The sequence below is a fragment of the Streptomyces pacificus genome (genome assembly GCF_011766325.1).
GTDB classification, from domain to species: Bacteria; Actinomycetota; Actinomycetes; order Streptomycetales; family Streptomycetaceae; genus Streptomyces; species Streptomyces pacificus.
In genome coordinates this window covers 574070-628441 of sequence record NZ_BLLG01000001.1, presented here as the reverse complement: position 1 = coordinate 628441, position 54372 = coordinate 574070, and the positions used below count along the sequence as shown (strand labels likewise).

Here is a 54372-nt window from a genome sequence, read left to right as displayed (position 1 = left end):
CAAGGCGACGGCGGCTGAGTGGGTGGAGATGGCCGACCGGTGGAGCCGGTCCGCACATGCCGACCGGCGCGCACGCCGTCGCCGGCGCCCTGTGGATCGCGGAAGCGATCAGTCGTCCTGCTGGTAGTGGCGCATCAGCAGCAGATCGTCGAACTGCTGGGGAGTCAGGCCGCTCTCCACGGCCAGTGCCAGCTCGATGTCGCCGGCGTTCGAGAACAGGAGGGAAAGCGGTATTCCGGACGTCGAGGGGTAGGGGACGGCCCTGTCGCCACTGGTGGAGGTCCATCCTTCCTGCGGATAGGCGGCGATTCGGCCATCGCCGCCCTCTTTCAGGCGCCAGCCGGACCGGGGATAGGCGACGGCCCGGCCATCGCCACCCTGCGCATACGTCCACCCCTCCTGCGGATAGGCGACGATCCGCTCGTCCCTGCCCTCCCTCAGGCGCCAGCCCGACCGGGGATAGACGACGACCCGGCCATCGCCACCCTCCGCAAACGTCCACCCCTCCTGCGGATAGGCGACGATCCGCCCGTCCCTGCCCTCCCTCAGGCGCCAGCCCGACCGGGGATAGACGACGACCCGGCCATCGCCACCCTCCGCAAACGTCCACCCCTCCTGCGGATAGACGACCATCCGGCCATCCCTGCCCTCCCTGGCCCGCCAGCCGGACCGGGGCATGGGAACGGGCCGGCCGTCGTCTCCTCTGAGCACGGTGAAATAGCCGTGCGTGCCCTGGAGATCGACCAGCAGCCCGTCGCTCGGACGGGCGTACGCGGGCGAGGAGGATACGCAGACCCCGATGAGCAGGGCCAGCAGCATCACCCCCGTCGTTCTGAAACGCCGCAGGACACGGACGAATCGGCCCCTCGACACCATGGACTCCCTTCGCTTCCTCAGGTGCTCACGCGACCCGAGCAGACCGGCGACTCGCAGGCCCCATGGTCCACAGGGGATATGAACACGTGTCAAGACTCGTGCAGTTGGGCGTTTTCCACGGGGTGATCGTGGACTCCGCCCGGGCGTTGTCGTGGGCGTCGCCGCCGATCCGGTGGAGGCGGCGGTACCGGCGGCACCGGGTGTTCGGCCGGGCGGAAGGACCGTCCCTGAGACGGGCCGGACGAGCGTCGCCCTGCCGCCTCCCCGGGGGGCAGCCGATCCCTCCCGTACCGCCCCGGCATCGACGCGAGGCAGCGCGGGACGGTGAAGGGCAGATCGGGAACGGCAGTGGGCGGCGGGGGGATGGCGGAGGGGATGGCGCGACGCAGGGCAGGACGACGCGACGCGGGACGGTGGGGAGCCGGAGGCCGGGACGGGATCCGCGGGCGGCCGGGAGTCCGGAGGTGGGGTACGTTCCCCGTATGTCTGAACAGCAATGGAACGCCGTGGACGCCTACTTCACCGACCTGCTCATTGCCGAGGACGAAGCGCTGAAGGCCGCCGTAGCGGACAGCGACGCGGCCGGCATGCCGCAGATCGCCGTCGCACCCAACCAGGGCAAGCTGCTGCACCTGCTGGCCCTCACCCAGGGCGCGACGAGGATCCTCGAAATCGGCACGCTCGGGGGCTACAGCACCATCTGGCTCGGCCGGGCCTTGCCTGCCGGCGGACGGCTCGTCTCCCTCGAGTACAGCCCCGAGCACGCGGACGTGGCCCGTGCCAACCTCGCCCGCGCCGGGCTCGACGAGAACGTCGAGGTACGGGTCGGCCCCGCACTCGACAGCCTCGCCGCGCTGGAATCCGAGGCCGCCGCCCCGTTCGACTTCTCCTTCATCGACGCCGACAAGGCCAACAACCCGCACTATGTGGAGTGGGCACTGAAGCTGTCCCGCCCGGGCAGCCTCATCGTCGTCGACAACGTCGTACGCGACGGATCGGTCCTCGACGCGACCAGCGAGGACCCCGCCGTCGTCGGAACCCGCCGGATGTTCGAGCTCGTCTCGACCCATCCACGGCTCACGGCCACCGCCGTCCAGACCGTCGGAGCGCGGGGCTACGACGGCCTTCTCCTCGCTCGTGTCACGGGCTGAACCGGCCCGCGTCGCACCCGTGGACTGCCGTCCGTACGGGAGATCCGTACGGGGCGGCGGCCCCGGCCACCCCGGCCCGGGGCCCCGCGCCGGACACCGTCCTCGGCGGTGGCGACCGGCTACCGCCGGGGTCAGGAACAACAGCGCGCGAACGGCCGCCGTCAGCAGCATTGCTCGTCCCCCGAGAACGGTCGACGACGGACCCGCCGAACGCGAGGACGGACCTCGCGGACGAGTGATGCGCACCGGCTGCGATGCGCCACGGGCGGACGTCTGCGAGCAGACCTCACGACGCTTTGACCGGCGGACGTAGGAGACTGCTCGTACGTGGTCAAGGCCGGGTGCTGTGCCCGGCCTCCGTTTCCCGAGAGGTGTCATGTGCCCAGCGTCGTAAAGATCAATGTGCTGACCGTCCCCACCGAGCAGCGGGAGGCCCTGGAGCAGCGGTTCGCCGCGCGCGCGGGGGCAGTGGAGTCCTCGGACGGCTTCGAGTGGTTCGAACTGCTCCGCCCGCTGGAGGGCACCGACAACTACCTCGTCTACACCCGCTGGCGCAGCGAGGAGGACTTCCAGAACTGGATGTCCGGCCCGATGCAGGCCGCCCACCGGGGCGAGGGCGGCGGGAGCGGCGGGAGCGGCGGGAGCGGCGGGAGCGGCGGGAGCGGCGAAGGAGAACGCCCGAAGCCCGCGGCGACGGGTTCCACGCTGTGGTCCTTCGAGGTGGTCCAGCAGGCATCACCGAAGAAGGGCTGACGTCAGAGAGCCTTCCGCGACCCGCCCGGGACGGTCCTGACGGCCGTCCCGGGACGGCCGTCCTCCGCGGGACCCGCTGGCCGCCGGGGCACGGTCCACAACCGCCGGCGGGGACCGGTTGCCCCGTCATCCATGCGTCCGGTTTGCGCTGTCGCACCGTCGCAGCCCGCTCCGGAGGAGACCCCTGTCTCCGGACGGGCCGGGCCCCGGACGGCTCAGACACCGGGACAGGCCGAGCGCCCGGACAGCCGGGGCGGCCGGGACCGTTCGGGACCGTTCGGGACCGTTCGGGATAGGCGCAGGCACCGGACACGGGCCCACTGCGCCACCCCGCTCACCGGCGGGGACCGGAACGCGTCAGATCAGCCCCTGGGCGAGCATGGCGTCCGCCACGCGCTCGAAGCCGGCGATGTTGGCCCCCGCCACATAGTCGCCGGGCCTGCCGAAGCGGGCCGCCGTCTCGTACGCCGTGTCGTGGATGCTCCGCATGACCCGGGCCAGTTCCTCCTCGACGCGGGCCGCGGGCCAGAGGTCGCGGCCCGCGTTCTGCCGCATCTCGAGCGCGCTGGTGGCCACGCCGCCCGCGTTGGCGGCCTTGCCCGGACCGAAGGCGACACCGGCGTCGCGGAGGATGCGCACCGCCGCGGGGGTGGTGGGCATGTTCGCGCCCTCGGAGACGGCCTTGACACCGCTGCGCACGAGGGCCGCTGCGTCGTCGGCGGTCAGTTCGTTCTGGGTCGCCGACGGAAGGGCCACATCGGTGGGCACCTCCCAGACACTGCCGCCTGGCACGTACCGCGCGGATGCGCCGCGGCGGCTCGCGTAGTCGCTCACCCGGCCGCGCTCGGCCTCCTTGACCTGCTTGAGCAGGGGCAGGTCGATGCCCTTGTCGTCGACGACGTACCCGGCAGAGTCGGAGACGGTGCGCACATGCGCCCCCAGCTCCTGTGCCTTCTCGACGGTGTAGAGGGCCACGTTGCCCGACCCGGAGACGCTGACCTGCTGGCCCGCGAGCTGCTCACCGCGCACCTTCAGCATCTCGGCGGTGAAGAGCACGTTGCCGTAGCCGGTCGCTTCGGGGCGCACGTGCGAGCCGCCCCAGGAGGTGCCCTTGCCCGTCAGCACGCCCGCCTCCCAGCGGTTGGTGATGCGCCGGTACTGGCCGAAGAGGAAGCCGATCTCCCGGCCGCCGACACCGATGTCACCGGCGGGAACGTCGGTGTGCTCACCGAGGTGCCGGTGCAGTTCGGTCATGAACGACTGGCAGAAGCGCATCACCTCGGCATCGGAGCGGCCGCGCGGGTCGAAGTCGCTGCCGCCCTTGCCGGCCCCGATGCCCAGGCCGGTGAGGGCGTTCTTGAAGATCTGCTCGAAGGCGAGGAACTTCACGATGCCCAGGTTGACGGACGGGTGGAAGCGCAGACCGCCCTTGTAGGGGCCGAGGGCGCTGTTGAACTCCACCCGGAAACCGCGGTTGACCTGGATCTCGCCGCGGTCGTCCTGCCACGGCACCCGGAAGATGAGCTGCCGCTCCGGCTCCGCCATGCGCTCGACCATCTTGGCCTCGCGGAGTTCCGGTCGGCCGTCCAGTACGGGTCCCAGAGTCTCCAGCACTTCGTGTACGGCCTGGTGGAACTCGGGTTCACCGGGGTTGCGGCGGCGGATCTCCGCTTCGAGGCCATCGAGGGTGGCGTTGGCACTGGAGGAGACGGAGGAGACGGAGGAGACGGAGGGCATCGATCGGGTTCCTTCTCTGCGGGGGGACTGGTGCTGTGCGGTGACAGTGTGCCGCCGGTCGGGGCGCCGGTGTGGAACGCCCGCGGGCCGCACGGCGCAGACGGCCGACGCCGGACGGCCGACGGCACGAGGGCGGCGTGGGACACGTACCCGCCGGTCCCGGACGGGATTCGGCGTGTCCTGCGGCGGTCACCGGGGCCTGTCTTGCACAGCTCACGGGTACTCATACGGACGCGGGGCCCGATATCGTCGATCATGGTGCCGCGGGGCGCACGACCGCGCACCGGAGCGGGCCGTACCGGACGTCGCTCCCGGACCGTCCGCGCCCCGCCGCAGACCGGTGCCGGCCCCCCTGCGGACGCCCGGTGGTGTGTCGACCCGTGCGGCCATCGGCATCGGCATCGGCATCGGCATCGAGCGGACCAGGCGCCGTGGGTTGCCCTCCGCTGAACACGGCGGCCCGGCGACACGGCTACCCGGCTACCCGGCTACCCGGAGACGCAGAGACAGGGCGACACCGCGACACGGCCGGCCGGGTTTCCCTCAGTGCGACGGGAAGCGCCAGGCCTGGTGGTCCCGGTGCGGTTCACCGCCGTCGGGGCGCTCGTCGTCGGAGCCGGACAGCTCGGCGGTCAGCTCCTTCACCAGCTGGACGAGGTCGGTGGGCCGGTCGGGCCCCCACCAGTCGCCCAGCAGCTCTCCCAGCGACTCCTCGCGCGCCGCGGACAGCTTCGCCGTCGCGTCCACGCCCGCGTCGGTGAGCATCAGCGACAGGCCCTCCCGCCGGGCCAGCCCGCGTTCCTCCACCTCGCGTGACGCGTCGGTGACGGCCCTGACCGGCACATGGGTCGACTCGGCGAGCCGGGCCGGTTCCACCAGCCCGTGGCGCTTGATGCGCAGCAGCAGCCAGCTCGCCGCCGGGCTGAGGTCGAGCCCGGCCCTTGTGGTGATCTTGGCGTAGACCGCCTTGCGTCCCTCGCGGGAGCCGAGGAGGGACAGTGCCCGGGCGCACTCGTCGTACGAGGAGCGCTGGACCGGGTTGGGGGCGATGGTCTGGCTGGTCTCGGGCGCGGTGACGGAGCCGCGCAGGGGGTCCTCCCGCAGGAAGAGTGCGAGGACGAAGCCGACGGCGACGACCGGGGCCGCGTAGAGGAAGACGTCCGTGATGGAGGTCGAGAACGCCTGGACCACCGCCTGGCGCAGCCCCGGGGGCAGCAGGGCGATCGCGTGTGAGTCGTCGGCGAGCCGCTCGGGGCTCGCTCCGGGCGGCAGTGTCCGCCCGGCGAGCGCTTCGCCGAGCAGTCCGCGGAGCCGTCCCGTGAAGAGGGTCCCGAAGAGCGCCACGCCGAACGAGGCGCCGATGGAGCGGAAGAAGGTGGCGCCGGACGTGGCGACGCCGAGGTCCTCGTAGCCGACCGCGTTCTGTACCGCGAGCACCAGCACCTGCATGACCAGGCCGAGCCCGGAGCCGAAGACGAAGAAGTAGGCCCCCACCTCCCAGGTCGGGGTGCCCGGCTCCAGTTGGTGGAGCAGCAGGAGCCCGACGGCGGTCACGGCCGTGCCGGCCACGGGGAAGACCTTCCAGTGGCCCGTCCGGCTGGCGATCTGGCCGGACAGGGTGGAGGTGATCAGCAGTCCGATCACCATCGGGAGCATGTGGACACCGGAGATGGTGGGGGTGACGCCCTGGACGACCTGGAGGAACATCGGCAGATAGGTCAGCGCGCCGAACATCGCGAACCCGACGATGAAGCTGATCACGGCGACGAGGGCGAAGGTGCGGTTCCGGAAGAGCTTCAGCGGCAGCACGGGCTCGGCCGCTCGGCGCTCGGTGCGGACGAAGGCGGCCAGGGACAGGGCCCCGAGCACCAGCAGGCCGATGATCTGCGGCGAGCCCCACGCCCAGGTGGTACCGCCGAGTGAGGCGGCGAGGACCAGGCAGGTGGCGACGGCGGCGATCAGAACCGTGCCCGGGTAGTCGATGGTGCGCCGGCCCTGCCGGACCGGGATGTGCAGTACGGCGGCGATCACGAAGAGCGCGACCACACCGATGGGCAGATTGATGTAGAACACCCAGCGCCAGCTGAGATGCTGGGTGAACAGGCCTCCGAGCAGCGGCCCGAGCACACTGCTCGCCCCGAAGACCGCGCCGAACAAGCCCTGGTAGCGGCCTCGTTCACGTGGGGAGACGATGTCGCCGACGATCGCCATCGACAGCACGATCAGGCCGCCGCCGCCGAGCCCCTGGACGGCCCGGTAGGCGATCAGCTGCGGCATGCTCTGCGCGATGCCGCACAGCGCGGAGCCGATCAGGAAGATGACGATCGCGGTCTGGAAGAGCTTCTTGCGGCCGTACTGGTCACCGAGCTTGCCCCAGAGCGGGGTCGCCGCGGTGGAGGCGAGGATGTACGCGGTGACCACCCAGGAGAGGTGCTCCAGGCCGCCGAACTCGCTGACGATCGTCGGCAGTGCGGTGGCCACGATGGTCTGGTCGAGCGCGGCGAGCAGCAGGCCCAGCAGCAGCGCGCCGATCGCCACGAGAACACCCCGGCGGCTCCGGCTCTCCCCGGGCCGCGGTGCCGTTCCGGGGCCGGGTGCCGGCGTGCTCGCTTCCCGCGCCATGCCGTAGCCCTCCCGTCCGCAGCACACACGTCCGCTCCTCCCATCGTGGGCGTTTCGCGCGGTTATGGCCCGCCGAGCGGAGGACTGGCGTCCGGGCGCCGGACAGGGCCGCATAGCCGCGGGCGGTGTGAGGGAGGGAAGCCGCGCTGACGGGGCACGTCCGCCCGGGATCCGGTGAGCTGGACGGCATCGGCGGCGGATCCGGCGGACCCGCTGACTGCCGCTGCGGGCAGGGGCAGGGGGCAGGGGGCCCCGGAGCTCTCGGTGCGGTCCTCCTCCACCGGCCGGCCGGCCGGCCCGTGAGCGGCACGGCCGTGGTCGCACCCGGCGCCCCTGGACGACCTGGAGCGCCTTGCCCGAGTCGCCCCCGGGAATCCGCCCCGGAGAGCGGGACCACCGGCGGCCGACCGGGGCCCTGGAAGCAGAGCGGCTTCCGCCCGCCGGTCAGGGTGTACGGGCGGAAGCCACTTTGTTCCTTCACTATACAAATCAAATCGCTTCCGCGCCAGTCCGGACCCGGACCCGGACCCGGACCCTCCCGACGGAAACGCCGCCGACGCCGGACGTCCGGGCGAACTCCCAGGAGGGAGCTCGGGACAGCGGAGACCGAGAAAGCCGGAGAGGGGGAAGCGGGCAACGGGGCGCCCGCGGGCGCGCCGCCCGCACGCCCCGGACCACGGGTACCGGCGCCGTACCGCCGCACCGCCGCGCCGCGCCGGTCCGGGCCCGGACCGCACCGCCTCGCACCGTCCCTCGGCCGACGGGCCCGTGCGGGCTCAGCCGGTGACCGCCTCGTACAGGCTCAGCCCGGCGAGCACCAGCATCAGCCCCGCCGCGATTCTCGTGATCAGCCTCAGCGGCAGGTACGTGAGCAGCGTCCGCCCGCCGACGATCCCCAGTCCGGCGACCGTCCACAGCGCCAGTACCGCACCGACGCCGACGGAGAGCGGATCGTCGTAGCGGGCCGCGAGGTTCGCGGTCATGATCTGGGTCAGATCGCCGAACTCCGCGATCAGGATCAGCATGAAGCCCGCACCGGAGACCTTCCAGAAGGACTGGTCGGATGGGGCTTTGATGCTCTCGTCGTCGCCGTCGGGCTTCTTCAGCAGCAAGATCGCCGCACCGGCGAGGAACAGCGCGCCGACGACCGCCTGCACCAGCCGCTGCGGCAGCAGGGTCAGCACACTGCCCGCCGCGATCGCCAGCGCGACGTGCACGGCGAAGGCCGCGGCGACTCCGACGAAGACGTACGAGGCGCGGTAGCGGGTGCCGAGCACCAGTCCGGCCATGGCCGTCTTGTCGGGGAGTTCGGCGAGGAAGACGACGCCGAAGGTGATCGTCATGATCGTGATACTGAACACGGAGGAGATTCCCCGATCGGTCGGGCCCTGCCGTGCCGAGAGACCTGAGAGAAAGCGTTCCAAGGGGTCGCTTCGGCTCGGCAGGGGCCATGGAAGGTCATGGTCACTGCTGGCCGAAGGTCTCGCCGGCGAACCGCTGCGCGGCCGCCTCCGGGCGCCGGCCGGGCGAGCCCGGCAGTATGTCGACGTTCCGGCGAAGGGCTACTCCCCTTCCGCTCCCTCCAGCGTACGGGACGCCGACCGCGAGCCGATGTCCCCAGAAGGCCGCCCCCGGCCGACACGCCCCAGCCCTCACGTCCCCGGCCGGGCGCCCCTCGGCGACGGGACCGCGGGATCCCGGTGCAGGCGTCCCCGCGACACCAGCTCCAGCACCACCGCGACGGCGACCGCCTGCACCGCCATCAGCGCGACGAGGACGAACAGCTGCACCGCACCCGCCTGGAGCGGTGACGCCCCGCCGAGCAGCATCCCGACGAACGCGCCCGGGAGTGTGACGAGCCCCACCGTCCTGGTCTGGTCCAGTCCCGGCAGCAGCGCGTCGGCGGCCGCGTCCCTGGCCACCTCGAGCCGGGCGTCGCGATCGGACAACCCGATCGCCATTCCGGCCTCGACCTCCCCGTGCCGGGTGGCGAGTTCGTCGAGTGCGCGCCGTCCGGCGAGCACCGTCGCGGTCAGCCCGCCGCCGATGAGGATGCCGGTCACCGGGATGAGCGCGATGCCCTTCACCGGGACGAGGCCGGTGAGCAGCAGGACGGCGACGACCGGGACGACGCCCGCGCCGATCGGCAGGGCCGTGAGCCACCAGGTGCCGTTCGGGGTGACGCGCCGGCCCGCGGTGCGTACGGCGACGGCGTACATCACCAGAAGGAAGGCGAACAGCAGCGGGACGGAGCGGACCGCCCAGCCGATGACGAGCGAGACCGCGCCCAGCTGGACCGCGGCGCGCAGGCCCGCGACCACCATCTCGCGGGCCCGGCCGGGACCGAGGTGGGCGACGGCCGCGACGCAGGCGGCGGTGGCCAGGAGCACGGCGAGGACGATCCCGAACGTCACATTGACCGGCAGCAGCACGCGCCAACCCTAAGACTTTCGGGACGAATTACCGGCGCAGTAGACCCTTGAAGTGCCGTGCCCATGTCGCCACTGCGTTACCCGGCACCCGTCCCGTGCAATCCGGCGCCGCAACCATGGCGCGGGCCCGGCCCTTCAGGGGGCGATCCCGTCGACGCCCCCACCCCTGAGGCCACCTGAGGCCACCTGAGGCCACCGAGGGCGACCGGCGGGAAAGACCCGGCCACGCGACCGGCCCACAGCGGGGACCCGGCCGGACGGACCGCTCCGGCATGGAACCGAGCCGCCTGCCCCTGTCGTTCCGTACCGTACGGGTGGGCCGACGGAGGAGGGCACATGGCAGCGGGGCTGCGCCTGGGACCGCTACTGCGGTACGTGGACTGGGAGACCGGTGGGCACGCGACCGTCTGGATCGAGGCGGACCGTCCGTGCACGGCCGAGGTACGGTGCCTCGGCGCATCCTCCGGTGACCGCCCCGGTGAAGCCGTCGGGCCGACCGCCGGGGACGCCCGAGCACGTGTCGGCGCCGCCGACGCGGGCGCCGACGGAGCCGACGACACGGGCCGTGCCCATGATGCCGAGGGTGCCCTGTGTGTCGAAGGCCCTCAGGGTGCCGAGGGCCCCCGAGGGGCGAACGGCGCCCGCCACGCCGAGGGTCCCGAGAATGCCGAGGATGCCGAGGGTCCCGAGAATGCCGAGCGCACCGACGCTCCGGACAGCCCGTCGGCCGTCTCGTCGAAGGGCGCGGGCGGCTCCGCCCGCACGTTCCGGATCGAGGGCCACCACTACGCCCTCATCACGGTCTCCGGCCTGTCCCCCGGCTCGTCGACGGAGTACGAGGTCCTGCTCGACGGCCGCCGGGTCTGGCCGCCTGCCGGCTCCCCGTACCCGCCGAGCGTGATCCGCACGCCGGCCGTCCCCGCCGAGTCGGTACGGGTCTCCTTCGGCTCCTGCCGGTGGTCCGCGCCACCGGCCCGCAAGCGCGACCCGATCGGACCGGACGCCCTGAACACCCTGGCCGCGCGGATGGCGGAAGAGCCCGAGGGCGAGCGCCCCGACCTGCTGGTACTGCTGGGCGACCAGGTGTACGCGGACGCCACCTCGCAGGAGACCCAGCGGTGGCTCGCGACCCGGCGCGATCTCGGCGAGCCGCCCGGGACCCAGGTGGCGGACTACGAGGAGTACACCCGGCTCTACGAGGAGTCCTGGCTGGACCCGGAGGTGCGGTGGCTGCTCTCCACAGTCCCCAGCTGCATGATCTTCGACGACCACGACATCGTCGACGACTGGAACACCAGCGCCTCCTGGGTCGCCGAGATGCGGGCGACGCCCTGGTGGCGGGAGCGCATCCTCAGCGGTCTGATGTCGTACTGGGTTCACCAGCACCTGGGCAACCTCTCCCCTGCCGAACTGGACGGCGACCCGATCTACGCGGCCGTACGGGACGCCCCGGACGGCACGGCGGCCCTCCGGGCGTTCGCGGCCCGCGCCGACGCCGACCCCGCCTCGGTCCGCTGGAGCTACCGGCGCGACTTCGGCAGGACCCGGCTGCTGATGGTCGATACCCGCGCCGCCCGCGTCCTCGACGAGCGGCACCGGGCGATGCTCGACGACAAGGAGGCGCGCTGGCTGCACGACCAGGCACTTCAGGCACCGGGCTCGTACGACCATCTGCTCGTCGGGGCCTCGCTGCCCTGGCTGCTGCCCCCGGCCATCCACGACGTGGAGAGCTGGAACGCGGCACTGTGCCGCGGGGAGCGGGGTACGCGCTGGGCACGCGTCGGGGAGAACCTGCGAAGACGGGCTGACCTGGAGCACTGGGCGGCCTTCCCCTCCTCGTTCGAGGAACTCACCTCCCTGATCAGGGACGTGGGCAGCGGGCCGCTGGCGCCTTCGACGGTCTGTGTACTGTCCGGGGACGTGCACCACGCCTATGTGGCGGAACCCCGGTGGTCGGCCCCGGCGCCCTCCGCCCGCGTGTTCCAGCTGACCTGCTCCCCCGTGCACAACGCCATCCACGCCTCGGTGCGGGCCGGTTTCCGCTTCGGGTGGAGCCGCGCGGGGCGGCTTCTCGGCCGGGCCATGGCCCGGCACGGCAGGGCCGGGCGGCCTGCGGTGAGGTGGGACAGGAGCGGCGGCCCCTGGTTCGGGAACCAGCTGATGACCCTGACACTGAAAGGCCGTTCGGCCGAGCTCCGACTTGACCGGACCGGCACGGATCACACGGGTACGCGGCTGCTGGCCGTCGACGAGCGGAACCTCACGGACGGTCCGTGACCGTCCGCCCGGCGTGAGACGATCCTCGCCGTCACCCCCCGAACGGGACCGTGAAGCAGGCCACCCGGACTCCCGCGCCGCCCTGCTCGGCGTGCAGGACGACCGACTGCGCCCCACCACGCCGCAGCCCCCAGGCGTGCCGGGTCTCGGCGCCGCCCTCCCCCGCGCTGTCGGCGGTGAAGTCCAGCCACAGTTCGTTCGCGGGATGGGCGCCCGGCGCTGCCCGGTGCTGGTAGTGCGGCCCCGCCGCCGCGGGATCCGCTTCGCAGGGAGCGGTGTGGACATGGGCGCCGAAAGCGTGCCCCGGCCTCACCCCGCCCACACGGGCCCGCACCACGGTCCCCGAGCGCTCGGTCGACTGCTCCACCACGATCCACGCCCCCGGCGGCACAAGCATCCGGTCGTAGGTGAGCGCGGTCCGCGCTACAGCCGTCGGCACAACGACGGAACCGGGCGGAGTGAACCACCCGTACGCCCGCAGCGCCACCCCTTCGCCCGCGGCGGGCGAGCCGAGCGCGGCGGGCGAGCCGAGGACGTGGGCCTCGCCTGAGCCCGAGGAACGGACCCCGGCCGAGCCGGACGGGCGGTCCAGGACCGAGCGGGAGGAATGAGCGCCGGCCGAACCGAAGGAGCGTGCCCCGACATGGCCCAGCGAATGACTGCCGATCAGGTCGAAAGAGCGGCCCCCGCCCGGCTGAAGGAGCACGTCCGGCTGAAGGAGCACGTCCGGCGCCCCGACTCCGCCGGGGTGGCGGGCCCCGTCGGGCGGGGCAGCAAGCGGTGGGACGCCCACGAGCGGGGCCCCACCGGGTGATGCGCCGCCGGACGTGGCCGCTCTCCGGGCTCCGGCGACCGGGCCGGGCCGATCTCCGTCCCGGGGTTCGCCGCCCGCTCCGCACGCCGCCCCCAGGACCCCCACCGCCAGCGCCACCAGGGCCGCCGCCCCCGCCAGTGCGCCTGCCGCCGCCATGAACCACTCCTCGTTGCCGGTGCTCCCGGTGTTGCCGGTGCGCGCAGTCCGCGTACGCGCCCGACCGGCGTACGCACCACGCCCTCGTACCGCGGGTGGACCCGCGGCGTCCCGAGCCGCGCCCGGCAGGGGGCGGCGACCGGGCGGACTGCACTCGTACGGCCCTGCCCCACTTCACCCCGACCCCGGCGATCTCCCCGTTCCCCGCAGGCGTACGCTCGAGATCGGTCATGCCGCCCCCGCCGCTCCCCTGCGCCGTCGCGGCGTTGTCGTCCCTTGGGGAGTCGTGGTGTTCGAGGCTGTGGGGCTGCTGCTCGGCAGCCCGTGGATCTACGCGATCGTGGCACTCTCCGTGCTCCTGGACGTGTTTCTGCCCGTACTGCCGAGCGGCGCACTGGTGATCACCGCCGCTACGGCCGCGGCAGCCGGGACGACGACGGCAGCGGCGGGGGCGACGGCAGCGGGACAGAGCACGGTGACCGGGCCGGCGGCGATCGCGTCGGCCGCGGTCCAGACGTCCGGTGACGCTCCCTCGGTGCCGGCGCTGCTGCTGTGCGCGGCGACGGCTTCCGTGCTCGGTGATCTGGTCGCCTACCGGCTGGCCCGGCGTGGCGGGGAGCGGCTGAACCGTGCCATCGCCCGCTCCCGTCGCCTGGTCACAGCGCGGGAACGGCTCGGCACGGCGCTGGGCCGGAGCGGCGGACTGCTCGTCGTCATCGCCCGGTTCGCACCGGCCGGCCGGTCCGTGGTCTCCCTCGGCGCGGGCGCGGCACACCACAGGGTGCGGGAGTTCCTCCCCTGGTCGGCCCTGGCCGCCGTGGCCTGGGCGGGCTACAGCGTCGGCCTCGGGTGGTTCGGCGGGCAGTGGCTGGGGGCGACATGGGTGGGCGTGGCGTTGTCCGTCGCCGCCCTCTTCGCCGCCGGTTCCGTCGCGGCCTATGTCATACGGCGCCCGGCGCCGAAGGCCGCGTAGCTCTCCGCGTGGCGCCTGCGCCACCCCGTACCTCCAGCCCGTCGAGAAGCTTCCGCGTCGCTTCCGCCACCTCGTCCACGGCCCGGTCGAACACCTCCCTGTTGTGCGCGGCGGGCGCCCGGAATCCGGACACCTTCCGTATGAACTGGAGGGCGGCGGCCCTGACGTCCTCCTCCGTGGCTTCTTCGGGCAGGACGGGCGGTCGAAGAGTCCTGATGCTGCGGCACATGAGTCCAGTGTGGGGCACACCACTGACAACCGGACTCCACGGAGACCGACGGCCACGGCGGGTGAGGCGGTCCGTCACGGCGCCGAGAGCCGCGCAGCCCCGGCGGGACGTCTGCGCCCCGGTGGTCCCCCGAGCGGAGACGGCGGCGAACGGCCGGAAGACGGACGGCCAGACGGACGGACGGACAAGCAGATGCTGCACGCCGGACGCGGGCCGCACGGCGTGCGTCAGGCGCGGGTGACCGGGCCGGCGGGGCACGGCAAGCGGCGGCGCAGGGAGAGGCATGCGCGCATCAGGCGGCGCGGCGAACAGCATCACAGGGCCGCCGGCCCGGCCCGGCAGCCACGCGTCAGGCCGGTGCCAGAGGGCCGTCAGGCGGCGCGGGGCAGTTGAAGGACGGCACTCACGAGCGGGGCCCCGCCCGCGGTGGTGCCGGCCGCGCCGGGCTCCTCGTCGGCCTCGTCGGCCCGGGTGCGCTCGGCGGCCACAGCCGCGGCCCACTCCACGAGCAGCTGCTGGTACCTCGCCTCGTCCGCGCTGGACAGCCGGCTCCCGGACTTCTCCCACAACGCACGAATCGCCGCATTCACCACGGCTGCGGACCGCACGGAACCAAGCTCGCGAAGGGATGGGGACATGGGCACAAGGTTACGCGGCGGGACCGACACCCGTGACCCGGCGAACCTCCGCGGTGACCCGCACCACCGGCCCGCTCACCACGATCGTGGCTGGTGGGAAGCCCCGGCACCACCACGCGACGTGTCCTCTCTCACACCCTCTCAACACCCCCGCCCCCGGCCGGACTTTACGAAAACATTGACCCGGCGTTCACCAGCGACTTCCGAAAGGTTCCCCATGACCGAACCCTGGCCGCCGGCCGCTCCCGGTGTCGTCCGCCTCCCCTCCGGGCGGCTGGTGCGCGGACGCGGCCTGCGGTATCCGCTCCCGGAAGGGCTCGTGCCCACGTACGCGCTGTATCTGCTGGACCGGCGGCCTCCCGACGTCCCCTGGGATGCCGAGTGGCTGCGCTGGCCGGACTTCCGGCTCCCCCGCGACCGGGAGCGCGCCCACGCCGCCCTGGGCACGGTCTGGGCGCGGGCGGCCGCGGAGCGGGTCGAAGTCGCCTGCGGAGGCGGGCGCGGCCGTACCGGAACGGCCCTGGCGTGCCTCGCCGTCCTCGACGGCGTACCGGCCGACGAGGCGGTGGCCTTCGTCCGGCGCCACTACGACCGCCGTGCCGTCGAAACCCCCTGGCAGCGCCGGTACGTCCACCGCTTCCCGCTTCCATGAGCCCGGCCCGGAGCACGGGATGCGGGCGGGGCGGGGCCGGGATGCGGGCAGACGCAGGACACCGGCGCGGGCGGGACACGGCCGGGCCACGCCCGGGCCGGGCCACGCCCGGGCCGGGCCACGGCACGCGGCGGCTTGCGGGGCTCCAGAGGCGGGGGCCGGAAGAGCCCGCGGCGCCCAGTGCGGACGCACCCGGTCCGGTCCCCCGTCCGGGTGGCGTCGCCGGTTCCGCGCCACCGGCCGGAGCCCGAAGCCCCACGCTGGAGCGGACCTGAAGGAGAGTCCGCATGGTGCCGAAGCCTCCGTCGTGCCCGCAGTGCCCTTCCCGGCCGCCGCTGTGGAAGGACACCACGCGCACCGCGCCCGGCTCCGAGGACCGATGGCGCTGGTACTGCACGTACTGTACGAGGCGCTGGGCCCCCACGCCGGAGCACCAGCTCAGGTTCTCGGTCTTCCCGCAAGGACCGCGGCGCCCCTCGCGATAGCCGCTCACCGGCCGTCCACGGCCGGGAGGACTCACCGCCGGGCCCGGCACCCCGGGCCCGGCGAGCGGACCACCGCTCGGAACGCCCTCGAGCGCCGCGACCAGCCAGACCGGGCGGGCCGGCGAGGACACACATCCGCCCCCGGCCGAGCCCGACCGCCCCGCACCCCGCGCCGGGCTTGTACGCCTGCGCCGAGTGCGGGAGCCGACCGCGCGGCCACACCCGCCGGTGTGCGCACGATCCCCTCGGGGCGGCCGACGGGCGGCGCGTAGCGCACCGGGGACATGAAATCCACCCAGCCGCAACCCTGTGCAAGTGCAAGTGAATTGCGGCGACTTTCCAATCCCCGAGAGACATACATCTCGTTCGACCGCAATGGACTTTGCAGAAAACACAAGCTTGACAGCTTTTCATGGCTAGCCTATATTCCACTCGACCAAGGCCCCGCCCGTTAGTATTTGAAGGCGTCTATGACTGCACCACCAACGCCGCCGATATCCAGACAGCAGCCGATTTCCACCATTTTCATTTCTCACCAAACCCGACATCGGCGCATTCAGTCCGGCGTGGGTGCGAGCCCCGTCGCGCAGGCCCACCACACCGCCGCTCAACCCGGCCCGGATCGCGGCTATCGAACTCCCGCAGACCCTCGGGGCTTCCGAATTCCCGCTCACCCGGCCTGCCGTCGAGAGAGACAAGAGCCGACACCCGAGACGGGCCGGCAAGATCCCTGCATCAGGCCGCCTTGCCTGGCATTCCTCGCTTCCCCGAGCACCGCGAAACATCACAGCCGAGGCATCCAAGGGCGAACTCGTCCGTACAACTAGCCCGCCAAGGAGGAGATCCCCGTTGCCGGAAACCCATACCTCCGCCACACACGCCGTATCAGTGGAGCAGGAATACGTTTCGTCCTTGTACGAGCTGCTCACCGAGAGAATTTCTGAGGCGCGAGCGAACCGGGCGGGTGTGCTGGCAACCCCCGCTGACAGCGCCGCTGATGCCTACGAGCGGGAAAACGCAGCCGAGCGTCTGGCCGGGGAAATCGGTCGACTTGAGGGCGCCGAGAAGGGGCTGGTCTTCGGGCGCATCGACCAGGCGGACGGCACGGCCCTGCGCATTGGGCGGATCGGACTGCACACGGAGGAGGATGACTTGCCTTTGCTTGTGGACTGGCGCGCGAACGCGGCGCGGCCCTTCTACGAGGCGACCCCGGTCCACCCTATGGGCCTGCGGCGTCGTCGGCACCTGCGTCTCGAGGAGCGCACGGTCGTCTCGGTGAGCGACGAACTGCTGGACGGGACCGCCCCGACCGACGAGGACGTCGTGGGGGACGGCCCGTTGACCGAGGCCCTGTCGGCACGGCGCACGGGCAGGATGCACGCGGCCGTCGCGACGCTGCAGGCCGAGCAGGACGAGATCATCCGCTCCGCCCACCGCGGAGTGACCGTGGTGCAGGGCGGACCGGGCACCGGCAAGACGGTCGTCGCGCTGCACCGGGCGGCCTACGTCCTTTACGCGTTCCCACGCGCCGCGAAAGAGGGCGTCCTGGTGGTGGGCCCGAATGCCCGCTTCCTCGACTACATCTCCCAGGTCCTTCCCTCCCTCGGAGAGAACGACGTCGCCATGGCGACCTGCCGGGAACTGGCCGGAGTGTCCGTGTCCGGGGACACGGTGGGCCCGTTCGACGCGGCGCGGCTCAAGGGCAGGTCCGACCTCGCCGACGCCCTGGCCGGCCTGGTGCACGTCCGCCAAGCCCGCTCCGGTGACTTCACCGTGCGGGTCGGACAGGAACTCGTTCACCTTTCCGGCGAGGAAGTCGCCACGGCACGCGATGCCGCCCTGGCAGCCGTGGCGGGGCACAACCCCGCGCGCCAGGTGTTCAAGGAGCTCTTGGTCAACGCCGTCACCGCCGCGATGCAACGGGACATGGGCGGCCTTCTGGAGCAGATCGACGCCGATGCCGAAAGGATGACGGGCCTGAACCTCGACCGGTTCACGGGAGTCGCCCAGCGCCGTGCCGAAGGTGCGGCCGGCCCGGAGCCGGTCCATGAGCTGGACCTGGACGCCATCCGAACCGATCTCCTCGACGACGCCGGCGTCGACCGAGCCGTCGAGGTGTTGTGGCCGCGGCTGGTACCCGGTGACCTCGTGAAGGCGCTCCTGACGGACGCCGGCGCTCTCGCCGAGCATCTGCCCCGCCTGACCGAGCAGGAGCGGTCCCTGCTGCTGTGCGGTCCGGACGACCCGTGGACCGATGCCGATATGCCGTTGCTGGACGAGGCGGCGAACCTGGTCGACGGCCCCCCTCAGCGGACGTACGGGCACGTCGTCGTCGACGAGGCGCAGGAACTGACCGCCATGCAGTGGCGGATGATCGTCCGCCGCTGCCCGGCAAGGGCGATGACACTGGTGGGTGACTTCGCCCAGGCAGGCCCGGTCGCGACGGCACGTGACTGGAAGGAAGCACTGAGCCCCCACCTCGGAACGCGGTTCACACTGCACAACCTGACCGTCAGTTACCGCACCACGCAGGAGATCCTGGAGGGCGTCCGGGACCTGCTCACGCGGATCGCTCCGGACCAGCAGCCCGCACGGTCCCTGCGAAGCGGCGAGAGCCCCCGCACCGTGACCACGCCTCCGGACGGGTTGGCCACCGTCATCGTCCGGGAACTCCGCGCCCAGAGCGCCGCGTACCCGGGCGAGCTGCTGGGAGTGATCTGCGCGGACACCAGGGTGAGCGAGCTGACGGCCCGGGACACCACCCACCACGCACGCATCGTTCCGGCGTCCGAAGCACGCGGCCTGGAGTTCGACGGAGTCGTCGTCGTGGACCCCGAGGAAATCATCACGGCCCGCTCTGGCGGGGAACGGGACTTGTACGTAGCCCTGACCCGGGCCACCAAGCGCCTCTGCACCATCACCGTCCAGCCCGCCTGACGACTGGGCGTCCGGGCCGACGTGATGGTGTACTTCGCCCGTGCGCAATGGCTGTGGTCCGGTGACGACTACGAACAGGTCATGGCCATGGCCCAGCTCACGGACCGGCTCGGAGGCCTGGGCGGCTGGGAGGCCGACCGGGAGGCCCGGCCTCCCGGTCGGGATCACCAAGGCCCGGCAGCGGCTGGGGGCCAGGATCCGCCGCCGTGTCCGCGGCACCGCGGCTTTTCCTCCCTGAACAGCGAGAACAGATCGCAGCCGAGCACGTCCGCCTCGAAACCCAACTCTGGCCCCGATGTGGCCCCGAGCACGAGAACGGCCCCCCGTCCGATCTTGAACGAAGGGCCGAAACAGGCATTCACCTGCGACTTAACCGCGTGGGCGCGGACGGTTTCGAACCGCCGACATCTGCTTTGTAAGAACCGGATTGACAGTGGCTCTACGCTGCCAACTCTCCGTTCCGGGTGATCGTTTGGGAGATATTTGGGAGACGCTCCCCGGAAGGGGCCTTCCGGAGGTCAACCCTCCCCCACAACGTCCTCCACCCCAGGTTACCCATCGCCCTCTCGTAAATCCCCTGCAACCCGTCGAGGCGCTCCTGACGCATCGCCGGAGTCGGATGCTGATACACCGCCTTGATTCCCGGCCGCGCATGACCCGCCTGCTCGTACATGAGCGCCGGCCGCACACCGATCTGATCCTGGTACGTGTCGTGCGTGTGCCGCAGGTCCCGCATCGTCAGCCCCGGCATGAGCGGCGCCCACGCCCCCCGCGGCGCGTGCCCCTTCACCGCCGGCAAGGCGGGCCGCCCGTCCGCCGCAGGGCGGATGTGGGCCCGGGTGAAGTTCGACCGGCGCCAGAACACACCCGACGGCGTGCAGAACACGTACTCGTGCGGCCAGTCCGCCAAGTGGCAGCGGAGCAGCTCGGCTAGGAACGGTGGGATGTCGATCCCCCGGACCCGGGTGGCGTTCTTCGGCGGCTCCAGCTGCAGCACCATGCCGGTCTTGTTTCCGTCGGCGTCGCGGCCCTCGTACTCGGCCAGCTCCCCCACGTCCGGGTCGACCTGGATGACGGGGCACTCGAACCAGCCGCCGTCGTGGGGCTGCCTCCTGGTCCGCAGCACGTTGTCCCGGTGCAGCGCCGCGCCCTCGCCCCAGCCGAGTCCGGTGAACGCCGTCGTGAGGACGTGCAGCCCGATCGCCGGGCCGAGCCGCTCGGCCACCTGCAGCACGACCTCGGGCCGCACCCACTTCTCCTCGTCGCTCTTCTTCTTCCTCGCCGCGGGCGCGGCTGCCGTGCTGCGGGTGCGGCGCCGGCCGAACAGCGGGTTCACCGCCAGGTGCTGCGCGTCGACGGCGCCGGTGAGGATCGACGACATGAGGCTGACGCAGTGCCCTGCCGTCACGTCGTCGCAGGCGAGGCTCTGCTGCCAGGAGTCGACGTCGAACCAGTTGATCTGGATCAGCGGCACGTGCTCCCACTTGGGGAGGACGTGGTGCTCCAGCAGGTTCCAGCGCTTGGCGATCGTGTTGCCGCGCTTCGGCTTTGCCTTCATCCACTTGCGGGCGAACGCGCCGAACTTGGCGCGCTGCAACGCAGGGTCGATCCAGCGGCCGGCGCGGATCGCAGCTTCCTGCTCCTCACCCCAGTCGGTGGCGGTGCCCTTCGTGGGGAACCCGGACTCGCTACCCCACGAGCCGTCGGGCTTCTTGTAGCGGACCTTCCACGTGAACTGCTTGAGCGGCTTCCCTCTGCGGGTCTTGTAGACCTTCTCGGCGTAGGCCATGCGACATCCCCTTCTGTCGTGCTGTACCCATCGTGATCCGGCCGCGCACTACAGCGGGTGTCCCTGGCAGGGTTTGGCCGATTCGAGGGAAGGGGCTCCGGGGATGGCGGAGAGGGCATTGTTGACAGCCTCGACTCCGCGGGCGGTGAGGACTCCTGACGGTGTGGCCAGGGAGCCGTCAGCGTAGACGCAGTAGCGATCGGGCTGGGGGGTCACCCACACCAGAGTGTTGTTCGGCATACGTTCCGCGCAGAAGACATGGACACACATCGGCACCCCGCTTGTCCGAATGGTGGGCCCACAGTCAGCGTTCAGCCATGCAACCACACTTTCGGGACACTGTGGGAGTGCTTTGTGTGACTGAAATTGCACAATGCTACGAGTTCTTGCGGTCGGCCTGTGCGTGTCCGGTCTCGGAGTAGTCAAGGGCCTGCAGCCTCGCCTGTGCCTGGAGCCATGCGTCGAGGTTCTGCTGCTGCTGCTCGGGGGTGGCGCCGGGCTGGTCCTTGACGATGACGACGGCGCTCCCGCCGCCGGGCAGCCGGATGACAACGGTGTCGACGAGTTCGCCGTCCTGCCGAAGTTCGTACTGGACGCGGCCGGGGAGTCCGGAGATCTCGGGCGCTGAGGGGGCCGGTTCGTCGGCGAGGCTGGGGGCGCCTCCGGCGAGGACCCGGTCGACGGAGTCCTCAGTCCAGCCGACGCGACGCGCGAAGGCGCGAATCGTGGGGGTGGGCTTCGTGTACTGGTGCCCGCCCTCGATGAGCTGGATGACGGAGCGACCTACGCCCAGCTCAACGGCCAACTCGTCCTGCTTGAGCTTCGGCTTGAGAGCTAGCCGAGCGGCCTGCAGTGCCTTTCCGAGGCGGTCCCATTGGAGGTCCATGGAGCCATCATGCACCACCATCATGCAACCGCGAAGCCCACATCTCACGCTTTGACCTGCGCGTTAGTAGGCATTTCAAGCACTCCGGGTTGCATCGCGCGCCCCCAGTTGCGCCCCACCCACGCCTTGTCACTGCGTGTCACGCATGGAATTTGGGCCCATAACGTAGGCAGAGTGGTTGCGCCCGTAGGCAGACTGGGCTTAAGTTTTGGGCGTGAAGCCAGACGGACCCGCAATCCGCAGGATCCGCAGAGCCCAGAATCTGGGCCTGCGCACGCTCCAGAAGCTGACCGGACTCGACAGGGGCTATCTCTCCCGCATCGAGAGGGGGCTCATCCACGACGCAGCGGACCAAAGGGTCCAGACCATCGCCGACGCGCTGCAGGTGAAGCGCGTCGCCATCACCCAAGAGGAGAAGACGTGACCGCCGAGGCCACGAAGGCGCCCCCCACCAAGGCGAGGAAGAAGACCACCCCGCGCCCAACCCCCACGCTCGCCGAGCGCAAGGCGCTCCAGGAGGCGCTCGAAGAGGAGCTGATCCGCTGGACCCCCGAGCAGGTGGTCGAGAAGCACCTCATGCCGTTCACCAGCGCCCGCAACATCCGAGAGAAGTGCTACAAGCGCAAGCTCTATTACCACAACGACGGCGGGCGGATCACGTTCACGCCCGGGGACCTTCGCAAGAACGCCGAGCTCGGCGCCGTCGCGCCATTCACCGTCGCCGCCTGATCGGCGCGGCCCCGCCGCCGGGGGCTAGCCGGCAGACGGGGCCTACGAGATCCACCTCCACCACTGAAACGAAAGGGGACCCCGTGTCTCCATCATCCACTGAGTCGCGTGAGGTCGTGAAAGTCGACCTGTCCGCCGGCTCCATCCACACGACTCTGATCGACGGCCAGCCGCACATCGTGCTGAAGCCGGCCATCGACAACCTGGGGCTCGCTTACCCGGCGCAGCTGCACCTCGGGGGTGAGTCCCGGTGATCGCCATGACTCTCCCCGCTGTCCCGGTGCCGGACATCGTGTCGGCGCTGATCGGCGACTGTATGCCGAAGCACGTGTTGGACGCGGAGCTGGACTCCGTGATGGCGGCTCGTGAGGTCGGCCGCTTCCGTCCCCTCGACTTCGACGACGACCGTGCGGACCGGGAGCGTGAGCTGTCCCGGCTGGCTCGCGCGAACAAGGTCCTCGCCGCCTACGACCCGGGCCTGATCGTCCGGTCGGGGGGTGCCCGATGAGGCCCACCGACCAGACCGAGTACATCGTGCAGGCGATCCGTGAAGGCGCCTCGATGTACGAGGAGGACGCCCGCAGGTTCCTCGCCGAGCACGACGCGCACGTCCGCGCCGAGGCCCTGCGTGAGGCGGCCCAGAGTCTGGAGGACAGCGTTCCTCCCGCCATTGCAGGACCCTTCACCGAGCGAGAGCGCGCGCTGCTCGGCACCGCCCGGACCCTCCGCCGCCTCGCCGCCTCCCCGTCCCCTGCCGCCGGGGACAAGCAGCCGGAGACCGCCACCGAGTACGGCATCCGGGTGCCCGGCCGTGACCGGCCCATCGCCGTCACCCACTCCCGCCCGGAAGCCGAGGACACGCACCTGCACCTGGCCGCGCAGGAAACCGACGTTGCCCTCGTTCAGCGCACCGTCACCTACGGCCAGTGGACGGAGGCCGTGTGATGGCGACGATCGGTTCCCCGCCGCGTTCCTCCGGCGACTGGGACGTGCCTGCCGCGCGGGTCGCCGCCGACGCGAAAGCCCTCGCCGACAAGCGCACCACCGAGGGACTCCTCGCCGAGCAGCGGCACCAGTACCTCGACCTCGACGCCGACTCGGCGTTCACCGTCCCCGGCAGCTGCTGCCCCGCCTGCCCGCCCCGCACCAACACCGGAGGCAACCGATGAGCGACTACCAGGCCCAGCTTGCAGCCGATAAGGCGGAGGGCCAGCGCCAGGCCGACGAGTTCAACCGCCGCTTCCCGGTCGGCACACCGGTCGTGGCGTACCCCGGCATCCGGCCCGAGCACCCGGTCGCGGTCGCCTACCAGAAGCGCGCCGCCGGGGGCCGCACCTACAGCGACACGGACCCGTGCAAGCGGCTGGAGACGGTGACCCGCACCCCGGCGTGGATCCTCGGCCACGGCGACCCGGTCGTGTCCGTCGAGGGCTACGCGGGCGGCATCTGCCTCACCCACGTCGACATCGCCCCGCGCACGAACACCCCGGACAAGGTCACGGCCAACGACGACGGCCGCAAGTCCACCACGATCAAGCTGAAGCGGGCCTGCAACGGCTGCGGCCAGACCCTCGGTGACGCCGACAACCGCGACGTCGACCAGCACGGCAACCTGACCGATGTCCGCCACGAGTGCCCCACCTGCCAGCCCCTGCTGGAGCTGGAGGCCGCGGGCTGCAAGACGTGGCAGCTCACCCAGCGGAATATCGGCGACATCGACGACGCGGTCGACCGTGACGGGATCTACGCCAAGGGCTACTGGGAGACCGTCGACGGCAAGCTGACCGTGACCGGCCTCCGTATCGGCAGCGGGCCCGACCGGATCGTCGCCCGCTTCGGGGACTTCATCATCCGCCACCCCGACGGCAACTGGTCCACCCGCACCCCGGCGGCCGCGTCATGACCCGCACTGAGGTCGTCGTGTCCGAGCTGCTCACGGCGCACCCGGTCGTGCCCCCGCAGGTCGCCGGCCCGCTCCTCCGCGCGCTCGACCTCACCCGCCGCGACCCGGTCCCCGCCTGGATCACCGACCCCGACGTGCGCGCGTCAATCGAAGCCGGATTCCTCGACATCCCCGACGAACTCCACGGAGACAGCCGCCACCAGCGCATCACACCCGCCCACAGCAACCCGCCCAAGGAGCAGCAGTGACCAACCGCGCCCTCCCGCACACCCCCTACATCACCGCCGTCGAGACCGCGCTCACCCAAGCGGCCCTCACGCCCCAGCAGGCCGACGCGTTCGTCGAGGACTCCTACGACGTGCCCCACCTGCGCGGCGTCATCACCATCACCCCCGAAACCTGCGACATCCCCGCCGACCGGTGGCCCCACGGACTCCTCCTCGCCTGGGACTGGCACACCGGGCGCGACGACGACTACTACGACCGCGGCCCCGTCTGGCAGTGGGCCCGCCTCAACGGCGACGGCTCCAGCCGCAGCCTCGAGCCGCTGCCCGTCCCCGGCTGGGTCGCACCCGCCATGCTCGCGGCCGTGGCCGCCACCCTCGCCTACACCGGAAAGCTGGCGCCCATGGGCAGCCTGTGGCACGACGACCTCCGCACACCCGTCGAGACCGCCATCGAGCAGTGGGCCGCCGACGAGGAGAAGGCGTCGTGACCCTGTCTCAGGACATCGCCACGAAGGCCCGGCACCGAGGGCTCACCCCGTGGCAGCTGGTGCAGAAGATCGGCCGGCTCGAGCGGGCCCTCGACCGCGCCAAGTGCGACGGCATGGACCTCGCCACACGGGTCTCGGAACTGGCCGCCGAACGCGCCGACCTCGAGGGCCGGCTCGACCAGACCGTCATCGAACTGGCCGACGCCCACGCCGACCTCGCGGCGGACCGGGCCGAGTTGCTGGAGCTGCGGGCGTTCAAGGCGAACATCCTCGCCGTCAACGCCCCCGCCGGCAGCCGCGACATCGACCCCGACGACGCCCCGACGCACCCGCAAGGCATCCCGGTCGCCCCGCTGTGGGTCGCCCTCCGGAAGCAGGGGGCGGCGTGATGCGCGAGTACCTGACCTGCCCGGCACCCCGCTGCCGCCACACCGTCACCGCGGGCGAGCAGGCCGTCGACCAGATGACCGACCACATCGAGGCCGCGCACGAACTGCCCGAGATCTCCGCCAGCTTCCACGCCAACACCCTCCGCACGGAGCGCGAGGCCGCTTGAGCGGGCGCCGGCTGGCGCCTGACCACACGACCGCCAGCCGGCGCCACCAACCCTGCCACGACAGGAGAAGACAGTGCCCTACCCGCAGCTCCTCACCCCGCACGAGAAGCTCGAAGACGCCAAAGCCCGCCTCGAAATCCCGCGGATCGTCTGCATCTGCGGCTCCACCCGGTTTATGCAGGAGATGGCCGAGGCCGACCTCCGGCTCACCGCCAGCGGATTCATCGTCGTCAAGCCCGGCTGCAACATGAAGCAGCCCCACCCCCTGTGGGCCGACCCGGCCGACGCCGAGGAACTCAAGGTCAAGCTCGACGACCTCCACCGCGCCAAGATCCGCCTCGCCGACCACGTGTACATCGTCGGCGACTACATCGGCGACAGCACCCGCGCGGAGATCGAGTACGCCCGCAACCTCGGCACCCCAGTCAGCTTCACCCACCCCGAAGTCGACCCGCGCAAGACCGCAGCCTGACCGCCGCCCGCCTGGCCTGCCGCCCCGCGCGGCAGGCCCCACCCCATGGAGCAACCCGTGAACATCCGCTTCCGCCGCTGGACCCTCGAGGTCTACCGGCGCGCACTCCACATCACCCGCGGCCCGCACCCCGACTGCCCGACCTGCGCCGGACACGGCGGCATCGAGGTCCACGCGAACGGCTGGCCCGAACACGACCTCTGCCACTGCTGGGACCCGGCGCCCGTCGTCCGCATCCCCCTCTGGTTCCGCCGCACAGAAGGCGTCCCGTTCTAGTGACCGTGACGACGCCGACCGGGGTACTCCTCGGTACCTACACCCCCGGCACCCCAGAGTGGCAGGCCGCCCGCGCCGGACTGTGCATCACCGCCACCGAGATCGCCGCCGTCCTCGGCTTGTCCCCGTGGCAGTCCCGGTTCAGCCTCTGGCACAAGAAGGCCGGCCTCCCCACTGCGCCCTTCCAGCCGAGCGTCGCCATGGAGTGGGGGATCCGGCACGAGCCGACCGTCGCCGCGAAGTACGCGGAGATGCACCCCGAGCTCACGCTCACCGAGACCGGCACCTGGCGGCACGCCGAGCGGGAATGGCAGCGCGCCACCCCCGACCGTGTCGGCGACGACCGGCTCGTCGAGATCAAGACCGCCACCGTCGACGACGACTGGGGCGAACCCGGCACAGACGAGGTGCCCATCTACTACCGCTGCCAGGTCATGCAGCAGATGGACGTCCTCGGCTACCGCCGAACCGACATCGCACTCCTCGTCGGCAACTGCGACTACCGCGAGTACACCGTCTGGTTCGACGAGGACGACGCGAAGGTCATGCGTGACGCCGCCGTGCGATTCCTCGACGACGTCCGCACCGGCAACCGCCCCCCGATCGACGGAGCCGACGCCACATACCAGACCATCCGCGTCCAGCCCGACGGCCTCGAAGACCGCGACGTCCAGATCCCCGCCCAGTTGGCGGCCCGGTACGAGACCGCGCAGCAGCACGCGAAAGACGCCGGCACGGAACTCACCCAGGTTCGCGGCGAACTCCTCGACCTCCTCGGCAACGCCAAACGCGCCGTCGTCGGCGACCGCCGCATCGCCTACCGCACCGTCCGCGAGGACGGCACCACCCACTCCCTCCAGCCCTACAGGAGCACCACGTGAACGACGCAGAGACCATCCTGCGCGCCGCCCGTGACATGCGAAAGCAGGCCCGCACCCGAGGCCGAGCAGGCGAGAACGTCCCGATGAACCCTGAGGTCGTCGCGGAGATCGCCCGCTTCATGGAGGTGTGCGGCCGCGACCTCCGGGCCGCGGGCCGCTACGGCGGGACCGACGAGCCCGGAGCCGTCGAAGAGGCCCACAACATCGCCCGCATCTACCTCGGAGAAGACCAGTGAGCCAGATCAGCAACGCCATCGCCCGGCAGGAACAGTCACCCGCCAACCTCATCGAGCAGTACAAGCCCGAACTCGCCATCGTCGCCGCCAGCCACATCAAGGTCGACACTTTCGCCCGCCTCGCCGTCGGCGCCCTCCGACAGAACGAGAAGCTCGCCGCCGCCGCCCAGAACAACCCGGCCAGCCTCATGAGCGCCCTCATGACCGCCGCCCGCCTCGGCCTCGAACCCGGCACCGAACAGTTCTACCTCCGCCCCATCAAGCGCCGCGGCCAGCCCGAAGTGCAGGGCATCGTCGGCTACCAGGGCATCGTCGAACTCATCTACAACGCGGGCGCCGCATCGTCCGTCGTCGTCGAGGTCGTCCGCGCCAACGACGAGTTCAACTACGTGCCCGGCCTGCACGAGCGCCCCGTCCACAAGGTCGACTGGTTCAGCGACCGCGGAGACCTCGTCGGCGTGTACGCCTACGCGGTCATGCAGGGCGGCGCCACGTCCAAGGTCGTCGTCCTCAACCGCAGCCACATCGCCCGCGCCAAGGCCAAGTCCGACGGAGCCGACACCGAGTACAGCCCGTGGCGCACCGACGAGGAAGCCATGTGGCTGAAGACCGCGGCCCGCCGGCTCGGCAAGTGGGTGCCCACCTCCGCGGAGAGGCGCACCGCTGCGATCGAACGCCTCGACACCCCGGCCCTGCCCGCCAGCAGCCCGCTCGGAGAAGTCGACCCCGACGAAGACGACGGCCCCATCGAGGGCGAGCTCGTCGACTAGCCCGCACGCCGGGAGCCGGCCGCACCCGTAATGCGGCCGGCTCCACCCCCAGCATCCCAGCCCGAACGGAGTCCGTCATGACCCGCCGTCTCACCGTCGCCGAACGCCTCGCCTCCGCCGAGAAGGACATCCGCCTCGAGACCATCGCCGACCAGTCCTCATGGGACAGGTTCCTCGTCGAGCAGGCCGTGTTCCACTTCGGCACCCGCCACACCGAGTGGTCCGCCAACGACATCCGCGACGTCCTCCCCGAACTCGGCCACGGCTACCTCGGCGCCGCGATCAACTCGTTGCGCACCGCCGGGCTGATCGAACACACCGGCCGCGTCGTCCCCTCCACCCTGCCCAGCACCAACGGGCACCGGCTGAGTGTCTGGACCCTCAGCGACCGCGGCCGCGCCATAGCCCAGCAGCGACGCGCACGGAGGGCAGCCGCGTGACCCGCACTGTCGAGGCCCTCGCCGTGGTCGGCGCCCTGCTCGCCCTGATCGGCTGCTACGCCGCCGCCGTATGGGTCCGCCACCTGCTCCGCCGCCGGCCGCAACTGCCCCGCCGCACCCCCGCCGACGTCCACCGCGACGCCGCCACCCACCGGGCCTGCCACCACTTCCGCCAGGCCATCGACGACCACGACACGGTGTGGACCATCTGGCCCGACCCCCCGTCCTGGCGCATCGCCCACACCCAATGGCGCCTCGACCAGAGGAAGGACAACGGCACGTGAGCACCGCCCGCCGCGAACCGCCCCACCACGACACCCTCACCTGCTACACCGACTACAAGTGCCGCTTCCCCGAGTGCGTCGAACGCTTCAACAACTGGCAGGGCAACCGGAACCGTGCCATTGCCGAGGGAACCTGGCAGCCGTTCATCGACGCCACCCCCATCCGCCAGCACCTCCTCAAGCTGTACGCCGTCGGCTACACCCCTCACCGCGTCTCCACCCTCACCGGCATCGACTGGAACACCATTCGCCTCTACACGCAGGCGGCACCCCGGCTCGGACGCGGAATGATCCGCCGCACCACTCCCGAGTTCCAAGCCAAGATCCTCGCCATCAAGCCGGAGCCGACCCAGTCCGGCCGCGTCGACCCCATCGGCACCGTCCGCCGCGTCCAAGCCCTCGTCGCCACCGGCTGGCCGCTGAAGGAACTCGGCCCGCACATCGGCATCAAGCCCGACAACGTGCGGCGCATCATCAGCCGCGGCGGCCAGGTCTACGGCACCACCGCCCAGGCGACCATCGCCGCCTACGACACCCTGCGGCGGACCACCCCCGGCAAGCACGGCATCAGCAAGCTCGGCATCAACCGGGCCCTGCGCTACGCCAAGGAGCACCGCTGGGTGCCGCCTAAGTATTGGGACCAGTACCCGGGCGCCATCGACGACCCGCACTTCGAGCCCATGTACCGCGTCACCCGCCGCGAGATCATCGCCCACGACGCCAACTGGATCATGCGGACCACCGGAGTCAACCGCGAAGACGCAGCGAACCGTCTCGGCGTCACCAAGTCCTACATCGACCACGCCTTCCGCGACCACCCCGAGTACGCGGTGGGGGTGGCCGCATGACCCGGGCCGCGATCGTCGAACTCCTCCACGCCGGACTGTCCGACAAGGCCATCGCCCGACAACTCCACATCGGCCGGCCCCGCGTCCGCGACCTGCGCGCCGAACTCGACATCCCGAAGTGCCCGCCCGGCTACAGGTCGGCCGCCTCCATCGACGACGTGTTCTGGCGCCGCGCCGTCCCGACCGACGACGGGCACCTGACGTGGCCCGGCCTCGACCTGGCCCGCGGCAGCTACATCAACCACGCCGGCCGCAAGCAGTCCGTCCACCGCATCGCGTTCCGCATCGGCAACGGCCGGGAGCCGGTCGGCAAGGTCCGCACCGGCTGCGGCACGGCCGGCTGCATCCACCCCCGGCACGTCGACGACCAGCGGATGCGCAACCAGTACCGGGCGATCTTCGCCTGAGCGCACGACAAAGCCCCGCCGAAAGGCGGGCAGGGAGGAGGGGACGTGCTAGTCGGACTTCTGCTTCGGACGCCGGACGGCGCGACGCTTCGGGGCTTCGATGCCCTGGGCCTTGCGCCAGGCGGCGACGCGGGCGTGCACGTGCCGGCGCATGTCGTCGGCGCGGGAGGTTCCCTCCTCGTCGCACAGCTGCCCGTATGCGGCCCACGTCTCCTCGTCGATGCGGACCATGCGGCCGGGCGTGCCCTTCGTCGTCATGTCGACAGAGTAGCTGACTCTCCACTGACTAGGCACCCCACTCCCGGAACGGTGCGCCGCTACCGTGTTGCTGTTGTATTGCGGGTGACTACACACCCTGAGGTATCATCGAAGAGCCAGCGAGGGACCAACACCACCCCGCTGAAGCCTCCATGAGGGCTGTCCGCCGCAGCCGCAAGCCACCACGCGACACCCCTCCCGAGAGAAGGAACCCATGGGCTACGAACTCCGCCGCTGGTTTGAGGACCGGCTTCCGCAGGAGATCTCGTCCGGCGAACGTGTCGTCGCCCTGGCCATCGCCGACCTCGTCTGGGACGACAGCCGCATCGGCTACGGCCGGCTGTTCACGCAGAAGCTCCTCCACAAGACCGGCTTCGAGAACGAGACCCAGATCGGCAAGGTGCTCGGCAAGCTCGCCGCCCGCGGCATCGAGCTCCGCGTGCCGATCGCCGGCCAGGACGGCAAGCCGCTGCGGAACAAGCGCGGGCAGCTGGTGTACGCGCACCGCGGGCACCAGCGGACGTTCCGTGTGCCGTTCGAGTCAGAGTTCCCGGGCCGCCCCGCACCTTACTGGAACGACGAAGGAGAAAGGTCACCCGATAGGGAGACCAATGGGTGGCGCAACGCCGAAAGGTCACCCGCTAGGGAGACCTTTAACGGCGAAAGGTCCCCCAGCAGGGAGGGCAATAAGGCAGAAAGGTCACCCGCTAGGGAGTCAATGGTCACCCAGGCGGGAGACCCTATCCCCCTAACCACAACTACCTACCTCCCTCCCTCCGTAGCCCCGCGCGCCGCCGCGACTCCCGGGAGGACGGACGGCAGCAAGACGGACGACGACGCGATCACCGCCGCCGTCGACTTCCTCATGAACCTCCCCCAGCCGTGGGCCGTCGGCCGCGTCTCCGCCAAAGCCACCGCCCCGCAACTGCTCGAAGTCGCCGCCGAGCAGGGCTGGAACCTTGACGACCAGCTCGTCACGAAGCTCACCGAGAACCCGGGCGGAATCCGCAACTACAGGCAGGTACTGCGCATCCGCATCGGAGACCTCCCCAAGGCGCCCCCCGCGCCGGCCCCTCGGGCTACCTCCCCGCTGCCGCCTTGGTGTGGCGAGTGCGCGGACGGGGCCCGAGCCGCCGAACGCGAAGCCCGACTCCGCCTCGTCTACGACGACCGCGGCCACGGCCACCCCTGCCCGAAGTGCCACCCGCAAATGACCAGCCACGCGGCCTGAACCCGGAGAACCCATGGAAGACGAGATCATCACCCGCACCCCGCCGCAGGACCTCGACGCCGAGCAGTGCGTCCTCGGCGGAATGCTCCTCTCGAAGCGGGCCATCGCCGAAGTCGTCGAGATCCTCGACGCCGACGACTTCTACCGGCCCGCGCACGAGACGGTGTTCCGCGCCGTGCTCGACCTGTACGGCAAGAACGAGCCCGCCGACTCGATCACCACGTCGAACTACCTGCGCGAGCTCGGAGTCCTCGGCAAGGTCGGAGGCCCCGCCTACATCAACGAGCTGGTGCGCTCCGTGCCCACCGCCGCGAACGCCGGCTACTACGCGGAGATCGTCCGCGACTGCGCTGTCCGTCGCCGCATCGTCGAGGCAGGCATTCGCATCACGGAGATCGGCTACAACGGCGAGGGCGAGGCGCAGGAAGCGCAGGACGCCGCCCAGGCCGAGCTGAACGCCGTGACCACGGTGCGGGAGGAAGCCGACTCCGCGTTGATCGGCGAAGACCTCGAGGACGTCATCGAAGAGTTGGAGAGGCTGCAGGCCGAAGGCCGGGCCACGGGCCTGCCCACCGGGTTCGCCGACCTCGACACGCTGACACACGGCCTCCACGGCGGACAGATGGTCATCATCGCCGGCCGCCCGGGGCTCGGGAAGTCGACCCTCGGCGTCGACATGCTGCGCGCCTGCTCGATCCGCTACGGGCTGCCGTCGGCGTTCTTCAGCCTCGAGATGTCCCGCCGCGAAGTGCAGCACCGCATCATCTCCGCAGAGGCGCGGATCGGCCTGCACAAGATCCGCGGCGGTCACATGACCGACTACGACTGGGCCGCGTTCGCGAACCACATGAAGAAGCTGGCTGCCGCGCCGCTCACCATCGACGCCACCCCGAACCGCACGGTCACTCAGATCAAGGCGCGCAGTCGGCAGATCAAGCAGGTGACCGGACTGTCCCTGGTCGTCATCGACTATCTGCAGCTCCTCGAAACGCCCGGGAGGCGGCGGCCGGAGAACCGTCAGGTCGAGGTCTCGGAGATGAGCCGCGGCATCAAGCTGATGGCGAAGGAGCTGGACGTTCCGGTCGTCGTCCTGTGCCAGCTGAACCGTGGTCCGGAGCAGCGACAGGACAAGCGGCCGATGCTCGCCGACCTTCGCGAGTCCGGGTCCCTCGAGCAGGACGCCGACATCGTCATCCTGGTCCACCGCGAAGACGCCTACGACAAGGAGTCGCCGCGGGCTGGTGAGGCGGATCTGATTGTGGCCAAGCACCGGGCCGGGCCGACGACTGAGATCACCGTCGCCGCCCAGCTCCACTACAGCCGCTTCTGCGACATGGCGCACACGTGAGCGGCCTGACCCCAGAGGACATCGCTGCGGCCCGGGCGCAGGGAGATCTCAAGTTCCTGATGCTGCAGGCCGGCGGGCTGACCGCCAAGGTCCCCGCGCAGCGTGACGCGGACCCGGTCGACGAGGAGCCCTGCTACCACATCCGCCGCCCCGGCGCCTGGCCCTGTGGCACGGCCGCCAGCGGATCGACCCCACCGCCCTGCCCCGACTGCCTGAAGGAGACGACATGACCCGCTGGTACCCGAGCCAGGGCACGAAGTACGGCGGCACCCACCCGCCCCGCACCACCATCAACCGCATCGGCGAACACTCCTCCGCGATGCGACGCCAGGAACAGCGCATCCACGACAAGCAGATCCTCGCGAACTACGTCCAGCTCCAGCCCGGGGTCCTCGTCATCTGGGACCGGCAGCCGTACCGCGTCGTCGAGGTCGCCGAGCGCCCTGTCGACCTGTGGGGCGAGAAGCACGAGGAGCGGTTCGCGACCGCCCTCGAACACTGGGAGATCGGCGGGAAGCGCGGCGACCGCCCCGAGAAGGAGACCTGGGGCGGACGGCCGATGGTCTTCGTCCTCGCCGCCGACGGCAAGCCGCACGAGAAGCCGCTGCACTTGATCGGCCCGGCGAACCACGCGTGGGACGTCCTGCCCGAGCACTACTGGATCTGCTCGGCGTGCGGCGACCTCCCGCCCTGCCGCCACCAGGAAGCCGAGCGGATCGCCGACCGCCAGGCCGCCCACGCCGACGTCCTCATGGACATCCCGCCCGGCCACTGCCTCGCCTGCGGCGAAGTCATCACCCGCCGGCAGCAGGCCACCCGCTTCCCCGGCCCGAACCTGTGGCGCCCCGACTTCGGCGAGAACTCCGCCGTGTTCCACGCCCGGCTCGAGTGCTCGACGCCCCGGGAGCGCTACCGCGAGCTGTGGGAAGCCCAAGCCTGCGGCGGCATGAAGCAGCAGTCGAGCCTCTTCCCCGACGACAACCCCGCCGCATGACCCCCGTCGGCGCGTGGCCGTGCGGCACAGCAGCCACCGGACCCACACCCAGACCATGCACCCACTGCAGGAAGGACACCGCCTGATGTACCGCAACGACGACGACGCGCTGACGGTCATGGACTGGTTCTGTGGCGCGGGCGGCTCGAGCCAGGGCGTGCACGCCGTCCCCGGGGTTCGGGTCGAGCGCGCGGCGAACCACTGGAAGCTCGCCATCGAGTCGCACGCCTCGAACTTCCCGGCCACCAGCCACTACCAGGGCGACATCCGCAAGGCCCCGGTCTGGAACTGGCCCGTCACCGACATCTTCTGGGCGTCCCCGGAGTGCACGAACTGGTCAGTCGCGAAGGGCAAGCGCCGTGACTTCGCCGGCGCCATGCAGGGCAGCCTCCTCGACCTCCTCGCCGGACTCGCCGACGAGGACGACCAGCCGTCGGCCGAGGAAGAGTCCCGCGCGCTGATGGAGGAAGTCCCGCTGTACCTGCGCGGCGTGCAGGAGCGCGGCGGGCTGGTGAAGGCTGGCATCGTCGAGAACGTCGTCGACGTCCGCGCCTGGGACCAGTGGGACCGGTGGATCGGTGAGATCCACAAGCTCGGCTACCGCACCCGGATCATCGCCCTCAACAGCATGCACGCCGACCCGCGCGCCGTGCACCGGGCGCCGCAGTCCCGCGACCGGCTGTATGTCGGCTACTGGCACGAGACCTTGGGCCGCACCCCGGACTGGGACAAGTGGCTGCGCCCCCGGGCCTGGTGCGAGGGCTGCGAGGCGCACGTGCGGGCGATGCAGGTGTTCAAGGATCCGAAGCGGGACATGGGCCGCTACCGGCAGCAGTACGTGTACCGGTGCCCGAACACCGCGTGCCGGAATCAGATAGTCGAGCCGGAGGCCCTGCCCGCGGCGGCGGCGATCGACTGGTCCATCCCGGGGCAGCGCATCGGCGACCGGGCCAAGCCCCTGGCAGCCAAGACGGTCGCACGCATCGAGGCGGGGCTGAAGAAGTTCGCCCGCCCGGTGCCGATGATGGTCCCGGCCGGGGGCACGTGGCGGGACGCCGCGGTCAGCGTCGGCGAGCCGATGCCCGCCCGGACCACCCGCGAGAACGACGCCCTGATGGTCCCGCCGTTGATGATCCCCGTTGAGGGACGGGACGGGAAGGAAGCCGCGTCCGCGCACGGCCCGCTGCGGACCATGACGACTCGGAACGAGACCGGGCTGGCGTGGCTGCCGTTCATCGCCGAGCTCCGCGGCGGCGGATCCGTCGCCCGCTCCGTCACCGAATCCCTCGCGACCGTCACCGCGTCCGGCAACCACCACGGGCTCGTCATGCCCGCCATGGTCATGCGGAACAACGGCAGCAAGGGCGACGGCGGCGAGCACTGCACCTCCCCGGCCGAGCCGTTCCGGACCATGACCACGGCCGGCCACCAGTCGCTCCTCACCTGGGAGCACATGCTCGTCCCGTACTACGGCAACGGCACCCCGCGGACCGTCAACGAGCCGATCGGCGCGCTCACCACCCGCGACCGGTACGCCCTGGTCCGCGGCGACATCGACATCAACGACGTGCTGTTCCGGATGCTCGAGCCCCACGAGATCGGCCGGGCCATGTCGTTCGCGGACGACTACATCGTCCTCGGCAACAAGCGGGAGAAGGTCCGCCAGTACGGCAACGCCGTGACCCCGAACGCGGCCGAGGTCCTCGTCTGCGCCCTCGTCGAGGCCATCACCGGCGAGGAGATCGACCGGCACGCGGAACCCCAGCCGGCCGTCCTGGCCCCCGCTGTCTAGCCCCTCCCGCCCCAACCCGAAGGGACCCGCATGTCCGACCGCTCCCGCCGCCGCACCATCGTGTGCGCCTGCTGCGGCCAAACCGCGGCCCACCGCGGCCAGGGCTACTGCGTCGCCTGCTACACCCGCTGGGTCTACCACGGGCGTCCCACCAGCGGCGCGCCGAAGCCCGGCGAGACGCCACGCAAACCGCCCGCCAAGTCCACCCGCGTGATCCCCGCGTTCTGCCAGCACGGCCACCGCCTGGCCGCGAAGAACCTGCGATTCTCCCCCGCCGGGGTGCGCTACTGCCGCGCTTGCCGCTACGAGGCCGAGCGGGCTTACGCAGACCGCCAGTTCGCCAAGCGGCACAAGGACCACGACGTCATCCCCACGATCGATGGCCGCCGCTACTGCCGGACCTGCAACCGCGGGGAGCACGACATCGACGACATGGCCATCGACCGCACTGCATCCGGTGACCGGCCCGACCGAGTGACCGCGGCCGAGCTGGAGGCCGCCGTCATACAGCTCCGCCTGTACGGGCTGACCTACGAGCTGATCGCCGCACGGACCGGCTGCTCACTGCGGCACGCCTGGTCCATCTGCAAGGACAACGGACTCACCAGGCCCCGGAAGGAGCGCGCAGCGTGACGAGCCGATGCACCTGCCGCCACTGCACGCCGCAGGCGACAGAACCCGAGCAGGCCCCCACCTTCCACAAGCCGGTGATCCTTCCGACGAAGCCGCGCCGGTTCCGCATCCACCACGACGGCCGTACCCAGGACTGCACTCTCCACCCCGACGGGCGGCTCACGATGACCGCGGCCGGCCAGCTGTGGGTGTCGGCACTGTCGTTCGACGAGATGCGCGACCGGAACTGGGCCACCGCGCACGTCGAGTGGGACCCGGCCGAGGAGAGCCCCGAGCCGCCCAAGCCCGTGCCGCAGCCAGATGCCGTACAGGCCGAGCTCACCCCCGCCCCGTGAACGCCGGACGCCCGCCCCGAGGCTCAGTCGGGGCGGGCGCCACCCCACCGTACCGAGGAGCAGCCCGTGTTCCACTTCATCGACGCCGACGGCCACCGGCTCACCGCCGAGCCCGGCACCGACCTCGACGGGAATCCCGTCACGACCCTCTGGGTCAAGGGAGCCTTCGCCCGTGTGCCCGTCCGGATCCCCACGGATCGGGTGGAGGAGGTCATCGCCGGCATCCGCCAGACCGCCCGCCCGGCAGACGGACCGCCCCGGAAGTGCGGCCGGACAAAGTGCGTCAGCGGCACCGAGTACCCGCCGTGCGATCGCCCGGCCGGGCACATGGCGGCCTACTGCCGCAGTGCCGGCAGCGCTGCGCACTTCCTCGCCGCCGATGTAGAGGCCGCCCCGTGACGGCCGCTCTCACGGCCCGGCAGCGGCAGGTCCTCGCGCTCGCGGCGAACGGCAACACGAACGCGGCGATCGCGAACTGGCTGGGTGTCACCCCGCACTCGGTCGCCGAGATCCTCACCGCCGCGTACCGGCGGCTCGGTGCCGCCGACAGGGCGCAGGCTGTCGCGATCGCTCTGGCGGTCGGTGAACTCGGCATCCACGAGATTCACGTGCCCGACGCCCGGCAGGGGGCGCCGTGAGCCTCCAGTGGGGCCGTGGGTGGGGCTGTGTGCCCGTCTGCGGCCCGCAACCGCCGGAGGCGACCCAGCCCCCGCATGGCCCGCAGAACGGCGCTCAGAGCCGCCACGACGCCCCGCGGGCCCTCCGACCCACCAACCCGAACGGACAAACCATGCTGCAACAGACGCAAGCGTTCCCCGAGTTCATCGCCGTCACCGCCTACCGGCACGACCACGGCCACCGCGCCTGGGCGTGGCGCTGCTGGGGCGACGGCACCTGCGACGGCCGGCTCAGCCTCGACCACGACACCGAGCAGTGGGCCACCACCGCCGCCCGCCGCCACCTCACCGAGACCCACGGAGCCCCCGATGCCTGAACCCACACCCGCCGACGACTGGTGCCTGAGCAACGTGGTCCTCACCGCGTCGATCGGCTACCCGGTCCGCTGCCCGCACTGCCCGCCCGACGCGGGGCCCGTACCGCCCACCCACTGGGCCAAGCACGTGCAGCGCCACCACCCGGAAGCCGCCCCGGCCGATGTCCGCGTCGGGTCGGCGGAGGAGCTGCGGCGCCTGTACGTCGAGGCCGCCAACCACGCAATGCTCCCCGCAGTCGCCGACCCTGACCGGCGCCAGCACCTCGCCGAAGTCACCGCCACCGCCCTGCTCGACGTCCGCGACCGTGCCCTGGCGCGCGCCCAGCAACGCCTCCAGCTCGCCGACCTGGCGCACCAAGAGCGCACCACCCCGCCCCCGGCCGACGTCCGCGACCAGATCACCGAGGCAGTCGGGCTGCACAGGAACGGCCCGGCGTCCGATGGACGCGGCTGGTACCGGAGCGACCAAGACCAGGCCGAATGCCGGGCCCTCGCCGACGCCGTCCTGCGGGTGCCCGCCATCGCCGAAGCCCTCGCCGGGATCCCGCTCGTCTGCTCCGACGAACGCCACCAGGCCAAGGTGCGCGCGCTGGAAGAGCAGCTGTCCGAGACGCGAAACGCGCTCGCCATGCAGAAGGGCGTCAGCGCCGACCTCCGCGTCGAGAGCAAGGCGCGCGGCGACAAGCTCGAGCGGGTGCGGAAGTACGCCGCCGAGATCGAGCGCTCAGGCTGGACCGGGCCCGCGCTCGCCCGCAAGATCCGCGCCGCCCTTGACCCGCAGGAGCAGCCGGCCACCCGCCCGCCGGTCCACGTCGGCGGCAGGGCGAACGCGGAGTACTGCCCCGCCTGCATCGCCTCCGCGCTGTCCCCGCCGTGGCCTTTCATCTGCCCCGGCGAGGCCGCCCACGAAGGGCCCACGGAACCCGCGCCGCACCACCCGAACGGAGAACGCCCGTGACCGTCTGCATCACCGAGCGCTGTAGCCGAACCCTCCGCGAATGGGAGGAGCAGGCCGGCATGCTCGCCTGCTCCCCGTGCTTGGGCCAGATGCGGCACTGGCTCCAGCAGATCCCCGCCGCCATGGTCGTCCTCCGCGACGGCAGCATGCAGCGCGAACGCACCGGCGACACCGGCGGCCGCGGCGGCACCCGCACCGCACCCCTGCCGTGCCGCGAGGACGTCCTCAACCTGATCGGGCCCGCCGCATCCGCGACCGTCCGCGACCCGCACGGCGACCAGCACGGCCAGCGGCCCATCATCGACACCCTCGGAAGCTGGACCAAACTCGTCTGCGAGGAGCGCAGGCTCGACGGCCCCGCCCGGTGGACGGAAGTCGACCTCGCGACGTGGCTCATCCGGCACCTCGGGTGGGCCAGCACCCGCCAGTGGGTGACCGACCTCCACCGCGAACTCTTCGACATGGCCTGCGCCATCAGAAGTGCCACCCGCACCGGGATCACCACCAAGGCGCTCAGCCGGCCCTGTCCTCGCTGCGAAGAACTCCTGCTTCAGCGGACAGACCACGACCTGTACAACCGGTGCACCAACGAGGCCTGCGAGGCGGTCTTCACCGACGCCGAACTCAACGACGACGCGATCAGGAGAGCCGCCGCGTGACGAAGCCGCCCCGACCCGACCGGGTCGGGGCCCTCTCGCTTTACGGCCAGTACAGCTTGACCTTCTCAGGCGACACCCGCGGCCCGACCACAGTCGGCGGGTGCACCGTGTACCCCAACGTGCGCAACACTTCCACCGCAGCGTCAGGCGCATCGCGGACCGCCGACATCAACTGGATCTCCCGCCAGTTCCTCAGATGCTCGCCGATCACCGTTCGCCACGTCGCCGTCGTGTCGATGGCGAACTCCCGCTTCAGGAAAAGCAGCACGTCCTCGAGCGCCGGCCGCATTCGGTGACCACCCACAGGCAGGTGCATCTCCGACAAGCGCGGCAGCTTCCGCCGCCGAAACCCCTCCCGCGGCCTGCCGGTGTCGGCCAGCCTCAGCAGGTAGGCCATCTCGTCTCGGTGCGCGTGCACCTGGATGTGCGCGCCTGGAGGTTCCTTGCTGTTCCGGACGTACTCGAAGCGGATCAGTGGATCGGATATGCCCGCGTAGTACACGTGAACGTCCGTCTGGTCCGTCGCCAGAAAGGTGCTGCTGCCGTCCCAGCAGCAGTAGTAGCGGGCTGTCAGGCTCAACACTGGCTCGCCGTTCACAGAGACCGGGATGCGCTGTTCCTTCTCGTCCGCCGTCATCGGCGAAACCCTCACGCGGTGGCCCATGTTCAAGGCAGCAAAAGGCGGGGTGCCCTCGCCTAGGACACCCCGCGTCAGTGCAGTCAGATCATCGGCGAACGTGGTCGCCAGCTCGTCGAGCCTCGACATCCCCTCGGCAGTCACCGGCGAGAAGGTAGTCGATGCCCTCGATTGTGTGCCACACGTCCAGCTCATCCATCGACAAGCTGTACACTTCGGCCCGGTCACGCAGCTGCTCGTAGGACATGCCGACCTCGGCCAGCAGTCTGGCCCGCTGCTCCCGTAGCTGCTCCGGTGTCTTGTGAATCACCGTCGTCATCACGAACCCCCAATTCGTCGCTGGCCGCCAGTCAAGCAGCATCCGCTGACATCCAGCTGGGCGCCCCGCGGATACAGCATCCGACCGAGTGAAGCCCACACAGTGGATACCCGCAAGCCTGCGGATGGAAGCGCAGGTCACAGCGTCAATCTCGTCACACGAGTGAGCCTCGGTCGCATTACTCCGCCCCCACCCCGATGCCGCCGCAGCGCCCCGCACCGGACATCCGGGCGGGGCGGCTCTCGTGCGTCCGGGGTCAGGCGGCGTTCTCCAACTCAATGAACGCCATCTCCGCTGGCCAGTCGTCGACCTCGACGCCGTACCACTTGGCCAGCAGGCCGCGCGCTGCGAGGTCTCGCTCAAGCTCGTTCATGCCGGCCGGAAGGGCGATGAGGAGGCCCCAGTCGCGTCGCAGCATGCCGCCGAGGAAGTTCGGGTCGTCCGACGGAATCTCCACGATCCGGGCGTCCAGCTTGTCCAGCAGCTCATCCAGCGGGGTGGCGAGAAAGCCCCACGAACTGAAGTCAAGCAAGGGCGCAGCAGGTAAACTCATGGGCAGACCTTCTCTCTGCTAGGAGTGGGTGAAGATCGGCGAGGTGCGAACTCGCCGTTCGAACCGGCCGGACGGGTGCGAACCGTCCGGCCGTTCGCGTGACTGGCTACGCGCGAAGAAGCCCATTCCGCCGCGCGGCTTGGTGGGCAATCCTTCGTTCGTGAGCGGGCATCAATTCTCCTCTCGGGCTGCATGCCGATTGACCGTCGATCGCTTGCTGTGACGCGTCGACTACTGAGGACAGTAGCGCTCTAGAGCAATCCATGGCTAGCCGTCCGGCGAACCTCGAAGGACTGGACTCCCGGCCACTGCACTACAGCGGGTAGCGTTGCTCTGGATGGATTCGTCATGGAGGAGGTCACGTGCCGCGTAAGCCCGGCGAGCCGCTGAAGTATATGGAGGTCGCCGATGACCTGCGTAGGCGCATCGGCGAAGGAGAGTTCCCTCCGGGAAGCAAGTTGCCCCCCGAGCGGAAGCTGGTCGAGCAGTACAGCCGGTCGCCCGGGACGATTCGGCAGGCACTGGCAGTCCTGCGCGAGGAAGGCATCACTGAGTCCCGGGTCGGCTCCGGCGTCACCGTCAGGCAGTGGCGGCCAATCGTTCGGAACGCACTGAAGCGCGTGCTGGCGGATCAGTGGGGCGAGGGCAAGTCGATCTGGGACGTAGACATCGAAGACCGAACCTTGATTGCCGACGGGGTTCGAGTCGAGCAGCTGCGCGCCGAGCCCGACGTAGCGGCCGCGCTGGGTATTGAGCAGGGTGAGCTTGTATGCCGCCGAGACCGCCGCTACCTCGTCGATGGCGTACCCGTGCTCCGGGCGACATCCTTCATCTCCGATGACCTGGCCCGCGGTACACGGATCATGCAGCACGACACCGGGGATGGCGGCGTATTCGCCCGGCTGGCCGAGGTCGGGCATAAGCCGGCCCGGTTCCGTGAGGACCTCCGCTGTCGGATGCCTTCGGCTCGCGAGGTCGAGGACCTGCGGCTGCCGCCATCGACGCCGGTTGTGGAGCTGGTGCGCTACGCATACGACTCGGCCGACCGGGTAGTGGAGGTCAACCGAATGATTCTGGACGCGTCTCGGTACTTGCTGAGGTACGACTTCTCTTCCTGACCTGCCGTCTTGAGCCCCCGCCGTTGTCGGCGGGGGCTTTCTTGTTGGCCGGAATCCCATTGAGTGCACCAGTGCGCATTGATTGCACCCGTGCAATCTGCCAGGCTCTAGGTGTCAGCCCCAGTCGACCGCAGGGGAGCACCCAGTGACGCCTTCTTCCGCCGCCCCCGTGAGCGGCTACCTGACCACCGGAGAGGCCGGCGCCCGCATTGGCGCCACCTCCAACTACGTCCGCGAACTCATCCGCGCCGGCCACCTCGACGCCATCGATATCGGCACCGGTGACCGCTCTCGCTTCCGAGTGGCCATTGCCTCCGTCGACCAGTTCCTCGCCGAGCGCGCCGTACCGAAGCAGGCCGCGTGATGGCCGCCGCCCTTCCCGCCCCGGTCCGCAGCCTCCTCGCCGCGATCGCGGAGACCCTCGACGTGCCGGCCCCGGCGCCCGGCCGCGACGCGGAGGTCGCGTACCGGCTCCTCGTCGAGGACCGCGCCCGCGTCGTGCGCGTCATCCTCCACGGCATCCTCACGGGCGACGAGACCCGCGACATCGACTGGGACGCCCGCTACCTCCGTGAGCGTGCCGCCGAGCGCCCGGTCACGTACCGCACCCTCGACCAGGCCCTCGACGGCAACGACGGCCAGTCGTGACCGGAGACGTCGCCCGCCGTATCGAGCGGGCCAAGGAAGCCGGCCGGGCCGCCGAGGCTGCCCGCAAGGCCGCCGCCCAGCAGAAGGCCCAGCGCCGCTAGCCCCCCTTCAGGCCGCCGGTCCGGGGCTTCACCCCTCCCTCTCCCGCGCCCCGGGCCGGCACCCCCGCGGCCGCGTCGGCGGTGACCACACCCGCCCGCCGACGCGGCCAGCCACCCCATCCGCATGACCACCGGAAGGCACAGCCATGACCCAGCAGGGCAGCCACCACTACATCCTCACCCTCGACCGCCCCGGCCGGACCGGGGTCACCAGCCACGGCACCTTCACCCCGCTGCCCGGCGAGACCCGCGCCGACGCGTTCAGCGCGATCAAGGAGCACGTCGTCCAGCAGCACCCCGACATGGCCGGAGCCGTCACCAGCTTCTTCGCCATCGAGCCGAACCAGCTCTGACCCACCCCCCCCAGGAGGACCGTCATGCCGCACGCCCTGCTCACCGACGTACTCGACGTCTACGAGTACCGGCTCGCCCTCGAGACCCGCCTGGAGATCGCACTCGGCACCGGCGACCAGCTCGAGCAGCGCCGCGTCGAAGCCCTCATCTCCGACCACGACCAGCGCCACGGCACCCCCGCCGCCGCCTGAGGGCTGCCTGTCCTGCCCGGCGCGTCCGGGCGGGGCGGGGAGCCGGACAGACCGCCGGCGCCACCAATCCGAGAGGAGCCCGTCATGGGCCTGTTCAGCCGCAAGCCGGAGCCGAAGGGCTACCAGCCCACCAACGCCGAGATCGACGAAGCCGGGAAGCAGCTCGCCAACGGCAGCCACCACGCCGCCTGGGACCTCACCCTCCACTCCGGCGACTACCAGCAGCAGACCGCCATGCGGATCCTCGGCGCCACCGTCGACCACACCCCCCAGGACTGACCGCTGTCCGCCGGGCCCGACACCGCGCGGGCCCGGTCGAGGAGAACGCGTCAGACACCCGACCCGACCACCCCAGAGGTTCACCCGTGAAGCCGCTCTTCTGGAGCCTCGCCGCCCTGGCCGTGCTGCTGCTCTTCCCGACCATCGGCACCGACCTGATCACCCCCGCCCTCAACTGGGCCGCCTCCCAGCCGATCCTCATCGGCTTCGGCCTCGGCCTCGCCGCCATGCCCCACCTCCGCAAGACCCGCCCCGTCAAGACCGCCTAACCCAGAAAGGAACCGATCACCGTGAGCAGCTGGCGAGAGCAGCGGCGCCTCGACGCCGCCGCAGACCGCGCCGAGGCGCGACGCGACGCGGACGCCCGCGAGCAGCGGCGCCTCAAGGCCCAGGAAGCCGCCGACAACCGGCGCCGCGCCGAACGCCGCGCCGACAAGGAAGAGAAGCGCGCCGACAAGGCCCAGGCCCGCCGTGACCGCGCCCAGCGCCGGCAGGCCCGCGCTGCGAAGCGCGAGAAGACCCTCACCCCCGGCAACGTGTACAGGCGCGGAACGCTCCTCCTCGTCGCCTTCTCCGCCGCCGCGTCCCTCCCGGCGCAGATCATCCACTTCGTTTCGATCTCGTGGATGCTCCTGCCGGTTGGTCCGGCGCTTGAGGGCGCCGCGTGGGTCATGGCCGCGGGTGTGGCCTACGCCGACGAGCGGAAGCTGCCCGTCTGGGTCCGCTGGCTGCTTCGTGGTCTGTCCATGGGCGCGGCCGGGTTCGCCGCCCACATCAACTACCAGTACGGGCTCAGCCTCACCGACCACGGCCTCACCGCCGCTGAGGCGCAGATGGTCGGCTTCGGTCTCGCCGCAGTCACCATGGGTGGCCCGCTGTTCTTCGAGGTGCGCCAGTGGGTGCTCACCCTGTCGGCCGCCGTGGTGAACCCGAAGCAGCGCGCGGAGGGGAAGGCCCGCCGCCGCCAAGAGAAGGACCGCCGGAAGACGTTCAAGGACGTCGTCACCCGGCAGAAGGAGATCCTCCTCGCCGCCCCGTTCGGGACGATCACCCCCGAGAAGGCGTGGGCCCAGGCGTGGTGGGACGTCAAGGGCGCGCCGCTCACCGTCACCGCCGACGTGATCGCCGACAGGCTCGACGCCGAAGCGGATGTGTCCTACGTCCTCGACCAGGCCGAGCGGACCCCGGAGCGGCTCGCTGTCGAGCACCTCCTCGCCGACATCTTCGGCTACGGCGGTGGCGACGGTGGCCCGTCCGGGACCGCTACCGGCGTCCCGGAGGGCGGGCCGCGCGGAGGGGCTCCCAAGGCCCGTACAGCCCTTGGGGGTAAAGGGAAGCGCCCGGTTTCGGGATCGTCCGAGGAGGCCCCCGTCAAGCCCCTCGAAGAGGCCGACCTGAAGGCCGTGCGGAAACTCGCCGAAGCGCTCGGCGGAGTCGACCGCCTGTCCGCCCGGAACGTCCGCGAAGCGATCGGCTGCCGGAACGAGTACGCGCTGCGACTGCGTGACGCAGTCCGCTCCGAGGGAGGCCAGCAGTGACCATCGAGACGACCCCCAGTAGCAGCAGCGACCCCGAGTGGGAGGGCATCGTCGCCGGGCTCCTCGCCGCCCCCGCGACAGTCGCCGACCCCATGGGCGACACACCCCTCACCCCGCCCTGGGTCAAGACCCGGACCGGGTGGAAAGCCCGCGCCAAGGTCGGCCGCGCCAACTCCACCCGCGGGTTCCGCCGCTGGCTCCGGAGGCAGGCCGGCGAGCACGGCCACGCCGCCCAGACGTGGCGCGGTATCGCCCGCACCGCACTCTGGGTCCAAGGCGTCGAAGGCACCCAGGTCCTCGCAGCCCGGCACGAAGTCCAGCACACCCAGCGCGACTACAAGGCCGCCAAGTGGGCCCACGACAAGCGCCTCATCCCCGGCAAGGAGAAGGACAAGCGCCGCAAGGAGATGGAGAAGGCGTTCGACGAGTCGACCAAGGCCCTCGCCGACTACAGGAGGGCCCGTACCGAGGCCAGGGTGAAGCGGGCCGCCCGCGCCACCGCGGCCCTCGCGCCGGTCGCCGCCACCGAGGGCGCCGGGCTGTACTTCCTCGGCGCCCCGGGCGGGATCCTCGCCACCGGGGCGACCCTCGCCGCGCTCGCCCTCCTCGGCCGCCGCACCACCGCCGGCGAGCTCTACACCGACCGCGACGCGAAGATCGGCGACGGCGACCGCATGACCGACGACATGATCGACCGCGCGTTCCGTGACGCTGGCATCATCAAGGTCGACCAGGCCGTCGTCTTCCGCTCCCCGGTCATCCAGGACGGCGCCGCATGGCTCGTCCACGTCGAAGTCACCGGCGGCATCACCGTCGCCGACGTCCAGAAGAAGACCGGCCCCCTCGCCTCCGCACTCGGTATCCCCCGCCACCAGATGGACATCCGCCACGAAGGCCGCGAGGACCAGTTCAGCCTCTGGGTGTCCATGACCGACCCGTTCGGGCGCACCGCCACCAACCCGCTCATCGGCACCACCGCCAAGGTCAACGCGTGGCGCGACGGGCTGCCCCTCGCCTTCGACAAGCGCGGCGCGATCGTCCTCGCCACCATCTCCGACTACAGCCTCCTCGTCGGCGGCACCACCCGGTCCGGCAAGGGCATGGCCATCGCGAACATCCTCGTCGGCGCCATGCTCGACCCCCGCATCCGCGTCCGCCTCTTCGACGGCAAGGGCACCGGCGAGTACGTCGGCATTGCCGAATCCCTCGACACGTTCGTCCGCCGCAACCCCGAACGGCTCCTGCAGTTCCTCAAAGTCCTCGCCGCCGAGCTGGAGCGCCGCACCGAGATCCTCGTCGACCTCGGCGTGTCCAAGGCGACCGAGGACCTGCTCGAGCAGCTGGGCGGCATCGAACTCGTCATCGTCGACGAGCTCGCCACTTACACCGTGAAGGGCGGACTCAACGGGCAGCACGCCGAGGAGATCGTCGAACTGCTGGCGCAGATCGCTGCCGTCGGCGCCGCGGTCGGGATCGTCCTGGTGCTGGCCACCCAGTCCCCGAAGGTCGACGTGGTGCCGTCCCGCCTGCGCGGCAACTGCGCTGGTCGCTGGTCGATGCGTGTGGAGTCCGCGACCGCGTCGAACACGATCCTCGGCGACGGCGCCGCGGGTGACGGCTACGACTCCAGCAAGATCGAGAACAGCAAGGGGACTCGAGGCCGCGGCTGGCTCACGACCCCTGATACCGGATTCATCGAAGCCCGCTCCCTGTTCGTCGACGTCGAGAACGGCGACCTCCGCAAGGCCGCCACCGCCGGCCTCGAACTCCGCCAGGCCGCCGGCCGCGCACCCGGCCACTGCCCCGACCCGATCGAGGGCCAGCTCGCCGCCGAGACCGGCATCTCTATGGCCGCCGGCGGGCCGACCGGGAAAGGAACCGCCGTCCAGGCCGAGACCGAGCCGGACATCCTCGACCACCTCATCAAGGCGGCGACCGCGACCGGGGAGGAGAACCTGTCCCGCGCCGAAGCGTTCGCCTACCTGGCCGGGGTCGACGACGAGTTCGCCCGGGGCCCGGAAGAGGTGGACGCCGCCTACGTCACCCGCGTCGGGAGTCTCGTCAAGGCCCGCCTCGACGACCTCGGCGTCGATGTGCCTGTAGCCACCGTGCAGCGCGGCTCCCAGCGTCCACGCGGTTGGCGACTGGCCGACCTCCTCGCCGCCCGATAGATCCCTATTCGCCGGGTGCATGTGGGGTGCGCAAGGCTGCATACGCCCAGCTCAGAGGGTGCACGCAGGCTGCGCACCCCGCCAGGAGGCGGCACGGCCGCGCGCAGCCTCCCATAGCGGCAGACACTCACCAAGCAGAGCCCAAACCAGCCCAAACCGTCCCGAGGGAGCCATGGCCACCCAGCCCGACCCCCACCTGATCGCCGCCGTCGAGGAGGCCCTCACCACCCCCACGTTCCACCGGGACGACACCCCGCTCCCGCGCTACGGCACCACCCCACCTATCCCGCAGCCGGGAGCCCCGCCGATGTCGCCCCGCACCACCGAGGTCGCCCGCGCCGTAATGCTCGGCAGCCTCGCCACCGTGCCGCCCGGCCTCATTGCCATCGGCATCCTCGTCGCCTCCGAGCACGCCAACCCGACCGTCATCGGCATGATCTGCGCCGCGCCCGCCGCCGTCGCCGCACCCATCTGGGCCCTCGCCCGACTCGTCAAAGCCAGCACCAAGAGCGAGCACCACCACCACTACACCGGGCCCGTCCGGCAGCAGACCGTGACCAGCCACAGCCGGTGGCTCGGCAAGACCACCAACAACATGTGACCCACACCCCACCCCCCCTACCCGCGGCCCTGGCCCTCCCCGGTCGGGGCCGCTGGTTGTGCACGGGCCATCCACCGCTCAGTCCCCGGCGACCGCACCGGACGCAGCGACGGCACCAACCCATAGTCCCGACACAAGCGGGCCAGCTGATCCGCGCACTCCTCGCGGCTGTCCGCCTGCACGCTGAACACCGTCGCCATGACGAGCAGTCTGGCGGGCGCGCCCGCCCGCCGACCGGGGAACGCCCGGCAATGACCGGAACGAGGCCTTGACGGATCCACTTGATCTCAAGGCCGTTATGCACTCATACTGCAGTTGTGCGCCACACGTGTGCCCACAGAGACCCCACGCCTCGGCTGGGGTCTTTCGCGTTACGGGAGGTGGAACGTGGCAGTCGAGATCATCAAACTCTCCGACGGCACCGCCACCCTCACCGCGACCGGAGCAGCCGAACACGCCGGAGTCGAACGGCCCACCGTCTACTCGTGGATCCGCCGCTACAAGATCCCCGTCGTCGGCAAGCACGACAACGGGCAGAACCTGTACCGGCTCGCAGACATCGCCCGCGCCGAGAAGTCCACCCGCGCCGGAGCCCGCCGCAACGTCGGCCTGCGCACCGTAGCCACCCACGAGATCGCCGACCACGAAGCGGTCCTCGTCCGGCTCGACTGCCAGCACCTGAAGATCCTGAGCGACCGGCACGGGCCCACACCCGACCGGGCCGTCGCCTGCTTCGAATGCTCCGAGCAGCGCCGCATCGCCTACGTCGTCACCGGGCAGACCGCCCGCGCAGCCTGAGCCAGGGCCCCGACGTCCCGCTACCCCGAGCCCACGCCAGGCAGCGGGACACCGATGAACCGCAGGGAGGTGCCATGGCCCTCCCGATTGGGCTGTCCACGGTCACGGTGTCAGGTTCCTTCAAGGCCCCGGACGGCACAGCCCGCAAGGGCAAGCTGCTCTTCACCCCCGAGCCGGCGATCCTCACCTCCGCCACGCACGACACCCTCGTGCTCGGTACGACCGTCGCGACGCTCGACGTCGACGGTGCCTTCACGGTGACGCTCCTCGCCACCGACGATGCGGACGTCACCCCGACCGGGTGGACCTATCGAGTCACCGAGAGGTGGCATGACGCCCCCGGACGCTCCTACCCGCTGTCGCTCCCGGCCGCGGCGCCGGCCGTCGACCTGGCCGACGTCACCCCCACCGCACCAGCCGAGGGCGAATACGTCGTCATCACAGGGCCCCAAGGCCCGCCCGGCAGCGAAGCCGACGCCGAGGCCTACACCGACGCAGCCGTAGCCGCCCACGCGGCCGCCACCACAGCCGTGCACGGCATCCCCGACACCGCGGCCCTCGAGACCACCAGCGGCGCCACAGCGAAGGTCACCACCCACGCGGCCGCCACCGACCCGCACGGCGACCGGGCCTACGCCGATGCGACGTTCGCCACCATCACCGTCGTCACCACACTCAGCGGAGACGTCAGCAACCTCGACAGCTTCGTCCAGGACTGCCTCACCCGCGTCGCCAACATCGAACAAGGCGTCGCGTTCCTCGCCGCCGTCAACACCAGCCTGCTCAGCGTCGCCAGCAAGCACACCCTCGACGGCACCCTCGACCGCCTCGGCTTCCACGGAGTGGCACCCGTCGCACGACAAGCCATCACCGGCAGCCGCAGCGACGGAACCGCCCTCACCAGCCTGCTCACCGCCCTACACACCCTCGGACTCATCACCGACAACACCACGGCGTGACGGCGTGAAGAGCGACTACTGCTCCGACCGATCCACGCCGTCAGATCCGCGGCGCCACGGGCGCCCATCGCCTCCCGGCCGCAGCGTCACCTCAGGCGCAGGCCCGAGCCGACGCATCCTCGTCGTCGCCACCACGGCGCCGAGCATGAGCAGCCCGCCCACCACCAACGGGCCGACCATAAAACGCATCACCACCCCGGCCATGAAGACCACTAGGCCCACCACGAAAACGGCCAGCGCACCATCCGACCTCTGTGACATTCCATCCCCCTTGCCCTAGGCGGGACAGAGTACGGATCGGAGGCGCTCATGCCCAGAAGAGCAGGATGGCGCGTGTGCAGCCGACCCGGGTGCGGCGAGTTCACCGACCAAGGCGGACGGTGCGACGGATGCCGGTCGGAGGCGGAGCAGCGTCGCGGCACCGCCCGGCAGCGCGGCTACGACCGCGAGCACGAGCAGCGGTTCAGGCCAGGAGTCCTCGCCAAGAACCCGACGTGCGTGCTCTGCGGCCAGCGCCCCAGCGTCCACGCCGACCACCATCCGCTCAGCCGCCGAGAGCTGGTCCAGCAGGGCCTCGACCCGCACGACCCCAGGCGCGGGCGTGGTCTGTGCGGACCATGCCACTCCAGCGAAACCGCAAAAGCTCAGCCGGGCGGCTGGCATCAGCGGCAGGAAGGGTGCCGCGGTGAGTGACACACGAGTCGTACTGGTCAAACCGGGTGACCTGCTCCTGATCGGCAACGTCGGAGAGCTTGACACCGACACGCTGTACGAGCAGGTGCCCCAACTCCTGGAGAACATCAAGACGGCCCTTGGTCTGGCTGGCGTCGTCATCTTCGAGGGCGACATCGATCTCGCCGCCGCGACTCCGCCAATGAAGGCGGACACATGTCGGGCCTGACCATCCCTCCGGAGGTCATCCCCCTCCACCTGCCCGAGCTGCGGGCCTGGGTGGAGGCCAATGGCCTGGACCCCCACGACCTTCCCATGTGCCACCCCATCCGGGTGGAGGAGGGGGAGGGCGGTGCGGTCATCCGGTACCGCGCTTTCGTGCGCGACGCCGACGGGAGGAAGCAGGTCGATCCGGGCAACCCCGACGAGGTGTGGACCGAGGAGCGCACCGTACCCTGCGCCGTCCCGCCACCGCGCCTTGGAGGCAGTGCCACCTCGGCGCCCGAGCAGAGAGGCGGAGCGGGGCGTGAGCGAGTGGGGCGAGGACGCGGCAGCCGAGGCCAGGCCCATCGGTGACCTGATCGACGGGCTCGGGATCGAGGCGCACGTCGGAGACGACGAGCTCGTCGCCGGCGCCATCGTCCTCCTCAAGGTCGTCGAAGTCGACGGATCGACACGGCTCAGCGTCTCGCACAGCGACGGACTCGGCTGGATCGAGCGCTCCGGCATGCTGCGGATCGCAGAGCAGGCCGAATCTGGCCCCGCGAGGCACGAGCAGGTACCCGACGAGGGCTGACGGGGCAACGGCTCTGCCCCTCGTCGGGGCGACCGCGGCGAGACGCGCCACTGCAGATGGTCACCCGGGCCAGGTCCGGGCGTCACCGAGCGTGGCGATCGACGAGTTGAGGGGTGGGGCGGGATCCCCTTGGAGATCTTCCGCAGGACCGCCGGGGAGGGCCGCTCCTGGTCGGTCAAGATCAAAACGCCCAAGTAGATCATCACCGGACACGCAACGTGACGGTGCGATAGCCGCGCAACGCGGCAACGGGAGTGATCAACATGGCGAGTGGAGGAGCACGAGCACGCTCCGGGCCTGCTCCGGACCCGAACGCGCTGAGGCGCGACCGGGACGCCGGCGAGTGGACGGTTCTCGACGGCGGCCGCACTGGCAAGCCCCCGGCCTGGCCTCTGAGTGAGCAGAGCGCCAGGGAGGCCGAGTTGTGGGCCGACCTGTGGGCGAAGCCGCAGGCCATCATGTGGGAGCGGTTTGGTCAGGAGCTTGAGGTGGCGCTCTACGTTCGGCGCTTCACCGAGGCCGAGCTGATGGATTCCCGCGTCAACCTGTCGACGCTGGTCCGGCAGATGGCGGACTCGCTTGGGCTGACGACACCAGGGATGAGGGCGAACCGCTGGCGGATCGCCGCAGAGGAGTCGGCTCCGGCGAAGCCTGCCGGCCGTGGTCGGACCGTGGCGGCGAAGTCGTCGCGGTCGCGGCTGAAGGTCGTCCCCGGCGATGGCGGCTGACGAGTTCGTCGTCGACTTCCCCACGCTGTGGGTTGCCTGCGACTGGATCGAGCGGCACTGCGTGGTCCCGGACGGGTTCCGCAAGGGCGAGCCGTTCCAGATGTACGACTGGCAGCTGTGGTGCACGGCGAACTTCTACAGGGTCAAGCCGCAGGCCAAGCTCGGGCAGTTGGCGCCCGCGTTCCACTACCGGCGTTCGCAGTGTGTGGCCCCGCAGAAGACCGGCAAGGGGCCGTGGACTGCGGCGATATGCGCGAACGAAGGTGTCGGGCCGGCGGTGTTCGACGGCTGGGCCGAGGGCGGGGAAGTCTACGACTGCCGTGCCCACGGTTGCGGCTGCGGGTGGCTGTACGAGTACGAGCCGGGCGAGCCGATGGGCATCCCGTGGCCGACACCGCTGGTGCAGATCACGGCGTTCTCGGAGGAGCAGACGGACAACGTCTACCGCCCGCTCCAGAGCATGATCCGTAATGGTCCGCTCGGTGAGTTGATGCGGGTGGGTGAGCAGTTCATCCGCCTGCCTGGCGACGGTCGTATCGACGTGGTCACGTCGTCCGCGCAGTCTCGTCTGGGTAACCCGGTGACGTTCGTTTTGCAGGACGAGACGCAGCTGTGGACAGTCGCGAACAAGATGGACCGGGTTGCGGACACTCAGCGCCGCGGTGCTGCGGGTATGGGCGGCCGGACGATGGAGACGACGAACGCGTGGTCGCCGTCGGAGTCGTCGGTGGCGCAGCGCACGTCGGAGGCGAAGGCCAAGGACATATTCCGCTTCCATCGGACGCCACCCGCGTCGCTGAAGTACACGAACAAGGCGGACCGGCGGAAGATCCACCGCTACGTGTATGCGGGCTCCACGCACGTCGACCTCGACGCGATCGAGGCCGAAGCGATGGAGCTGATGGAGACCGATCCGGAGCAGGCGGAGCGGTTCTTCGGGAACCGGGTCGTGTACGGCAAGGGCTCGTGGATGAACGGCGATGCCTGGGATGCTCTCGCGGCCGTTCGGGAGGTTCCGGACGGCACGACGGTGGTGGCCGGTTTCGACGGCTCCGATGTCGATGACCACACGGCGCTTCGGCTGGAGACCCTGGACGGCTACCAGTTCACCCCGACCTACGGCCCGGACAGCCTGCCGACGATGTGGAATCCGGCTGACTATGGCGGTCAGGTTCCGCGGCTCGAGGTCTCTGCTGCTGTCGATGAGGTGTTCGCCCGGTTCAACGTGATCCGCTTCTACGGGGATCCGCCGTACTGGGAGTCCGAGATGGATGCGTGGGCGGAGAAGCATGGCGAGAAGCGCGTGATTCGCTGGTACACGTACCGGACGGTGCAGATGCATGCGGCGGCGGAGCGGCTGCTGACGGACGTGAGCAAGGTGGGCACGGGGTTCAGGCATGACGGTTGCCCGATCACTGCTGTGCACGTGAGGAACGCGAGGAAGGCGGCCCGCACGGGCGGCCGGTATGTGCTGAGCAAGGCGAGCCCGACTCAGAAGATCGACGCGGCGTTGCCGAGCATCCTCGCTCACGAAGCGGCGGGTGACGCTGTTGCTGCTGGCCAGGCGAAGCCGCGGAAGAAGTCCAGGATGCTGATCATGCGATGAGGGCGAGGTGAGCTGTGGCGCGCACCGAGCTGGAGTGGCTGAAGCATCTGATCCGGTGCCACGACGGGGAGAAGCCGGATCTGAGGCTGCTGGACTCGTATTACGAGGGCGAGCAGCCGCTGTCGTATCTGGCGCCGGAACTCGAGGCGGAGATGGATGCCCGGATCCGGCAGGTGGTCGTGAACTGGCCGCAATTGGTGGTCGATTCCCTTGAGGAGCGTCTCGATGTGGAGGGGTTTCGCTTCCCGGGTGAGGCGGAGGCTGACGGGGAGCTGTGGCGGATCTGGCAGGCGAATCGTCTGGATGCCGGGAGCCATCAGGGGCATTTGGACGCGCTGGCCATGCGCAGGGCGTATGTGATCGTGGGCGCGCGGGAGGATGACCCGGATACGCCGCTGATCACGGTGGAGTCTGCGATGGATGTGTTCGCGGAGCATGACCCGCGGACGGGGGCCCTGGCTGCGGCGGTGAAGCGCTGGTGCGAGGAGCTCCCCGACGGCTCCGAGATCGACCACGCCACCTTGTACCTCCCGCAGTCCACGTCCTGGTGGACGAAGGACAAGGCGGGCGCGTGGGTGGAGGACGTGGACGCGGAGGGCGAGAGCAGGCGCGACAGCCACGGGCTCGGCGAGGTGCCTGTGGTGCCGCTCGCCAATCGGGCGAGGCTGAAGAAGCCCGGCGGCGTGTCCGAGTTGAAGGCGGTCATTCCGCTGTCGGACGCCGCTTGCAAGATCGCCACGGACATGATGGTCAGCGCGGAGTACCACGCCACCCCGCGGCGGGTGGCGTTCGGTTTCGGTGAGGAGGACTTCCAGGACCAGGACGGCCGTCCTGTGTCGGCTTTCTCCCGGATCATCGGCCGCGTGTGGGCCACCGAGCGGCGCCGCGGTTCGGGTGAGGACGGCGGCGCGGACGTGGTCCAGTTCCCCGAGGCACAGCTGAAGAACTTCCACGACACGATCAACCAGCTCGCCCGCCTGGTCGCCTCCTTGGCGGGCCTTCCGCCGCACTTCCTCGGCTACAGCAGCGAGAATCCGGCGTCGGCGGACGCCATCCGCTCGTCGGAGTCGCGGCTGGTGAAGCGCGCGGAGCGCCGCCAGCGCGAGTGGGGCGAAGCGTGGGAGCAGGTGATGCGCCTCGCGCTGCGGATCCGGGACGGCGTGTGGGATCCACGGGT

70 protein-coding genes (1 of these 70 running past the window's edge) are annotated in these 54372 nt (G+C 70.8%); 55 read left to right on the top strand and 15 right to left on the bottom strand.

All coding sequences use genetic code 11. From position 1 onward, the window contains the following. Positions 1-108 precede the first annotated feature (108 nt). A complete protein-coding gene (locus SCWH03_RS02785) occupies positions 109-876 on the bottom strand; it encodes a hypothetical protein (protein WP_173261200.1) in 768 nt (255 codons plus the stop codon). 482 nt (positions 877-1358) lie between these two features. Here SCWH03_RS02785 and SCWH03_RS02780 point away from each other — a divergent pair, with 482 nt between their 5' ends. Continuing rightward, positions 1359-2027, top strand: coding sequence for an O-methyltransferase (locus SCWH03_RS02780; protein WP_173261197.1), 669 nt, complete (start codon positions 1359-1361; stop codon positions 2025-2027). A gap of 378 nt (positions 2028-2405) precedes the next feature. Then, on the top strand, positions 2406-2780 hold the full coding sequence (locus SCWH03_RS02775) for an antibiotic biosynthesis monooxygenase family protein (protein WP_173261194.1): 375 nt from the start codon (positions 2406-2408) through the stop codon (positions 2778-2780). Between the two features lie 357 nt (positions 2781-3137). Here SCWH03_RS02775 and gdhA read toward each other — a convergent pair whose 3' ends face one another. The 4 genes from gdhA to SCWH03_RS02755 all read right to left on the bottom strand — a co-directional run bounded on the left by gdhA (position 3138) and on the right by SCWH03_RS02755 (position 9571). After that, on the bottom strand, positions 3138-4517 hold the full coding sequence (gene gdhA, locus SCWH03_RS02770) for an NADP-specific glutamate dehydrogenase (RefSeq protein ID WP_173261192.1): 1380 nt from the start codon (positions 4515-4517) through the stop codon (positions 3138-3140). Positions 4518-5060: 543 nt separating this feature from the next. Next, entirely contained in the window at positions 5061-7139 is a 2079-nt protein-coding gene (locus SCWH03_RS02765) for an MDR family MFS transporter (protein ID WP_173261190.1), read from the bottom strand. Between the two features lie 776 nt (positions 7140-7915). Then, entirely contained in the window at positions 7916-8500 is a 585-nt protein-coding gene (locus SCWH03_RS02760) for a TMEM165/GDT1 family protein (RefSeq protein ID WP_173261189.1), read from the bottom strand. 291 nt (positions 8501-8791) lie between these two features. Further along, positions 8792-9571, bottom strand: a complete 780-nt coding sequence (locus SCWH03_RS02755) for an ABC transporter permease (protein ID WP_173261187.1) — start codon at positions 9569-9571, stop codon at positions 8792-8794. A 336-nt stretch (positions 9572-9907) separates the two neighbouring features. Here SCWH03_RS02755 and SCWH03_RS02750 point away from each other — a divergent pair, with 336 nt between their 5' ends. Continuing rightward, on the top strand, positions 9908-11848 hold the full coding sequence (locus tag SCWH03_RS02750; RefSeq protein WP_254076509.1) for an alkaline phosphatase D family protein: 1941 nt from the start codon (positions 9908-9910) through the stop codon (positions 11846-11848). Positions 11849-11879: 31 nt separating this feature from the next. Here SCWH03_RS02750 and SCWH03_RS28740 read toward each other — a convergent pair whose 3' ends face one another. After that, positions 11880-12818: a superoxide dismutase family protein gene (locus SCWH03_RS28740; protein ID WP_254076508.1), complete on the bottom strand. Its 939-nt coding sequence runs from the start codon at positions 12816-12818 to the stop codon at positions 11880-11882. 289 nt (positions 12819-13107) lie between these two features. On the opposite strand from SCWH03_RS28740, the gene SCWH03_RS02740 reads away from it, so the two are divergent. After that, entirely contained in the window at positions 13108-13791 is a 684-nt protein-coding gene (locus SCWH03_RS02740) for a DedA family protein (protein WP_173261185.1), read from the top strand. Here the strand turns inward: SCWH03_RS02740 and SCWH03_RS02735 are convergent. Further along, positions 13760-14020, bottom strand: coding sequence for a DUF2277 domain-containing protein (locus tag SCWH03_RS02735; RefSeq protein ID WP_173261183.1), 261 nt, complete (start codon positions 14018-14020; stop codon positions 13760-13762). The two genes, SCWH03_RS02740 and SCWH03_RS02735, sit on opposite strands and share 32 nt — an antisense overlap. Before the next feature lie 371 nt (positions 14021-14391). Next, positions 14392-14658, bottom strand: coding sequence for a hypothetical protein (locus SCWH03_RS02730; RefSeq protein ID WP_254076525.1), 267 nt, complete (start codon positions 14656-14658; stop codon positions 14392-14394). Between the two features lie 217 nt (positions 14659-14875). On the opposite strand from SCWH03_RS02730, the gene SCWH03_RS02725 reads away from it, so the two are divergent. Both SCWH03_RS02725 and SCWH03_RS02720 read left to right on the top strand, forming a co-directional pair. Next, on the top strand, positions 14876-15310 hold the full coding sequence (locus SCWH03_RS02725; protein ID WP_173261181.1) for a protein-tyrosine phosphatase family protein: 435 nt from the start codon (positions 14876-14878) through the stop codon (positions 15308-15310). A gap of 1397 nt (positions 15311-16707) precedes the next feature. Next, positions 16708-18732, top strand: coding sequence for a HelD family protein (locus SCWH03_RS02720; RefSeq protein WP_254076507.1), 2025 nt, complete (start codon positions 16708-16710; stop codon positions 18730-18732). Positions 18733-19171: 439 nt separating this feature from the next. Here SCWH03_RS02720 and SCWH03_RS02715 read toward each other — a convergent pair whose 3' ends face one another. The 3 genes from SCWH03_RS02715 to SCWH03_RS02705 form a co-directional block, all read right to left on the bottom strand. Next, a complete protein-coding gene (locus tag SCWH03_RS02715; RefSeq protein ID WP_173261177.1) occupies positions 19172-20521 on the bottom strand; it encodes a site-specific integrase in 1350 nt (449 codons plus the stop codon). A 48-nt stretch (positions 20522-20569) separates the two neighbouring features. Beyond that, complete coding sequence (locus tag SCWH03_RS02710; RefSeq protein ID WP_173261176.1) at positions 20570-20761, bottom strand: hypothetical protein; 192 nt, start codon at positions 20759-20761, stop codon at positions 20570-20572. A 136-nt stretch (positions 20762-20897) separates the two neighbouring features. Then, positions 20898-21407, bottom strand: a complete 510-nt coding sequence (locus SCWH03_RS02705; RefSeq protein WP_173261174.1) for a helix-turn-helix domain-containing protein — start codon at positions 21405-21407, stop codon at positions 20898-20900. A 214-nt stretch (positions 21408-21621) separates the two neighbouring features. Between SCWH03_RS02705 and SCWH03_RS02700 the strand changes: the two genes are divergently transcribed. The 20 genes from SCWH03_RS02700 to SCWH03_RS02605 all read left to right on the top strand — a co-directional run bounded on the left by SCWH03_RS02700 (position 21622) and on the right by SCWH03_RS02605 (position 29924). Then, on the top strand, positions 21622-21831 hold the full coding sequence (locus SCWH03_RS02700) for a helix-turn-helix domain-containing protein (RefSeq protein WP_173261172.1): 210 nt from the start codon (positions 21622-21624) through the stop codon (positions 21829-21831). Then, complete coding sequence (locus tag SCWH03_RS02695) at positions 21828-22136, top strand: hypothetical protein (RefSeq protein WP_173261170.1); 309 nt, start codon at positions 21828-21830, stop codon at positions 22134-22136. Before SCWH03_RS02700 ends, SCWH03_RS02695 begins: the two co-directional genes overlap by 4 nt. 116 nt (positions 22137-22252) lie before the next feature. Next, positions 22253-22390 carry a phage antirepressor N-terminal domain-containing protein gene (locus SCWH03_RS02690; RefSeq protein ID WP_216854706.1) on the top strand — a complete coding sequence of 46 codons (138 nt, stop codon included), beginning with the start codon at positions 22253-22255 and terminating at the stop codon, positions 22388-22390. Positions 22391-22395: 5 nt separating this feature from the next. Further along, complete coding sequence (locus SCWH03_RS02685) at positions 22396-22644, top strand: hypothetical protein (RefSeq protein WP_173261166.1); 249 nt, start codon at positions 22396-22398, stop codon at positions 22642-22644. Next, on the top strand, positions 22641-23081 hold the full coding sequence (locus SCWH03_RS02680) for a hypothetical protein (RefSeq protein ID WP_173261164.1): 441 nt from the start codon (positions 22641-22643) through the stop codon (positions 23079-23081). Before SCWH03_RS02685 ends, SCWH03_RS02680 begins: the two co-directional genes overlap by 4 nt. After that, positions 23081-23305, top strand: coding sequence for a hypothetical protein (locus SCWH03_RS02675; RefSeq protein WP_173261162.1), 225 nt, complete (start codon positions 23081-23083; stop codon positions 23303-23305). Before SCWH03_RS02680 ends, SCWH03_RS02675 begins: the two co-directional genes overlap by 1 nt. Further along, positions 23302-24039, top strand: coding sequence for a hypothetical protein (locus SCWH03_RS02670; RefSeq protein WP_173261160.1), 738 nt, complete (start codon positions 23302-23304; stop codon positions 24037-24039). The genes SCWH03_RS02675 and SCWH03_RS02670 overlap by 4 nt, the downstream gene beginning before the upstream one ends. After that, complete coding sequence (locus SCWH03_RS02665; protein ID WP_173261158.1) at positions 24036-24287, top strand: hypothetical protein; 252 nt, start codon at positions 24036-24038, stop codon at positions 24285-24287. Before SCWH03_RS02670 ends, SCWH03_RS02665 begins: the two co-directional genes overlap by 4 nt. After that, positions 24284-24754: a hypothetical protein gene (locus SCWH03_RS02660; protein ID WP_173261156.1), complete on the top strand. Its 471-nt coding sequence runs from the start codon at positions 24284-24286 to the stop codon at positions 24752-24754. The genes SCWH03_RS02665 and SCWH03_RS02660 overlap by 4 nt, the downstream gene beginning before the upstream one ends. Next, positions 24751-25143, top strand: a complete 393-nt coding sequence (locus tag SCWH03_RS02655) for a hypothetical protein (protein WP_173261154.1) — start codon at positions 24751-24753, stop codon at positions 25141-25143. The genes SCWH03_RS02660 and SCWH03_RS02655 overlap by 4 nt, the downstream gene beginning before the upstream one ends. Continuing rightward, positions 25143-25310, top strand: a complete 168-nt coding sequence (locus tag SCWH03_RS02650; protein ID WP_173261152.1) for a hypothetical protein — start codon at positions 25143-25145, stop codon at positions 25308-25310. The genes SCWH03_RS02655 and SCWH03_RS02650 overlap by 1 nt, the downstream gene beginning before the upstream one ends. 73 nt (positions 25311-25383) lie before the next feature. Then, positions 25384-25782, top strand: a complete 399-nt coding sequence (locus SCWH03_RS02645; protein ID WP_173261150.1) for a hypothetical protein — start codon at positions 25384-25386, stop codon at positions 25780-25782. A gap of 57 nt (positions 25783-25839) precedes the next feature. After that, the gene (locus tag SCWH03_RS02640; RefSeq protein WP_173261149.1) at positions 25840-26058 is read left to right on the top strand and encodes a hypothetical protein; all 219 of its coding nucleotides are present in this window, start codon (positions 25840-25842) and stop codon (positions 26056-26058) included. A 5-nt stretch (positions 26059-26063) separates the two neighbouring features. Beyond that, positions 26064-26939 carry a YqaJ viral recombinase family nuclease gene (locus SCWH03_RS02635; RefSeq protein WP_254076506.1) on the top strand — a complete coding sequence of 292 codons (876 nt, stop codon included), beginning with the start codon at positions 26064-26066 and terminating at the stop codon, positions 26937-26939. Then, entirely contained in the window at positions 26936-27175 is a 240-nt protein-coding gene (locus SCWH03_RS02630; RefSeq protein ID WP_173261145.1) for a hypothetical protein, read from the top strand. Before SCWH03_RS02635 ends, SCWH03_RS02630 begins: the two co-directional genes overlap by 4 nt. Continuing rightward, a complete protein-coding gene (locus SCWH03_RS02625) occupies positions 27172-27945 on the top strand; it encodes a recombinase RecT (RefSeq protein WP_173261143.1) in 774 nt (257 codons plus the stop codon). The genes SCWH03_RS02630 and SCWH03_RS02625 overlap by 4 nt, the downstream gene beginning before the upstream one ends. 77 nt (positions 27946-28022) lie before the next feature. Further along, positions 28023-28385, top strand: a complete 363-nt coding sequence (locus tag SCWH03_RS02620) for a hypothetical protein (protein WP_173261141.1) — start codon at positions 28023-28025, stop codon at positions 28383-28385. After that, positions 28382-28669: a hypothetical protein gene (locus SCWH03_RS02615; RefSeq protein WP_173261139.1), complete on the top strand. Its 288-nt coding sequence runs from the start codon at positions 28382-28384 to the stop codon at positions 28667-28669. The genes SCWH03_RS02620 and SCWH03_RS02615 overlap by 4 nt, the downstream gene beginning before the upstream one ends. Further along, positions 28666-29517 carry a hypothetical protein gene (locus SCWH03_RS02610; protein WP_173261137.1) on the top strand — a complete coding sequence of 284 codons (852 nt, stop codon included), beginning with the start codon at positions 28666-28668 and terminating at the stop codon, positions 29515-29517. The genes SCWH03_RS02615 and SCWH03_RS02610 overlap by 4 nt, the downstream gene beginning before the upstream one ends. Continuing rightward, complete coding sequence (locus SCWH03_RS02605; protein WP_173261135.1) at positions 29514-29924, top strand: cytosolic carboxypeptidase N-terminal domain-containing protein; 411 nt, start codon at positions 29514-29516, stop codon at positions 29922-29924. Before SCWH03_RS02610 ends, SCWH03_RS02605 begins: the two co-directional genes overlap by 4 nt. 48 nt (positions 29925-29972) lie before the next feature. Here SCWH03_RS02605 and SCWH03_RS02600 read toward each other — a convergent pair whose 3' ends face one another. Then, on the bottom strand, positions 29973-30182 hold the full coding sequence (locus SCWH03_RS02600; protein ID WP_173261133.1) for a hypothetical protein: 210 nt from the start codon (positions 30180-30182) through the stop codon (positions 29973-29975). 214 nt (positions 30183-30396) lie between these two features. On the opposite strand from SCWH03_RS02600, the gene SCWH03_RS02595 reads away from it, so the two are divergent. From SCWH03_RS02595 to SCWH03_RS02540, 12 genes are all read left to right on the top strand, one after another. Beyond that, positions 30397-31413, top strand: coding sequence for a hypothetical protein (locus tag SCWH03_RS02595; RefSeq protein WP_173261131.1), 1017 nt, complete (start codon positions 30397-30399; stop codon positions 31411-31413). Positions 31414-31426: 13 nt separating this feature from the next. Further along, positions 31427-32761, top strand: coding sequence for a replicative DNA helicase (dnaB, locus tag SCWH03_RS02590; protein ID WP_173261129.1), 1335 nt, complete (start codon positions 31427-31429; stop codon positions 32759-32761). Then, positions 32758-32991: a hypothetical protein gene (locus tag SCWH03_RS02585; protein WP_173261128.1), complete on the top strand. Its 234-nt coding sequence runs from the start codon at positions 32758-32760 to the stop codon at positions 32989-32991. The genes dnaB and SCWH03_RS02585 overlap by 4 nt, the downstream gene beginning before the upstream one ends. Next, positions 32988-33755 carry a hypothetical protein gene (locus tag SCWH03_RS02580; protein ID WP_173261126.1) on the top strand — a complete coding sequence of 256 codons (768 nt, stop codon included), beginning with the start codon at positions 32988-32990 and terminating at the stop codon, positions 33753-33755. The genes SCWH03_RS02585 and SCWH03_RS02580 overlap by 4 nt, the downstream gene beginning before the upstream one ends. 55 nt (positions 33756-33810) lie before the next feature. After that, positions 33811-35547: a DNA cytosine methyltransferase gene (locus SCWH03_RS02575; RefSeq protein ID WP_216854705.1), complete on the top strand. Its 1737-nt coding sequence runs from the start codon at positions 33811-33813 to the stop codon at positions 35545-35547. 30 nt (positions 35548-35577) lie between these two features. Continuing rightward, positions 35578-36180, top strand: coding sequence for a hypothetical protein (locus SCWH03_RS02570; protein ID WP_173261124.1), 603 nt, complete (start codon positions 35578-35580; stop codon positions 36178-36180). Then, on the top strand, positions 36177-36515 hold the full coding sequence (locus tag SCWH03_RS02565; RefSeq protein ID WP_173261122.1) for a hypothetical protein: 339 nt from the start codon (positions 36177-36179) through the stop codon (positions 36513-36515). Before SCWH03_RS02570 ends, SCWH03_RS02565 begins: the two co-directional genes overlap by 4 nt. A 66-nt stretch (positions 36516-36581) precedes the next feature. Beyond that, positions 36582-36914, top strand: coding sequence for a hypothetical protein (locus tag SCWH03_RS02560; protein ID WP_173261120.1), 333 nt, complete (start codon positions 36582-36584; stop codon positions 36912-36914). Beyond that, positions 36911-37153 (top strand): helix-turn-helix domain-containing protein, encoded by a 243-nt coding sequence (locus SCWH03_RS02555; RefSeq protein ID WP_173261118.1) that lies wholly within the window; start codon positions 36911-36913, stop codon positions 37151-37153. Before SCWH03_RS02560 ends, SCWH03_RS02555 begins: the two co-directional genes overlap by 4 nt. Positions 37154-37305: 152 nt before the next feature. After that, positions 37306-37509 (top strand): hypothetical protein, encoded by a 204-nt coding sequence (locus tag SCWH03_RS02550; RefSeq protein ID WP_173261116.1) that lies wholly within the window; start codon positions 37306-37308, stop codon positions 37507-37509. Further along, positions 37502-38467 (top strand): hypothetical protein, encoded by a 966-nt coding sequence (locus tag SCWH03_RS02545; RefSeq protein ID WP_173261114.1) that lies wholly within the window; start codon positions 37502-37504, stop codon positions 38465-38467. Before SCWH03_RS02550 ends, SCWH03_RS02545 begins: the two co-directional genes overlap by 8 nt. Then, a complete protein-coding gene (locus SCWH03_RS02540) occupies positions 38464-39126 on the top strand; it encodes a hypothetical protein (RefSeq protein WP_173261112.1) in 663 nt (220 codons plus the stop codon). The genes SCWH03_RS02545 and SCWH03_RS02540 overlap by 4 nt, the downstream gene beginning before the upstream one ends. Before the next feature lie 40 nt (positions 39127-39166). Here the strand turns inward: SCWH03_RS02540 and SCWH03_RS02535 are convergent, their stop codons facing one another. From SCWH03_RS02535 to SCWH03_RS02525, 3 genes are all read right to left on the bottom strand, one after another. Next, the gene (locus SCWH03_RS02535; protein WP_173261110.1) at positions 39167-39907 is read right to left on the bottom strand and encodes a hypothetical protein; all 741 of its coding nucleotides are present in this window, start codon (positions 39905-39907) and stop codon (positions 39167-39169) included. Continuing rightward, complete coding sequence (locus SCWH03_RS02530; RefSeq protein WP_254076505.1) at positions 39852-40073, bottom strand: hypothetical protein; 222 nt, start codon at positions 40071-40073, stop codon at positions 39852-39854. The genes SCWH03_RS02535 and SCWH03_RS02530 overlap by 56 nt, the downstream gene beginning before the upstream one ends. A gap of 265 nt (positions 40074-40338) precedes the next feature. Then, entirely contained in the window at positions 40339-40635 is a 297-nt protein-coding gene (locus SCWH03_RS02525; RefSeq protein ID WP_173261109.1) for a hypothetical protein, read from the bottom strand. Positions 40636-40997: 362 nt separating this feature from the next. On the opposite strand from SCWH03_RS02525, the gene SCWH03_RS02520 reads away from it, so the two are divergent. From SCWH03_RS02520 to SCWH03_RS02440, 17 genes are all read left to right on the top strand, one after another. Further along, entirely contained in the window at positions 40998-41753 is a 756-nt protein-coding gene (locus tag SCWH03_RS02520; RefSeq protein ID WP_254076504.1) for a GntR family transcriptional regulator, read from the top strand. Positions 41754-41898: 145 nt separating this feature from the next. Further along, positions 41899-42117 carry a MerR family transcriptional regulator gene (locus SCWH03_RS02515; protein ID WP_173261106.1) on the top strand — a complete coding sequence of 73 codons (219 nt, stop codon included), beginning with the start codon at positions 41899-41901 and terminating at the stop codon, positions 42115-42117. Beyond that, a complete protein-coding gene (locus SCWH03_RS02510; protein ID WP_173261104.1) occupies positions 42117-42401 on the top strand; it encodes a hypothetical protein in 285 nt (94 codons plus the stop codon). Before SCWH03_RS02515 ends, SCWH03_RS02510 begins: the two co-directional genes overlap by 1 nt. A 247-nt stretch (positions 42402-42648) precedes the next feature. Beyond that, on the top strand, positions 42649-42855 hold the full coding sequence (locus SCWH03_RS02505) for a hypothetical protein (RefSeq protein WP_173261102.1): 207 nt from the start codon (positions 42649-42651) through the stop codon (positions 42853-42855). A 24-nt stretch (positions 42856-42879) separates the two neighbouring features. Beyond that, on the top strand, positions 42880-43047 hold the full coding sequence (locus SCWH03_RS02500; protein WP_173261100.1) for a hypothetical protein: 168 nt from the start codon (positions 42880-42882) through the stop codon (positions 43045-43047). Between the two features lie 84 nt (positions 43048-43131). Then, on the top strand, positions 43132-43326 hold the full coding sequence (locus SCWH03_RS02495; protein ID WP_173261098.1) for a hypothetical protein: 195 nt from the start codon (positions 43132-43134) through the stop codon (positions 43324-43326). Between the two features lie 86 nt (positions 43327-43412). After that, complete coding sequence (locus SCWH03_RS02490) at positions 43413-43595, top strand: hypothetical protein (protein ID WP_173261096.1); 183 nt, start codon at positions 43413-43415, stop codon at positions 43593-43595. A gap of 21 nt (positions 43596-43616) precedes the next feature. Next, on the top strand, positions 43617-44864 hold the full coding sequence (locus SCWH03_RS02485) for a hypothetical protein (protein ID WP_173261094.1): 1248 nt from the start codon (positions 43617-43619) through the stop codon (positions 44862-44864). Further along, positions 44861-47035: an FtsK/SpoIIIE domain-containing protein gene (locus SCWH03_RS02480; RefSeq protein WP_173261093.1), complete on the top strand. Its 2175-nt coding sequence runs from the start codon at positions 44861-44863 to the stop codon at positions 47033-47035. Before SCWH03_RS02485 ends, SCWH03_RS02480 begins: the two co-directional genes overlap by 4 nt. Positions 47036-47207: 172 nt before the next feature. Continuing rightward, the gene (locus SCWH03_RS02475) at positions 47208-47636 is read left to right on the top strand and encodes a hypothetical protein (RefSeq protein WP_173261091.1); all 429 of its coding nucleotides are present in this window, start codon (positions 47208-47210) and stop codon (positions 47634-47636) included. 387 nt (positions 47637-48023) lie between these two features. After that, positions 48024-48434, top strand: coding sequence for a helix-turn-helix domain-containing protein (locus SCWH03_RS02470; RefSeq protein WP_173261089.1), 411 nt, complete (start codon positions 48024-48026; stop codon positions 48432-48434). A 74-nt stretch (positions 48435-48508) separates the two neighbouring features. Beyond that, on the top strand, positions 48509-49393 hold the full coding sequence (locus tag SCWH03_RS02465; protein ID WP_173261087.1) for a hypothetical protein: 885 nt from the start codon (positions 48509-48511) through the stop codon (positions 49391-49393). A 685-nt stretch (positions 49394-50078) separates the two neighbouring features. Then, the gene (locus tag SCWH03_RS02460; protein WP_173261085.1) at positions 50079-50294 is read left to right on the top strand and encodes a hypothetical protein; all 216 of its coding nucleotides are present in this window, start codon (positions 50079-50081) and stop codon (positions 50292-50294) included. A 297-nt stretch (positions 50295-50591) separates the two neighbouring features. Next, a complete protein-coding gene (locus SCWH03_RS02455) occupies positions 50592-50861 on the top strand; it encodes a hypothetical protein (RefSeq protein WP_173261083.1) in 270 nt (89 codons plus the stop codon). Positions 50862-51124: 263 nt separating this feature from the next. Continuing rightward, complete coding sequence (locus SCWH03_RS02450) at positions 51125-51589, top strand: hypothetical protein (protein ID WP_254076503.1); 465 nt, start codon at positions 51125-51127, stop codon at positions 51587-51589. Next, positions 51579-53195 carry a hypothetical protein gene (locus tag SCWH03_RS02445; protein WP_173261081.1) on the top strand — a complete coding sequence of 539 codons (1617 nt, stop codon included), beginning with the start codon at positions 51579-51581 and terminating at the stop codon, positions 53193-53195. The genes SCWH03_RS02450 and SCWH03_RS02445 overlap by 11 nt, the downstream gene beginning before the upstream one ends. A gap of 14 nt (positions 53196-53209) precedes the next feature. Continuing rightward, positions 53210-54372, top strand: the 5' portion of a protein-coding gene (locus SCWH03_RS02440) for a phage portal protein (RefSeq protein ID WP_173261079.1). The gene runs 295 nt beyond the window's last position; the window shows 1163 of its 1458 coding nt (coding positions 1-1163); it begins with the start codon at positions 53210-53212; its stop codon lies beyond the right edge, outside the window.

Bases quoted from the DNA above. Each gene is read 5' to 3' on its own strand.
- SCWH03_RS02785 (WP_173261200.1), bottom strand. From the start codon at position 876: ATGGTGTCGAGGGGCCGATTCGTCCGTGTCCTGCGGCGTTTCAGAACG.
- SCWH03_RS02780 (WP_173261197.1), top strand. From the start codon at position 1,359: ATGTCTGAACAGCAATGGAACGCCGTGGACGCCTACTTCACCGACCTG.
- gdhA (WP_173261192.1), bottom strand. From the start codon at position 4,517: ATGCCCTCCGTCTCCTCCGTCTCCTCCGTCTCCTCCAGTGCCAACGCC.
- SCWH03_RS02765 (WP_173261190.1), bottom strand. From the start codon at position 7,139: ATGGCGCGGGAAGCGAGCACGCCGGCACCCGGCCCCGGAACGGCACCG.
- SCWH03_RS02750 (WP_254076509.1), top strand. From the start codon at position 9,908: ATGGCAGCGGGGCTGCGCCTGGGACCGCTACTGCGGTACGTGGACTGG.
- SCWH03_RS28740 (WP_254076508.1), bottom strand. From the start codon at position 12,818: ATGGCGGCGGCAGGCGCACTGGCGGGGGCGGCGGCCCTGGTGGCGCTG.
- SCWH03_RS02735 (WP_173261183.1), bottom strand. From the start codon at position 14,020: ATGTGCCGCAGCATCAGGACTCTTCGACCGCCCGTCCTGCCCGAAGAA.
- SCWH03_RS02730 (WP_254076525.1), bottom strand. From the start codon at position 14,658: ATGTCCCCATCCCTTCGCGAGCTTGGTTCCGTGCGGTCCGCAGCCGTG.
- SCWH03_RS02725 (WP_173261181.1), top strand. From the start codon at position 14,876: ATGACCGAACCCTGGCCGCCGGCCGCTCCCGGTGTCGTCCGCCTCCCC.
- SCWH03_RS02715 (WP_173261177.1), bottom strand. From the start codon at position 20,521: ATGGCCTACGCCGAGAAGGTCTACAAGACCCGCAGAGGGAAGCCGCTC.
- SCWH03_RS02710 (WP_173261176.1), bottom strand. From the start codon at position 20,761: ATGCCGAACAACACTCTGGTGTGGGTGACCCCCCAGCCCGATCGCTAC.
- SCWH03_RS02705 (WP_173261174.1), bottom strand. From the start codon at position 21,407: ATGGACCTCCAATGGGACCGCCTCGGAAAGGCACTGCAGGCCGCTCGG.
- SCWH03_RS02685 (WP_173261166.1), top strand. From the start codon at position 22,396: ATGACTCTCCCCGCTGTCCCGGTGCCGGACATCGTGTCGGCGCTGATC.
- SCWH03_RS02680 (WP_173261164.1), top strand. From the start codon at position 22,641: ATGAGGCCCACCGACCAGACCGAGTACATCGTGCAGGCGATCCGTGAA.
- SCWH03_RS02675 (WP_173261162.1), top strand. From the start codon at position 23,081: ATGGCGACGATCGGTTCCCCGCCGCGTTCCTCCGGCGACTGGGACGTG.
- SCWH03_RS02670 (WP_173261160.1), top strand. From the start codon at position 23,302: ATGAGCGACTACCAGGCCCAGCTTGCAGCCGATAAGGCGGAGGGCCAG.
- SCWH03_RS02665 (WP_173261158.1), top strand. From the start codon at position 24,036: ATGACCCGCACTGAGGTCGTCGTGTCCGAGCTGCTCACGGCGCACCCG.
- SCWH03_RS02650 (WP_173261152.1), top strand. From the start codon at position 25,143: ATGCGCGAGTACCTGACCTGCCCGGCACCCCGCTGCCGCCACACCGTC.
- SCWH03_RS02620 (WP_173261141.1), top strand. From the start codon at position 28,023: ATGACCCGCCGTCTCACCGTCGCCGAACGCCTCGCCTCCGCCGAGAAG.
- SCWH03_RS02605 (WP_173261135.1), top strand. From the start codon at position 29,514: ATGACCCGGGCCGCGATCGTCGAACTCCTCCACGCCGGACTGTCCGAC.
- SCWH03_RS02600 (WP_173261133.1), bottom strand. From the start codon at position 30,182: ATGACGACGAAGGGCACGCCCGGCCGCATGGTCCGCATCGACGAGGAG.
- SCWH03_RS02595 (WP_173261131.1), top strand. From the start codon at position 30,397: ATGGGCTACGAACTCCGCCGCTGGTTTGAGGACCGGCTTCCGCAGGAG.
- dnaB (WP_173261129.1), top strand. From the start codon at position 31,427: ATGGAAGACGAGATCATCACCCGCACCCCGCCGCAGGACCTCGACGCC.
- SCWH03_RS02580 (WP_173261126.1), top strand. From the start codon at position 32,988: ATGACCCGCTGGTACCCGAGCCAGGGCACGAAGTACGGCGGCACCCAC.
- SCWH03_RS02575 (WP_216854705.1), top strand. From the start codon at position 33,811: ATGCACCCACTGCAGGAAGGACACCGCCTGATGTACCGCAACGACGAC.
- SCWH03_RS02570 (WP_173261124.1), top strand. From the start codon at position 35,578: ATGTCCGACCGCTCCCGCCGCCGCACCATCGTGTGCGCCTGCTGCGGC.
- SCWH03_RS02550 (WP_173261116.1), top strand. From the start codon at position 37,306: ATGCTGCAACAGACGCAAGCGTTCCCCGAGTTCATCGCCGTCACCGCC.
- SCWH03_RS02545 (WP_173261114.1), top strand. From the start codon at position 37,502: ATGCCTGAACCCACACCCGCCGACGACTGGTGCCTGAGCAACGTGGTC.
- SCWH03_RS02525 (WP_173261109.1), bottom strand. From the start codon at position 40,635: ATGAGTTTACCTGCTGCGCCCTTGCTTGACTTCAGTTCGTGGGGCTTT.
- SCWH03_RS02510 (WP_173261104.1), top strand. From the start codon at position 42,117: ATGGCCGCCGCCCTTCCCGCCCCGGTCCGCAGCCTCCTCGCCGCGATC.
- SCWH03_RS02505 (WP_173261102.1), top strand. From the start codon at position 42,649: ATGACCCAGCAGGGCAGCCACCACTACATCCTCACCCTCGACCGCCCC.
- SCWH03_RS02500 (WP_173261100.1), top strand. From the start codon at position 42,880: ATGCCGCACGCCCTGCTCACCGACGTACTCGACGTCTACGAGTACCGG.
- SCWH03_RS02495 (WP_173261098.1), top strand. From the start codon at position 43,132: ATGGGCCTGTTCAGCCGCAAGCCGGAGCCGAAGGGCTACCAGCCCACC.
- SCWH03_RS02475 (WP_173261091.1), top strand. From the start codon at position 47,208: ATGGCCACCCAGCCCGACCCCCACCTGATCGCCGCCGTCGAGGAGGCC.
- SCWH03_RS02465 (WP_173261087.1), top strand. From the start codon at position 48,509: ATGGCCCTCCCGATTGGGCTGTCCACGGTCACGGTGTCAGGTTCCTTC.
- SCWH03_RS02450 (WP_254076503.1), top strand. From the start codon at position 51,125: ATGGCGAGTGGAGGAGCACGAGCACGCTCCGGGCCTGCTCCGGACCCG.
- SCWH03_RS02445 (WP_173261081.1), top strand. From the start codon at position 51,579: ATGGCGGCTGACGAGTTCGTCGTCGACTTCCCCACGCTGTGGGTTGCC.